Below are 57,671 nucleotides of genomic sequence, written 5' to 3'. Positions count from 1 at the left end.
GCGGTAATGGCTGTTGCCATAGCCAGTTGTAGTGGGGTCGCAGTAAAAGCACCTTGTCCAATACTCACTGAAATGGTTTCCCCTTTGAGCCACTTGGCATCACGGGTACGCATTTTCCATTCTGGGTTGGGGTAAAGACCTGTACTTTCACTTGGTAAATCCACACCAGTTTTTTCACCAAAGCCAAACTGGCGCATCCATGTGTTCATTTTTTCAATGCCCATACGGAACGACAGAATGTAGAAGAAGGTATCACAAGAGACTACTTGTGATTTATGCAAGTTGACTACGCCGTGTCCTGATTTTTTCCAGTCGCGGAATTTATGCGAATCGCCCGGAAGTGTGAAATAGCCATGATCGGAAATGGCCGTGCCCCAATCAATTAAGCCATAATGAATACCACCTAAACCAAACATCGGTTTAATAGTCGAGCCAGGTGGGTAAGCGCCTTGCACAGCACGGTTATATAGCGGTTGATCGAGGTTATCGCGTAAACCACTATAGTCGGTATGGCTAATCCCTGTGACAAACAGGTTAGGATTAAAACTTGGACTTGAGACCAAGGCGAGGATTTCACCTGTACGAGGATCCATCGCCACGATTGCACCACGACGACCTGCAAGCTGCTCTGAGGCAACCGTTTGCAAGCCATAATCGAGTGAAAGATATAAGTCATTCCCACGAACGGGTTCTTTGCGACCTAAATGACGTAGTACGTTACCGTGTGCATCGGCTTCGACCGACTCATTTCCTGGCACACCATGTAGTAAATCTTCATAGGAGTTTTCTACCCCAATTTTACCAATCAGGTTAGTGCCCGCATACAAATCTTTATTGATGCTTTTTAATTCTTTATCGTTAATTCGACCCACATAACCAATCACATGGGCAAATAGCTCACCGTGTGGATAGTAGCGCGTCATCTGAGTTTCGATATTCACCCCAGGGAATTGATATTTAACTTCGCTAAAGCGAGCAATATCGTTTTCATTGAGATTAAGTTTAATGGAAACGCGTTCAGTTTTACGTGAGGCTTTAATACGACTGTTAAAGCGTTCAATATCATCTGGTGTGAGTTCTAAGATTGGGGTTAAACGCTCAATCGTGGCATCAATATCCGTCACATCCGCTCGACTCATCGTCGCGGTAAAGACAGGATAGTTGTCCGCCAACAGCACACCATTACGGTCATAGATATAACCACGCGCAGGGGCTAAAGGTTGTAGGCGAATACGGTTTTGATCGGATGCCGTTGAAAACTCGTCAAATTGAACCAACTGCAAATAGGCGTAGCGAGTGACTAAAATCAGCAAGAAGAAAACCACAATACCCATGGAGATAAAGGTACGATTTCGAAAAATGCGCTTTTCTTGTTGGACATTTTTTAAAGGAAAGTGCTGTTTCATACCAAATCGACTTAAACACATGGACAAAGAGGAAAATACCTGCGCGCTATTCTAACGCATGTCACACTGTTTTGATATTTGTTATCGCTGCTTCTGCTTTTCATTTTTGCCTAAATTTTGACTTTATAGACATGAAAAATATAAATTGCTGTATATAAGTGTTTTATAAATTCTGCTACAGTCAAAATCCTGTAAAAAGGGACCAATTACTAAAATAACATTACGGATAATGGTGACAATAATGACAAGAATTTATCCGGTGTTGGCACTTGTTGCCTGTGCAAACGTAGCCTACGCTCAAGATAATTCCTTTTTGCCAGATGCGAAAATTCCTGCTGGCAGTGCTCAAACGTGGAATGTAGGGGCTGGTGTAACGCAGAAATTACTGCACACCAATCTGGAATGGGTCAATCCTTATGGCATTGTATACGCAAAAGCTGGGGTGTTTATCAATGATGATTACCCTGTAGGTGGTCAACTGGGGTTTAGATTTCCTGTGCATTTTACTGGTAAAGATAAAAATGGTTATTATCTCGGTGTTTACGCAGGGCATATTGACAGCAAGAAAGTAGATGGCGAGTACGAATCTCGCCTTGGTGGTGGTGTAGATCTTGCTTATGTGTTACTGAGTCCTGAACGAATCAGCACTTTCAGTGTGGGGATTGGTGCAGGGGAAAAACTTGAAGCCAAATCCGGCTATGTGGTTGCAGAAACCGAACCGAGACTACAATTTTCCTATACTCTAAGTTTCGGTTTGTAGACACAATATCTTTTTTAAAACGCTATATAATTCAGTTAATAAAATTAAATATGGAAGTTATGCATGCTTGAGTACGTCAATCAGTTGTGGCAAACCTTTTTGAATCGACCCGATTTTTGGGCTGTACTCAGCATTATTCCTGTGACTGCTTTTGTGACTTGGGCGCACGTTTGGATGGCCTTGAAAATGGTCTTTTACCCGATTACTTTTTGGGGTTTTCATATTGGACCTTTGCCTGTGGGTTGGCAGGGTATTGTGCCCAGAAAAGCGGGTCGTATTTCAGGCATTATTACGGATAACACCTTATCTAAGCTTGGTTCTTTGCGTGAATTTTTAGACGCAATGGATCCTGAGGATATGGCGCGAATCATTGGTGAGCAAGTTGGTTTTGAACTTGAGCACCTGATTGATGAAGTCATGATTGACCGCAATGCAGTACTTTGGGAAAACTTACCTTACTCGATTAAGCGTCGAATTTATGCGCAGGCACACAAACAGCTTCCGGCTGTGCTCAGAGAATTAGTGACCGAACTGACCATGAACGTCGAGTCACTTGTAGATATGCGCGATATGGTGGTCAGCCAAATGGAAGGTGACCGCAGACTAATGGTGCGTATGTTCTTGAAAGTGGGTCAGAAAGAAATCAACTTTATTTGGCATATTAGTGCCCTCATTGGGATGTTCTTTGGTATCTTTCAAATGATTGTTTGGTTTGTGGTGCCATGGCATTGGACCGTGCCATTCTGGGCCGCGGTATGGGGCTTCTTAACCAACTGGATTGCGATTTGGATGGTGTTTAATCCAATTGAGCCACACTATGTTCGATACTTACAACTGACTGAATTAACAAAAGATCGTAAGTTTCCATGGATTAAGCCTGTGATTCCACGCATTGGGACTTATAATGTGCAAGGCGCTTTCATGAAGCGCCAAGAAGAAGTATCTGATGTGTTTGCAAGTGTAGTCACAGAAGACCTGATTACGTTAAAATCCATCATGACCGAAATGATGTATGGCAATAAAAAAGACAAGACGCGTCGTATTGTCAAACGTCATATTAATGAAATCATGGAAACACCATTGGTGAGAACGTCTTTGCAGCTGTCTTTAGGTCCACGTGAATACGCAAAACTGAAGACGGACTTGATTGATCGTTCAATTGAAATTACGATGGTGCCTGTATGCGACCCAGCGTTCAATGCGAGCCGTGCACAGAAAATCTATCAAATGTTTAGAGACCGTATTCGGGAGCTAACGCCGAAAGAATTTCAAAACTTATTACGTCCTGCATTTCAGGAAGATGAATGGATTTTGATTTTATTGGGTGGGGTAACAGGCTTCATTGCGGGTACAATACATTTGTTTGTAGCTTTCTTATAATTAGATGCTAAAAATATGTCGAATTTGTCGGCATGTATAAAGTGTCAAATATATTGTTTAAATGAGGATGTTTTTTTATGCGCATTATCTTACTCGGACCACCTGGAGCAGGTAAAGGTACACAAGCTCAGTTGATCTGTAAGCGCTACAATGTCCCACAAATTTCAACCGGTGATATGCTCCGTGCTGCAATTCGTGAAGGAACTGAACTCGGTCTACAAGCTAAAAGCGTGATGGACAATGGTGGTCTTGTATCTGATGAACTGATCATTGGTTTAGTGAAAGAACGTATTGCGCAACCTGACTGTGTAAATGGCTGTATCTTTGATGGTTTCCCTCGTACAATTCCTCAAGCCGAAGCGCTTGAAAATGAAGGTATCAACATTGATCACGTGATTGAAATTGATGTTCCTGACGAAGAAATCGTACAACGTCTTTCTGGTCGCCGTCAGCACCCTGCATCGGGCCGTGTTTATCACATCGTTTACAACCCACCTAAAGTGGAAGGTAAGGACGACGAAACTGGTGAAGAGCTGGTACAACGTCCTGATGACCAAGAAGCAACAATTCGTAAACGTTTAGGTTCATACCACACTGAAACTGAACAGTTGGTTGGTTTCTACCAAGGTCGCGCAGCGTCTGGTGAAAATGCACCAACCTATGACAAGTTGAATGGCTTACGTCCAATTGACGAAGTACAAGCAGATTTGTTTGCGATTCTTGATCAAGACAAATAATTGCATGTTTTAAACATGGCAATGTTTTGACATTGAAAGAGCTCTAAGTCATATTAGGGCTCTTTTTCTTGATCCTCTAAAAATGGAGTCGCGTGTGGCACAAGTTGGAATCATTGTTTTAATTATTGTTGCTGCGGCGGTATTGGTGGGTTTGTTTTATATCAGCGTAAAAATGCTACGCGATGTCAGTAAACAAGAAAAAATGTCGAAGAATCAGCCAGAACGTCAGTTACATCCGAAGTTGCAGCAAGACTTAAAAGATAAATCCAATCAAAAATAAAAAACTGAACTTTAGTGTTCAGTTTCTATGGTCATTGTGGAAATACGTGCTGCGCCAAATTCAAAACGATCTGGCCAGTTACACACATCTGAAACGATGCACTCATGGCATTTTGGTTTGCGCGCGATACAGCAGTATCGACCATGTAAAATGAGCCAATGATGCGAGTCGACAATAAATTCTTTCGGAATGACTTTCACTAAACGGTGTTCGACTTCAAGCACATTTTTGCCGACAGCTAATCCCGTACGATTGCCTAAACGAAAAATATGCGTATCGACCGCCATCGTCGGTTGTCCAAAAGCAGTATTTAACACCACATTGGCTGTTTTCCGTCCTACGCCGGGCAAAGCTTCTAAATCGACACGGTTGTTTGGCACGATGCTGTTATGTTTTTCAATCAGTATTTTACAGGCTTTGATCACATTCTCAGCCTTTGCATTATATAAGCCTATGGTTTTAATATAGGTTTTTAAACCATCTACACCTAAGGCATAAATCGTTTCAGGTGTATTGGCAACTGGAAAGAGTTTATCTGTGGCTTTGTTGACACTCACATCTGTCGCCTGAGCAGACAAGGTTACAGCCACCAACAGCTCAAAAGGACTCGAATAATTCAATTCAGTTTTGGGATTTGGGCGTTGCGCACGTAAACGTTCAAAAAAGATTTGGATTTGCTTTTTGGTCATGTTTTTTACAGGTTTTCCGCTTGTCGTTAGCATGTTTTAAACTCCCTGTAACTGTTTAAGCTGTTGGGTTAAGTCATCTAACAACAGACGTTTTTTTGCATCTTCACGAACACTAAGCTGCTTTTCTAATTTTTTAATTTGTACGCGTAATTTCGCCAGCTCAATGGTGGATTTTGCATCGAGCTTTGCTGCCATTTCTGGTTCTTTTTCAATGATCTGAATATCAGGTACAGCATCGTTCTGTGCTGAAAACTGGGCAAATAAAGCCGTATCAATTTCCGCGCGAACCACTGGGCCTTTACGGTGTAGGCGCTGTTTTTCTTCACGTTGAATATGTGCGTAATAGCGTTGTCTTAAATCATCTTGCTCAGCTTTGCGCAAGATTTCCGTTGGTATGCCGTCTACATCTGGAATAAGGTCAATACAGTCGACAGGACAAGGTGGGATACACAGTTCACAGCCTGTACACAGATCAGTCAAAATACTGTGCATAAGTTTACCTGAGCCAATAATGGCATCTACAGGACAGGCACTAATACATTTGGTACAACCAATGCATTCATCCTCACGAATGATTGCTTTCATTCTCTGTGGGCGGCCATCGGCTTGAATAGGCCAAACACTTTCTTCTGCAATTAATTCTGGCCTGTTTAGCAACTGAGCCAATGCATCGGCTACAGGCTGCCCGCCAGGTACACATTTATTGGCTACTTCACCTTCGCTGATGGCTTGGGCATAAGGCAGACATCCATCACGATGTCCGCAGAGTCCACATTGGGTTTGGGGAAGGAGAGCATCGATATTTTGGATCAGGGAAATGTGCGAATTCATGCGTAAACCAATCCTGCAGATGAATTTGCAGAGATATTAGAAGAAATAGGTAGATCACTGAATTTTACCATGTTTTTTTTGATTAATCCTGTGTTCTAAAATGGTTCATTAACTGCATCATTTTTGAGCAAAAAAAGATTTTAAGCCTGTGTTTTCATTGGTGTTTTTTTATAACTAATTTCTAGGTATATTTTATATAAATAATTGTTATATAAATGATAAATATGTTTTTTTATAGAAATGTGTTGTGAATTGTTGGTAAAAGATATTTAATTGTTTGCGCCAAAATTTAACATTGTTTATAAAATTTGACCAATTTTGATCCATTTTCTGCTGAGGATTAAGCGTTGAAATATAACAGCCTTAATGAGTTTTTAGATTACGTGAAAACACGTGATGAACATCAACCCGAGTTTCTACAAGCGGTAGAGGAAGTCATGACCAGCCTTTGGCCGTTCATTGAAAAAAATCCTCGTTATGCAGATCACGGTTTGCTCGAGCGTTTGGTTGAGCCAGAGCGTGCGATTCAATTCCGTGTTTCATGGGTGGATGATCAAGGTCAAACCCATGTAAACCGTGCTTTCCGTGTTCAATACAACTCGGCAATTGGTCCATTTAAAGGCGGTATGCGTTTTCACCCATCGGTGAATTTATCGATCCTAAAATTTTTAGGCTTTGAACAAACTTTTAAAAATGCGTTAACGACACTTCCAATGGGTGGAGGTAAAGGCGGTTCAGACTTTGATCCTAAAGGGAAGTCCGAAGGCGAAATTATGCGTTTTTGCCAAGCCCTAATGATTGAGCTATACCGTCACCTAGGTTCAAATACGGATATCCCTGCGGGTGATATTGGCGTGGGTGGCCGTGAAGTGGGTTATATGGCTGGCATGATGAAGAAGCTGAGTAATGACACTTCATCTGTGTTTACGGGTAAGGGTTTAACCTTTGGTGGTTCTTTGGCGCGTCCTGAAGCAACGGGCTACGGCACAGTGTATTTTGCTGAAGAAATGCTGAAAACCCGTGGCGACTGCTTCCAAGGTAAAACAGTCACGATTTCTGGTTCGGGTAACGTAGCACAATATGCTGCTGAAAAAGCAATGTACCTAGGTGCAAAAGTCGTTTCATTGTCTGACTCTGCGGGTACCGTATATGTGAAAGCAGGCTTTACCGATGCTTTACTGGCTGAAGTAATGGAACTGAAAAATGTAAAGCGCGGTCGTATTTCTGAGTTTGCGTCTAAGCATGGCTTTGAATACTTAGAAGGGCAGCGTCCATGGTCTATTCCATGTGATATTGCACTGCCATGCGCAACTCAAAATGAGTTAGATCAGGCGGATGCTGAAGTACTCCTTGCAAATGGAGTTATTTGTGTCGCTGAAGGAGCGAACATGCCTTCTACTTTAGATGCAGTCGAAAAATTCGTTGAAGCGAAAATTTTATACGCACCAGGTAAAGCTTCGAACGCCGGTGGTGTTGCGACCTCTGGCCTAGAAATGTCACAAAATGCTTTGCGTTTGGGTTGGACTTTTGAAGAAGTCGATGAGCGCTTACATGCGATCATGAAAGAAATTCACCGTAACTGTGTGAAATACGGTACACAAGCAGACGGTACTGTGAACTATGTAAATGGTGCCAACATTGCAGGCTTTGTAAAAGTTGCAGATGCAATGCTTGCTCAAGGCGTATTCTAAGTTTTGTACACTTAGATAAATACCCAATAAAAAAACCGAGGCTTGAGGCCTCGGTTTTTTTCTAGGTCATTGAACGATTACAATGCGCCTTTTACCGCTTCACGTTCAATAATCATGTCTTGAACATAAGCATATTTTGACTGGTCAGCCGCAGGGTTGGCAATTTCAAAACGTTTAACACGTACGATTTGACGTTCTTTCGGATTGTGAGTGAAGCCATCAATGTGGTTATAGAATAACGTCCAGTCTTTATCGACCTGTGTTTTTACGCCATTTTCAGCATATTTAACTTCACGAACTTGTAGGCATTCCATACGGGCAACACCTGCAGAACATGTTTTAGTTTCAGGTGAAATTTCTAAGAAAACAGTTTCACCTTGGCTTTGATATTTCGATTCAGCAGTTTGCTTACCTGTGAATACAATTTTTTCACCTTTTGCCGATACCACGGTTAGTGTTGGTGCATCAGGATCATTTAGGTTTAAAACAAACGGTGCCTTACGGTTGTCAAATAAATCTGCTGCAACGCCTTCTTGAGCCATGGCTTTTGGTTCACATGCCATTTGAGTCGCCATCAGGTTACCCGTCACGATTTGATTATTCTCAACTTTCCAACTGGTACCCATACCGTTACAACTGGTTGTAATGCCTAAACGACCTGCTTGTTTGTCAAAGTTTAAAACCAAAGGTTTAGGCGCATCCACGGTGTTCGCACTCCAATGGTAGTTTGCGAGTGTTTGATCTGCATTTTGTTGTTGTAGTACAGACACAGCCAAATCTCCTACTTTTTGAATATCAGATGATTGGCAAGCAGCCAGTGCGAGTGGGAAAAGGGCAATCGCTAAATATTTTAATTTCATGGGTTACAAGTTCTTGATTTAAAATAACAAGATACATGATATCCGATCTTCTTTTTAAAAGAATGGATACATTCGGTTCTTTTGGGTTTCAAAATGTATCCATAAATATTTTTTTGTTAACATATAAGTAAGATTTATACATTAATCGAAACGGTAAATGTCCATGCCCAGTGCACCCATGGTAAAACTGCTATGTACAATATTAAAACGATGACCTGTACCCATCGCAAAAAATATTGGGGCAAAGTGTTCTAAGGTTGGGTGGTTACGACGGACAAAAGGAATCGATTCCCAGTCTAAAATGGCGTCAAAGTCCTGATGGCTAAGTTTCGCGACCACATGATTACGAAACGTCGACGCCCACTCAGGTACCGTTTGTGACTGACCATGCCAAGACAACTCGGCTAAGTTATGGGTAATACTCCCTGAGCCAATGAGCAAGACCTGCTGCTCGCGTAGTGGCGCAAGGGTTTGTCCAATTTTATAAATCTCCTCTGCCGACAGATTCATCGGGAGTGAAATTTCCACCACAGGGATGTCTGCATCTGGATACATATGGAGTAAAGGCATCCAAACGCCATGATCACGCGGACGAGTACTGTTTGCATGAGCTGAAAAACCCGCTTCTGCCAATAAATGTAGAATTTCTTCGGCTAAAACAGGCTGACCAGGTGCTGGGTAGCGAATGTCATAAAGCTCAGCAGGAAAGCCTCGAAAGTCATGCCATGTCTCAGGACGGACTCCAGTACTTACTTCAAGTGAGTTACTTTCCCAGTGAGCGGACATAATCACAATTGCTTGTGGTGTCGGTAAGTTTAGACCCAAACGATGTAACGCAGGCCCAACTTGCTCTGGATTCAACGCAAGCATGGGTGAGCCATGAGAAATGAATAAGCCGGGTAGCGTTTGTAAGTTCATTGTGAAAGCCTAATAGGAGAGGATGAAAAGAATTTTGTCAGATTCTCATCATCTGTGTAATGGGGGAAATATCAACGTATTGTTCCAAAAATGGAACATTGCTTGAGCTTAACCTGCACGATGATAAGGGTGATTATGGTTAATACTCATCGCACGGTAGAGCTGTTCAATCAGCATCACGCGAACCATCGGGTGAGGTAAGGTCAGTTTGGATAAAGACCAATGCCAAGCAGCTGCTTTACGTACTGCTTCAGAGTGACCGTCAGGCCCACCAATTGCCAGTACAATATCATTGCCCTCAAGCATCCATCCTTTCATGGTTTCTGCCAGTTTTTCGGTGCTAAACTCACGGCCACCGACTTCTAAAGCAATCAGCACTTCGTTGCCTTTCATTGCATTTAAAATGCTATCACCTTCAATTTGACGGTATTTTAAAATATCTGCTTCTGAATCATTTTTACCGCGCTTTGCCATTGGCAGTTCAATAATCTGCGTTTGCACAAAGGGTTGAATACGTTTGAAATAATCTTCAAAACCAGTCAGTACCCATGCAGGCATTTTTTGACCAATGGTCAGAATACGGATTTTCATAATGGGTCATGTATAAGGAGACGATCCATTATAACGGTGAAAGCAAGGCTTTGCAGTGAGACGAAACAAAATGCAATTGAATTCACTGAACTAATGTTGCTTAATTCAACAGATGAGAGGAATAAGAAATACTTGGAATAATAACAATGTGGCTCAAAACTTTAAAAAAACAGGCTTTTTTGTTGATTGTTGTACTGGGTACTTTCACAGGGCAGGTGTTTGCAAGCAACGTCAAAATGGCTGATGAACAAAATCTACAAGTTTATTTGGAGCAAGTGATTGGTCAGGGCAAAGCACGTAACTATAAAAACCTTGATGAACTGAACCGTGTCTCTGCATGGATCAAAGAACAAATGCGCTTATTGGGCGTTCCGTGTCACTATCAAAACTTTACGGCCAATCAGCAAATTTACCGAAATGTAGTGTGTAGTTTAAACGTCGGACGGGCAGACCGCGTGATTGTTGGGGCACATTATGACGTCTTTGGCGATCAAGATGGTGCAGATGACAATGCCTCTGGCGTTGCAGGGGTAATTGAAACGGCGCGTATTTTGGCAGAGCAAAAGTCTAAACTGCCTAACAATGTGGACTTCGTGTTCTATAGTTTAGAAGAACCACCGTTTTCTAAAACTGAACAAATGGGCAGCTATGTGCATGCGAAATCGGTTCAGTCACAAAAAGATAAGATTAAAGGTGTGTATATTTTAGAAATGATCGGATTCTTTAGCGAACAACCCATCCAAAGCTATCCTGTGGGCTTAAAGTGGATTTATCCAACCCATGGTAATTTTATTGCGACAGTGAGTAACGTGAGCTCACGTGACTTAGGCGCAGGCTATTGTACAGCGATGCAGCAACTTGATCAGTTGGAGTGTCAGCGTTTGGTTGCTCCAAGCTTTGCCAACGCTTTTGATTTTTCAGATCATTTGAATTATTGGGAGTTTGATATCCCCGCAGTCATGATTACCGATACCGCATTTTATCGAAATGGTCACTACCATACCAAAGCAGACCGCTTAGCGACGTTGAATTTGACCAAAATGGCGAATGTGATCGATGGGCTGGTACAGCATTTATTGAAACCTTAATGTATTTTGAGCCATAAAAAACGCAGTTCCCAAGTAGCGAGAACTGCGATAAAAGGTCATCCGTCTGGAGAATCAGATGACCATGCAATTTCAAATCATCAATAAAAAGAAACATACAGCGCGTATCTGTTCTTATTATTTATATCGGGCTTTTTATCGATTTTTCAAGTCTGAGTCATGATAGAGGAAAAGGTTTAATACAAAAATTCAAACCAACTAAGCGAAAATGGGTAGATTCATTTCACGTCATGGAATGTAGGCCAATCATATTTCCTTCGCTATCAAAGGCCAGCACAATAAAACCATATTCACCAATGGCCGTTTTTGCTTCATGAATTTTTCCACCAGACTCAACAAGTCGGCTCGCTTCATTCGCACAATCGTCACATGAAAAATAGATTAAGGTACTGTTTCCTCCTGCGGATAGGCCTGGCATTTTCACCAGTGCACCTGAAGCACCATAGGCTTGCATGTCTGAGGGGAAAGCCCACATTTGCAGTGAATTATCATCTGCTGGTGGGGTTAATTCAGTTAATTGAATATTAAAAACAGATTCATAAAATTGTTTGGCACGAGATAAGTCATCCACATAAATTTCAAACCAGCCAATCGGGTTTTTCATTTTAGTTGTCCTACATGTATCCCTTGATCAAATTATTGTAGGAAATAAAAGCATAAAGATGTGTGGTGTTATCTACAGTAAATTGTAATAAAAAAGAGAGCCGAAGCTCTCTTTTTTACGATGCGGAATTAGTGGCGTGCAGCTTTTTTGCCTTCATCGACCACTTTCACTATTGGTGCTTTGACCAAAGGCTCAGGCATAGAGGTCAACGCCAGTGGTAAAATCTCATCAATCGATTTCACTGCTTTAATCTCTAAACCTTCTTTAACATTGTCTGGGATTTCAGATAAATCACGGACGTTGTCTTGAGGAATGAAGACCAGCTTAATTCCACCACGATGTGCAGCCAATAGTTTCTCTTTCAAGCCACCAATGCGCATTGCACGACCACCGAGACTGGTTTCACCTGTCATGGCAATATCTGGACGAATTGGGATGCCTGTGAAAGCAGAAACCAATGCAGTTGTTAACGCTAAACCTGCAGAAGGGCCATCTTTTGGTGTTGCACCTTCTGGTAAGTGGACGTGAACATCCGTTTCTTCAAAGCGGGTCGATTCGATACCTAATTCATCTGCACGGGTACGCACGACAGTCATAGCTGCGGTAATGGATTCTTTCATCACGTCACCGAGTGAACCTGTGGTGATGAATTTACCTTTACCTTTCACAGCAGCAACTTCAATGGTCAACAACTCACCACCGACTGAAGTCCACGCTAAACCGTTTACGCGACCGACTTGGGCTTCGTCTTCCGCCATACCAAAGTCAAATTTATGTGGACCTAAGTAGTCTGGAAGGTTAGCCGAAGTCACGTCGACTTGTAGGTTTTTCGCCTTCTTGCTGACCGCTTCTTTTACAACTTTACGGGCAATTTTAGAGACTTCACGCTCTAAGCTACGCACACCGGCTTCACGTGTATAACGTTGTACGATGTCACGAATCGCTTCTTCATGAACAGTCAATTCTTTCGCACGTAAACCATTGTTCTTCATTGCTTTCGGAACAAGGTAACGCTCAGCAATATTCACTTTTTCATCTTCGGTATACCCCGGTAGACGAATCACTTCCATACGGTCAAGCAATGCTTCAGGAATATTCATGCTGTTCGCAGTACAGATGAACATCACTTCAGACAAGTCCAGATCAAGATCTAAATAGTGATCGTTAAATTTGCTGTTCTGTGATGGATCAAGTACTTCAAGCAACGCAGAAGCAGGGTCGCCGCGGTAGTCTTGTGCCATCTTGTCGATTTCATCGAGCAAGAACAAAGGGTTCTTCACGCCAACTTTCGTTAACGACTGCACAATTTTACCTGGCATCGCACCGATATAGGTACGACGGTGACCACGGATTTCCGCTTCGTCACGTACGCCGCCGAGTGCCATACGCACAAACTCACGACCTGTCGCTTTCGCAACCGATTCACCCAGTGAGGTTTTACCAACGCCCGGAGGACCGACTAAACATAGAATCGGACCTTTGAGTTTTTTCACGCGCGATTGAACTGCGAGATATTCCACAATACGATCTTTCACGTCATCTAAGCCGTAATGATCGGCATCGAGAATTTCTTGCGCTTTGCTTAAGTTAATGCTGACTTTGCTGGCTTTATTCCAAGGCGTATCTAAGATAGCCTCGATATAATTGCGCACCACAGCCGCTTCACTAGACGCAGGTTGCATTGCTTTGAGTTTGCGGAATTCGCTTTCAGCTTTTTTACGCACATGTTCAGGTAAATCAGCTTCAGCAAGACGTTTTTCAATTTCTGCAACGTCATCTTCCGCACCACCATTCATGTCAGAAAGCTCACGCTGAATGACCTTCATCTTTTCATTGAGGAAGTATTCGCGTTGATTTTTCTCCATTTGACGCTTCACTGAGTCATGTAAAGTTTGCTCAATCTGTTGTTCTTCAGATTGTTGCAATAAATACGTCATCAGTTCTTGTAGATGTGCTTCAAACTCATCGTGTTCGAGGAATTTTTGCTTCACATCAATATTCAGTGGAACACGGGTCGCTACGAAGAATAACAATTGGAGTAAATCGTCAATCTTGTTCGCAGCAGCAATCAGTTCACGTGCATTACGCAGTTTTGCTTCAGCATATTGAGCAAACAGAGCACGTAATTCTTGAACACGTGTTTCTTGCGTTGTTTCGTCAATGTGGACTGACATTGGGCTAAGCGCATGTTCTGCGGTTAGATAATCATTTTCATCAATGATTTTTTCTAGCTTTGAACGATGCAAGCCTTCAATTAATACTTTTATACAGTTTTCATCATTTTCATGATTCACAACTTGCACAATCTTCGCGACAGTACCGTATTGATATAAGTTGTCGTGATCAATTTCTTCTGAAAGAGAATCTTTTTGAGCAACTACAAATACTAGATTGTCACTGTTACGAGCCACATCAACTGCATTGATCGATTTTTCACGACCTACAAATAGCGCGATTTGCATGTGTGGATACACCACCACATCACGTAACGCTAAAAGTGGTAATACACTTGGAACCTGAGGCTCTAAGGTTTCTTGATTCATAATAATTTCAGACATGGGCACTCCTAATGAGTGACAACGGTGTTGCCATGTTTTTTATAGTGATGGGTATTTTAAAAAATACAAGGGCAGGTCAAAATAAATTGTATAAAAAATGACTAAACATGTGATTTTTAAGTATTCTCAATAGTCAATAATGTCAATTTTAGCGCTTGAAGCGTAAATGCTGTTGAGGTGTAAGCAGCCCATCCAAAGGTTGATCCCATGTTTCTCGAATCAAGCGCTGTGGAACCAACTGGAAGTGATGGGCTAAACCCAAACGAAATGGACGGTGATAGGGTGCAGAAGCCAAGGTTTTATCATAAAAACCACCTCCCATGCCAATGCGTGTGCCATAAGGATCACACGCCAATAAGGGCATGAGTAGCAGATCTAAATGTGAAACGTGCTGGCCACGTGTTGCCATAGGTTCTTGCATACCCAGCGGATGGTGTGAAAAGCGTTTATTTTGAAATTGATTGCGTGAAACTTTGACCCACACCAAGCGCTGATTCATATTGCAAATCATCGGTAAATACACCGACTTTTTTTGATGAAAGCAATATTCAATGATTTTACGGGTCTGAATTTCCCCAAAAGCATGTAGATAGATCCCGACACGGGTGGCATGTTTAAATTCGGGCACACGTCTTAAACGTTGTAAAATTTGAAGTTCGGACTGCTGCTGTTGATAGGCGGAAACTTGTCTGCGTTGTTTGCGAAGCTGTTTTCTGAGTTGGGCAAGTTCAATCGACATGGTGAACGCAGTCCTGAGAATCGAAAAGGTGTGTGTGAAAATGATCGTCAAATTTAAAAGATGGTATCTGTTTATGGTGCAATCGTTGAACCTTTTTTTAGCTCTTGCAAAATTGGGCAGCAACTGTCGGTGGTGGTTTTACATTCATCCACCCAGCTTGAAAGGCGTTGTTTCAAAGCATTCAGCTCTTGAATCCGTTGATCAATTTTTTCCAGTCGTTGCTGAATCACATGACGGACTTTTTCGCGATCGTCCAGTTGCAAATGCAATAGATCTTGAATTTCACTGAGCTGTAAGCCCGCATCTTTGCCTTTTTGAATAAAGCTTAAGGTTTCAATGTCTTGTTGGCTGTAATAACGATAGTTTTGTGTGGTTTCAGGAATGCGCATCAGACCAATCCGTTGATAATAACGAATCGTTTCCACATTCACCTGACAGTGTTTTGCCAGCTTGCCGATAGTGAGCATAAAATAATCTCCAAAAGGCTTGACTCAGTACCTAGGTACAGACTTTATGCTAACACAATCAAAAAATAAAAGGTGAGTCAGAATGAGTGAGCAACACAAAACGTCTTGCTGTGCTAAACAGAAATTAGCGCCGATGGTGGTGAATATCGATCCTGTCTGTGGGATGATGGTCGCAGAGGACTCTCCTCATGTGTATGAGCATCAATCAGTTCGTTATTTGTTTTGTTGCTCAGGCTGTTTAAAGAAATTTTCGGCCAATCCAGAGGCTTATTTAACATCAGAAAAAGCGCCCAGTGCTTGTTGCAGTAAACCCAAAGTAGATTTAGCTGAGGCATGTTCTCAGGCGAAAGAGGAAGGCACATTAGTTGCATCTAAGGGTTGTGGTTGTGGATCAAAACCTGTGTCAGATGCAGAGAAGACCACATTTATTGACCCTGTGTGTGGCATGACCGTCACAGACTTAAGTAAACCGCATACTGAATGGCAGGGGCAGGACTACTATTTTTGTAGTGAAAAATGCTTGCAAAAGTTTATTGCAACTCCAAAGGCTTATGTAAAGGTTGAACCTTCAGATTCTGCAGTTAAAGTCTCCGCTTGTTGTAGTTCGACCTCGAAAGTGGTGAAGAAAAAAACATCTTGTTGTGAGCCTAAGCCGCAAACAGAACCAGACAGCAAAGCAAGTTGCTGTGCACCCAAGCCGAAGGTAGAAGTTGCCAAAAGTAGTTGCTGTGGTGGTGGGAAACATCAACATGAACATCATGCTCCATCTGGATCAGCTGAGTTTATTGACCCCGTATGTGGTATGTCAGTCGATCCGAATACAGAGTTAAAAACGGATTATCAGCAACAGACTTATTATTTCTGTAATCCTTCCTGTTTAGATAAGTTTAAAGGGGATCCTGAGTTTTATCTGATTCCACCCGATCAGCGTCCTGTGCCTGAAGGGGCTGCGGATATGGACTATACCTGTCCGATGGACCCTGAAATTGTACAAAAAGGGCCGGGGACGTGTCCGATTTGTGGTATGGCACTGGAGCCGATGCAACCGACTTTAGATGATGCACCCAACCCTGAATTGGTGGATTTTAGCCATCGTTTTTGGATGACCTTACCGCTGACGTTGATCGTGTTTGTACTGGCGATGGGTTCACATATTCACAGTTTCATTTCACCGCATATTCAACCGTGGATTGAGCTGGTCCTCGCGACCCCAGTGGTGCTCTGGGCAGGTAAACCCTTTATTGAACGTTGCTGGACCTCATATAAAACCCGCAACTTAAATATGTGGAGCCTCATTGGTGTCGGGGTGTTGGCGGCCTATATTTATAGTGTAGTGGCAACGATTTTCCCAAGTGTAATTCCAATGGAAGCCAAAACAGGGCATGGCGTTGCAGTGTACTTTGAAGCAGCTTGTATGATCGTGTCTTTAAGTTTACTTGGGCAAATCATGGAGTTAAAAGCACGTGCCAAGACTGCAGATTCACTCAAAGCCTTACTCAAACTGCAAGCCAATACGGCCAAGTTGGTTCAAAACGATCAAGTGGTAGAAGTGGATATTGGTATGGTCAAACAAGGCGATATTTTACAGATTTCCTCGGGCGAGCAGATTCCACTGGATGGTGTGGTGGTTGAAGGCAAAACCTATGTCGATGAAGCCATGATGACCGGTGAACCTGTGCCTGTGAAAAAGCAAGTGCATGACACGGTGATCGGCGGGACGGTCAATCAACAAGGCAGTATTCGTATTCAAACCACGGCGGTCGGGGCGAATACCACTTTGGCGAAAATGATTCAGACGGTGGCAGAAGCACAGCGTTCTAAAGCACCGTTACAACGTTTGGCCGATGTGTTTGCCAAATATTTTGTGATTGTGGTGTTACTGATTAGTGTGTTGACCTTTGCCGCTTGGATGGTGTTTGGTGGTGCACAATTTGATTTGGCACTGATGTGTGCGGTGGCGGTACTGATTATTGCCTGCCCATGTGCGCTGGGTTTGGCAACACCAATGTCTGTGATGGCCACTACAGGTCGTGCGGCACAAAAAGGGGTACTGTTTAAAGATGCAGAGGCGATTGAAGCTTTAAGTAAAGTGAATACGCTGATTGTCGATAAAACAGGGACTCTGACGGAAGGTAAACCAAGCCTTAAAGAAATTCAGTTGCTCAGCCCAAATGTGAACCAAGCGCAAGTGGAACAGTGGATTGCTTCGATTGAGCAATATTCAAGTCACCCGATTGCTCAAACTTTGACGCAAATTGTGCCTGCACAACAGTTGCTGAAAGTGGCAGACTTTGAGGATGTGACTGGTTTTGGGGTCAAAGGTCAGATTGGCGAGCAAGCCCTCTATATTGGTAGCCAAAAGCTGCTTGAACAGCTCGGCATCACTTTAGATGATACTTTGCAAAGCCAGTTGAATCAGCAGCGTGCGACAGGCAATGTGATCAGTTTCTTAAGCAATAGTCAAGAAGTGCTGGCTTATATTTCTATTCACGATGCGATTAAGGTCAATGCTCAGCAAGTCATTCAACAGTTGATTGATGATGGTATTGAAGTGGTCATGGCAACAGGTGACCATGAACAAAATGCCCAGTTGGTGGCTAAGGAATTGGGTATTCAACAAGTCTATGGCAACTGTACGCCAACTGAAAAACTGGACATCGTGAAGAAATATCAGGCTCAAGGTAAGATTGTCGCGATGGCGGGAGATGGCATTAACGATGCACCTGCTTTGGCACAAGCCAATGTTGGAATTGCCATGGGTAATGGAACTGATATTGCTAAACAAACCGCACAAGTCACCTTGGTTAAAGGTGATATTCGTGGTGCAGCCGATGCCCTGCATATGGCGAAACTGGGTGTGCGTAATATGAAACAAAACCTTGCTTTTTCTTTTGTGTATAACGGCTTGGGTGTCCCTGTCGCAGCAGGGATTTTCTATCCCTTAACAGGGTTATTACTCACCCCGATGTTCGCTGCTGTGGCGATGTCACTAAGCTCACTGTCAGTGGTCTTAAATGCTTTACGTCTACAAAAGAGTAAATAAGCGCTTTTAGATTTTTACAGTCTCTTTTTAAGTTGAGTTTTAAAAAGCATCTTTTCAACAAAGGTGCTTTTTTTATGATGATTCGTGCTGGAATGAAGCGCAGCGCGAATAAACATTGATTTTTCAAGCCTCTTTTCTTGATTCAACTTGATTTAAAGAGCCTTGATCAGATTCGAGGGAGTAAGGTTGTAAATTGATGTATTTGGGTAAGGCATGGCGCTTGAATGAGCGTCATCTCGTAAGACATTTTGAAATTATATAAAACAGTAACTTAAAAAATAGGGGCAACTGCCGTACTATAAGCGGGATGGAGTAAAGGCAGGATTTAGGGTGAATTTAAAAAATCTAGAAGCATTTTATTGGGTGGTGACTTTAAATAGTTTCAATAAGGCTGCCACAAAATTACAAACGACTCAGCCTGCCGTTTCACAAAAAATCACCTCTCTTGAAAATGATTTAGGTTTTAAAGTTCTCGATCGCAGCTTTCGACAGCTTAAACCCACCCATAAAGGCATGACCCTGTTTAAATATGCTGAAAAGTTTATGCGTTTAGAAACTGATTTGGTGGCTGAGCTGACTGAAAACCAGCATCTAACAGGAACAATTCGTTTAGGTGTTTCCGAGACCATCGTTTATACGTGGTTGGTTGAATATATCGAAAAAGTACAAAAAGAGTTTCCTAAAGTTTCAGTGGAAATTGTGGTGGATTTGACCCCAAATTTGCAAGAAGGTGTGCGTACCGGGGATTTGGACATGGCCTTTTTGTTGGGCCCGACTTTGGCTTTTGAGTGTGTAGAGCAGGCGCTATGTGACTTTGAACTGAGTTTTTTGGCAGCTCCATCTTTTAAAGGTGGTGTGGGCCAAATGTCGTTTAAGGTATTAATGTCTCATACCATTTTAACTTACCCGAAAATTACCTATCCCTATAAAGAGCTCAAGGCCAAAATGAAAGAGCAGGCACTAGATGAGCCGCTTTCAATTACCAGTTATTCGCTTGCGACCTTATTGCGTCTTGCGGAGCAAGGTTTGGGGATCGCCGTTGTGCCGACCTTAACGGCGCTAAAGGAAATTACCGATGGTCGCTTGGAGATTTTAAATACCCCGATCCAGCTCAAAACCTTTCATTTCACCTCGATTTATATGCAAGGAAATGATGCTGCCTTGAAAGAGAAATTAACCGATGTCGCAGTCACTGTTTCTGAAAGTGCAATGAAAAGACTGCTTGAGAAAATTAAAAAATAATTGAGGCATACGCAGCTTTTTGACAAGCGATGTTCCTTTATCTCAAAACGTAATTTGTTAAAAAACCATAAAAGCAGCTTATCGTGAGTGATAAGTAAAATTTATCATTAGACTTTTAATAAATAAAAAATAATAAAATACAGTTATTTAGTTTTAATAATGGATGTAAAAAGTCGTATTGTTCATCGCGCTTGCCTATGTTCTTATTTCAAATAGAAGATTTGATCCGCCATGGCTTTGGTTGGGCAACAGGGAATCTTTGTCAGTTAAAGGGATTTAAGAACAGAATTTGTAAGCAAAATGATGTTCTTGGTTCAACTTGAAAATAGCGTTATTAAGCTCAAATGGACGAGGAACGCATTAAATATGTCTTTATTAAAATCTTCTTTTTTATCAGATCGCCAATGGGCCATTGTTGCTTCAATCTTCATGATGGCAACCTCCGCCATGGGACCTGGTTTTCTAACTCAAACCGCAGTTTTTACTGTGAAATTGGGTGCGGCGTTTGGCTTTGCCATTCTCGTGTCTATTTTGATTGATTATGTGGTTCAGCAAAATATTTGGCGTGTCGTAACGCTGACGCAAATGCGTGCCTCGGATATTGCCAATAAAGCCTTGCCAGGCAGTGGTTACTTACTGGCTTTTCTGGTCATTTTGGGTGGCTTCTTCTTCAGTATTGGTAATATTGCAGGCGCGGCTTTAGGTCTCAATGCATTATTTGGGTTAGACACTAAATGGGGCGGCATTTTAAGTGGTGCTTTAGCCATTTTAATTTTTGCTTCAAGAAAAGCCACGCTGGCCATGGATAAAAGCATGATCGTTTTGGGGTTGCTCAAAATCATCTTGATTATCATTGTTGCCGTCATTGTGATGCCACCTGTGGGTCAAGCTGTTCATCAAACGTTTGCACCCGACCAGATTGATTTTGCCATTATCACCACGATTGTTGGTGGAACGGTCGGCGGCTATATTTGCTATGCAGGCGCCCATCGTTTACTGGATAAAGGCGCGGTTGGCCCTGAAAATATTGATGAAGTCGCAAGAGCTGCAACCAAAGGTATTGTGGTTGTAGGCATCATGCGTTATGTGCTGTTTTTAGCTTTCTTGGGTGTAGTGGTGAGTGGTGCAAGCATTGATTTAGCCAGCCATGATGCCAACCCAGCAGCACAAGCTTTTCAATATGCCGCAGGGACTTTCGGTTATAAATTATTTGGTCTGATTTTCTGGGCAGCAGGGATCAGTAGTACCATTGGCGCCGCTTATACTTCGGTTTCATTCTTTACCGCATTTAAGAAAAACCTGAGTCCAAAACAAACCAATTACACCACCATTGCATTTATCTCTTTAGCTTTATTGCTGTATGTCGTACTGGGCGCAACCCCTGCTGGACTGTTGATTTTTGTTGGTGGTTTTAATGGTTTGGTATTGCCAATCGGTTTAACGATTTTTGTTTATGTTGCCGCTTGCCGTAAAGATATGATGGGGAATTATAACTATCCAAAATGGTTACTTATTTTGGGTGTACTCACATGTATGTTGACATGGTGGATGGGCTATATGTCCTTTACTACAGTCTTTAATTATTTAACCAAACTTTAAGCCAGACGACGGTGAAGTGATAAAGGAATTAAGCCATGTTTGTAGATTTAAATAGTGACTTAGGTGAAAGTTTTGGTTCGTGGAAAATGGGCAATGATGACCAAATTCTACCCGTAGTGACAAGTGCCAATATTGCATGTGGCTTTCATGCAGGAGATCCGCTGGGGATTTTAAAGACACTGCGGAAGGCGGTTGAATTAAATGTCGCGATTGGCGCGCATGTATCTTATCCAGACCTCGTCGGTTTTGGTCGTCGCAATATGGATGTGTCACGTGATGAGCTGATTGCCGATGTGTTGTATCAAATTTCTGCACTGGATGGTCTAGCTAAAGTGGCTGGTTCTCACGTGCAATATGTGAAACCGCATGGCGCACTGTATAACACCATTGCACATGATCACGCTCAGGCCGCTGCGGTGATTGATGCTATCAAGATGTATAACCCAGAACTGGTTTTGGTGGCACTGGCAGGTTCCAACTTGGTTGATCAAGCACGTGCAGCAGGCTTAAAGGTTGTATCTGAGGCCTTTGCAGACCGTGCTTATAACAGTGATGGCTCATTGGTTTCACGTCGTTTGGACGGGGCTGTTTTACATGATTCAGCCTTTGTGGCACGCCGTGTGGTGTCTATGTTGAAAAATGGCGGCGTTGAGTCGATTGATGGTGTATTTACCCCTATCCAAGCGGACACGATTTGCTTACATGGTGACACCGCGGGTGCTTTAGAGATGTCGGCTGCGATTAAAGCTGAACTGCTAAATCATCATATTGAAATTCGTCCCTTTGTCTTAAAGCATGAGGAACTACGCAATGTATAAGGATATCCGAGTCGATTCAGCGCAGCTTGAAGCCGCGTTAGCCGCACGTTTAAAAATTCGTGCAGGCTTTGACAAACCAACGGCGGGTATGGCTGTGGGCATGACGCAGGTCAATATGATTTCGGTACCTAAAGATTGGGCTTATGATTTTCTACTGTATGCACATCGCAATCCGCAAAGCTGTCCTGTTTTAGACGTGCTAGAGGAAGGTGTTTATGCCACAAGACTGGCAGAAAATTCAGATATACGCACTGACTTTCCACGTTATCGCATCTGGAAAGAAGGTGAAATGGTCGATGAAGTCACGGATGCGAGTGACATTTATCATGCGCATCCTGACTTGGTAACGTTTCTAATTGGCTGTAGTTTTTCTTTTGAAACTGCATTGCAAGAAGCAGGTATTGAAGTTCGTCATATCCATGATCAGACCAATGTACCGATGTACTTGAGTAATATTCAGTGTCAGCCTGCGGGACGTATTTCGGGCAACATGGTGGTTTCTATGCGCCCAATTCCATCCCATCAAATCGCGGATGCCGTCAAAATTACAGCACGGATGCCAAGTGTGCATGGTGCACCTGTGCATATTGGACATCCTGAAGGTTTAGGTATTCGTGATGTGAATCAGCCAGACTTTGGCGATGCTTCACGTATTGAGGCTGGGGAAATTCCAGTATTTTGGGCTTGTGGTGTAACCCCACAAGCGGCGGTGATGAACTCAAAAATTCCTTTTGCCATTAGCCATGCACCCGGTCATATGTTCATTACCGACATTCCTGATCGTGCATGGATAGGTTAAGCAGCACCGAAGAACAATTAAAAGGATAGGCATATGCGTTTTTTATCGGTAAACGCGGATTGTTTTCTCATAGAGCTTGCCAGCTTAGAGGAAACATTGGCGTTGTACAATAAATTGCACAAGATGCAATTGAATGGAATTAAAGACTTAGTCCCTGCTGCAAAAACGATTTTGGTTTTTTTTAATGAAATCGAGACTACGTTTAAAACACTGGTTGCTTCGATTCAGACTGTAAAAATCGGTTCAGGCGTTGAGCGTAATGTCCAAGAGTTGATTATTCCTATCTGCTATACGGGCGAAGATCTTGCTCAGATTGCAGAGTTACAAGGGTTTTCAATTGCTGATGTGATTTTGAAGCATCGTCAAAGTGTTTGGAATGTGGCTTTTATCGGCTTTGCACCGGGCTTTGCTTATATGAGCAGTCCCGATCGACCTTTTACAGATATTCCTCGCTTAGTTGTGCCACGTAAAAAAATACCGTCGGGTTCTTTGGGACTGGCAGGACAATATTCAGGGATTTATCCGAAAGACAGTCCGGGGGGCTGGCAGTTGATCGGTACGACTGCTGCAAAAATGTGGGATCTAGAGCGTAAAAATCCAGCGCTACTGTTACCGGGAATGACAGTACATTTTGAAGATGTCACACATCAACCGACCACGGTTAGCGTACCACAGCAAGTCACTCGTACTGTTGAGCCCAAACACTCCATGCCTGTGTTTACGGTAACTGCACCGAGCCTACAGATGCTGATTCAAGATGAAGGGCGTTTTAACCAGACCAAGATAGGGGTTGGTGTTGCAGGGGCGATGGATGTATCGGCGATGCACAGTGCAAATCGAATTGTTGGTAACCCAACTCCGACGCCTGTGATTGAAATTTTAAATGGTGGTTTGAAAGCCAAAATGCATCAGTCCGCAGTCATTTCGGTTACGGGAGCAATTTCAAACCTCCACGTGAAATTTAGTGATGGCCAAAAGGCTGACTTTGAGAGTTATCAAGCGATTGCCCTTGATGAAGGTGATGAATTTCAGATTCAAGCACCGACGGCTGGACTGAGGAATTATCTGGCGGTTCGTGGTGGTATCGACGTGCAGCCTGTGCTGAATAGCGCCTCATTTGATAGTTTGGCCATATTGGGACCAGAACCTCTAAAAATGGGGGATATGGTTTATCAAGGACAGGTTGAAGTTTCAAATATCAGTAATACCGAAATTGCGAAGTTACACTTGCCCAAAGTCGGCGATGTGGTTGAGCTCGACATTGTGATGGGACCGCGAACGGATTGGTTCGAAGCGGAGAGCATTGAGCGCTTATGTCAGCAAGCTTGGCTTGTGACCAATGAAAGCAATCGAGTTGGACTGAGGCTTTCAGGTGAACAACCATTGCAACGCAAAATTACTCATGAGTTGGAAAGTGAAGGCACTTGTATTGGTGCCTTACAGATTCCACCCAGTGGACAGCCTGTATTGTTTATGAATGACCATCCTTTAACTGGTGGCTACCCCGTTATAGCGGCTGTGGCGAAGCACCATTGGGACTTGGTGGCACAGATTCCAGCAGGGTGCCAAATCAAATTTAAAAAAATGACCGAATTTACAGATTTTGAGAATGAATGATGACTACTGAAAAATTATTAATTGCAAACCGTGGTGAAATTGCCGTTCGTATTATTCATGCTTGCCGTGATATGGGTATTAGTTCAGTTGCGTTATATGCCGATGACGATATTGATAGTATGCATGTCGAACTGGCGGATGAAGCATGGGGTTTAGCGGGTGCAACTGCACGTGAAACCTATTTAAATATTCCAGCCATTCTTGAGGTTGCTAAAAAATCCAAAGCGACCATGGTTCATCCGGGTTATGGCTTTTTATCTGAACGTGCTGAATTTGCACAGGCAGTGATTGATGCAGGCTTAAAGTGGGTAGGGCCATCGCCAAGCGCCATTGAAAAATTGGGTGATAAAATTGAAGCACGTAAGATAGCCGCTTCAGTGGGTGCACCTTTAGTTCAAGGAACACAAGACCCCTTAAATAATGCTGATGAAGCCCTCGAGTTTGCAAAGCAGTTTGGTTTACCTATTGCGATTAAAGCCGCGTTTGGTGGTGGTGGTCGCGGTTTAAAAGTCGTTTGGAAACTGGAAGATGTAAAAGAGCTGTATGATTCGGCTGTACGTGAAGCGCAAGCTGCCTTTGGCCGCGGTGAGTGTTTTGTTGAGCAATACTTAGATCAACCACGCCATGTCGAAGCGCAAGTGATTGCCGATCAACATGGCAATGTAGTGGTTTTAGGTACACGCGATTGTTCACTACAGCGTCGTAATCAGAAGCTGATTGAAGAAGCGCCAGCGCCTTTTATCAGTGATGCAATTTATGAAGAAATTTTAACTTCGGCTAAAAATATATGTCAGGCAGCCAACTATGTCGGTGCGGGTACTGTTGAATATTTGCTGAGCCGTGATGGAAAGCTTTCATTTTTAGAGGTTAATACCCGCTTGCAGGTGGAACATCCTGTCACGGAAGAAACGGCCAATGTCGATTTGGTGGTTGAGCAAATTCGTGTGGCTCAAGGCCATGAACTTTCAATCAAAGAAACTCCGAAAGCGCAGGGACATGCCATTGAGTTTCGTATCAATGCTGAAGACCCTGCTCGTGGCTTCATTCCTGCATTTGGTGTATTAAGTTTATTTGAAGCACCTTTTGGCCAGGGCGTACGCGTAGACACAGGTGTTCGTACTGGTTCTTTGGTGTCGAGTCATTTTGATTCGCTCATGGCCAAACTGATTATCACTGGCCCGACACGTGAGGTTGTGATTGCCCGAGCTAAACGTGCGCTGAAGCAATTTAAAATTGAAGGGGTTGCGTCGGTTTTAGACTTTCACCGTGCAGTATTAAATGAAACTGATTTTACCGACACATTTGGTGTCCATACTCGTTGGATTGAAAATGATTTTAAACAGGACTTAAAGCTAACGAAACGCAGTATTCCTAATCATCAACAACCGATGTTACTCAGCTATATTGAAATTGATGGGAAATTACACCGTTTAGGCTTACCTGCGGGCATGTTTGCACAAAACCCTACAATGACGTCTCAAGACCAACCAGCTACAGAAACAGCAGTGAGTGCTGAACACTTACTTGCACCAATCAATGGCGTAATTAGCGCTTGGAAAGTAGAAAACGGAGAGCAGGTCGTAGAGGGGCAAGTGGTTGCGATTATGGAGGCCATGAAAATGGAAGTTCCTGTACTTGCACATCAAAGCGGAATGATTCAATTGACAGCTTTGCAAGGCACAACTTGTCACGCAGAGCATATTATTGGATCGATTTGCTAAAAAAATAAATCATTTGAATGAACCTGATGCAGTATCCAGCTAAGTCAGGTTTTTGTTTGGAAATTTTTAAAAATTGAGGGCTGGTTAGCTTTGTCTTATGGATAAATGAAGTAGAAAAATGACTTGATAAAGATTCAATAGCCAAATAAAAGCGCTATTTTAAAGGATAGAGGGATTCAAGAATCACTTTGGTTAATTTGGTTAGTAGTGGGACTAAATTAAAATAATAAGCTTGAAAAATAAAAATTAAAGAGTATTAGCGATGTATGTAATTATTATTTTTAACTAAATAAAGTACTCCGAAGATGCCGCTGCATGTGTCGTTACCCTGAACCCGATGAGTTCAAGGTGGACGCGACGTATACTTGCTGGGTTTCCCACATGAAAGTGGGCATACACTCTAAATATACAGAACACATCCATAAGTTTAAGTATCGGCAGGGGAATAGACCCGCTGGCGAACACCTCAGAGTTGCCTTAAGTATAACGAATATCACACTGATGGCAACTCATACACCGCTACGAACTGTAAACAACTGGAGTAAGTGTTGATACTTTATTCAATTAAGTCGAGTTTAAACAAGTTCTGCAACCTCATCGATAATATTTGCCAGTAATCGTTCTGCGTGTGCATACTCTTGCAGTGTTTTATTCATCAACAACACTTCTTGCATTAACTCAAGCGCCACCATAATGATAATTTTACTGGGTTCTACCCGTGGCGCTTTACGGCGAAATTCATCATATTTATCATTTAAAAGCAGAGCTGCACGTTCAAGGTCGGCTTTTTCTTTTTCCGTTGTGACTAAACGAAAGCTATGGCCTAAGACACGTAATTCAACGGTAATCGGTTCGCTCATGATTAAACTTCCTCGCCAGCTTCAGTAGGGTGGGCAAGTTGTTGAATTTCTTGCGCGTGATGATCTTGCTCTGTGCCTAAAATAGCCAAACGTTGGATGATGGCTTCGACTTTGGCTTTAGCATGCTCATTTTTTTGTAACAATCTTTCACGTTCTTGCTGAAGCGCTTGAATTTCTTGCTGAGCTTGACGCTGATCATTGTTCATTTTTTCTTTAATTGCACGTAATTCATTACGTTCAGCCAAGATTTCCTGAAAGCGATTTTTTAAATCCGTACAACTTTTTTCCAAACGACTATAACGATCGGCCAAAGCAGTCGCATCGGTGTTCAAATGTTGATATTGGGTCTGAGCGCTGCTTAATTGCTCAGTTAAATCATCAATTTGTTCTTGTTTCTGGGTAATTAAGCCATTTTTTTGCACAACTTGAGAACGGTGCTGTTCTTCAGCATCCAGTTTAGCTGCATTTAAAGTGCTATTTTCACTTTCAAAATGAGCAAGTCGCGTTTTTAAAACGCCAATATGCGCCTGTAGACGCTGTAATTCTTCTAACATATCGTGGTCGCACAGTGCTGCAAACAAAGGTAATATATAAGAAGTATAGAGATTGGATAAACGAATGCAAGACGATATTTCAGGTTGGTCAGAATGGCAGCCAAATTTTTCTAAAATTGAAGAGATTTCTAGCCCAAGTGAGTTACATGGTTTACTCACAGGTATCATTTGTGTAACTCAGGCACCGAGCCGTGAAGAGTGGCAACACATCCTAACGACTTTGGAAATTCCAGAGTTAAGCGAAGAAGCTTTGGCTTTGTTAGCCGATGAAGCAGAAGATGTCGCACATGCACTTTCTGATGATGAGTTGGACTATTTACCGTTACTTCCCGATGACACTCATACGCTCGCAGACCGTGTACAAGCTTTGGCGGATTGGTGCGCAGGCGTAGTGCTGGGCTTTGGTTTGGCGTCTGGTCATATTCGCCCAGATGAAATGGAACTGATCGAACATTTACAAGATGTCGCGGCAGTTGAGTTTGAAGAAACTGATGATGATGAAGAGGGTGAAGAGAGCTATCAAGAGTTATACGAGTTTGTACGTTTAATTCCTGTGAGCTTATCTGTAGGCCGCAAAAAGATTGCAGTTGAGGAAAGTTCTCTGCTTAAACACTTTCATAACAAGCAACAAATCGATCGTTCTGTAACAGAAGCGAACAATGTTGTAGAAATGTTTACGCCGCATCGCCCAAGCTGATTGGCATAAGATTTGCTGCGCGTACATGATAGGTGCGCGTGGCACTTTTATTCTTTGGTATAAAAAAGACAGATCAAACATGAAACTAACGCAAGTGGATTTTCAGGAACGCCGTGACCGTTTGGCTGCACAAATGGGTCCGAACAGTATTGCCATTATTGCAACCAGTCCAGTGGCGATGCGTAATCGTGATGCAGACTATAAATATCGTACCGATAGCAGCTTTTTTTATCTGACAGGTTTTGCTGAGCCCGAAGCCGTAGCAGTCATTGAAACCTTTGCTGAAGATGATGAAGACGGTTATAGCTACAGTTTGTTCTGCCGTGAACGTGACCGCGAGATGGAAATCTGGAATGGTTATCGCGCAGGTATGGATGGCGCGGTAGATGACTATGAAGCTGACGAAGCGTATGCGATAGATTTGTTAGATGAAGAAATCATTGAAAAACTCTTAAGCAAAGAAAAATTATTCTATCGTATTGGGCAACAGCCTGAATTTGATGCGCGTGTAGCAAAATGGATCACGACTGCCAATGGTGAGTCACGTCGTGGGACTGCTGCACCTGCACAATTGATACAGCTAGACCGTATTTTAGATGAAATGCGTTTGTTTAAGTCAGAACAAGAAATTGCATTGATGCAAACAGCTTCAGATATTTCCGCACAAGCGCATACTCGTGCCATGCAAGCCGTTAAGCCGGGTATGATGGAATATGCTCTAGAAGCTGAGCTGAATTATGTATTTGGTCAGAATGGCTGCGTGCCGTCGTATAACAGTATTGTCGGTGGTGGTGAAAATGCCTGCATTTTGCACTATGTAGAGAACAACAAAGAGCTGAAAGATGGCGATTTGGTGTTGATCGATGCAGCGTGTGAATATGAATATTATGCTTCAGACATCACCCGTACTTTTCCTGTCAATGGAAAGTTCAGCCCTGAGCAAAAAGCACTTTATAATGTAGTGCTTGATGCACAACTTGCTGCCATTGATGCAGTGCGTGTAGGGAACTCGTATAAGGAACCACATAATGTTGCTGTGCGCATTTTAGTCCAAGGTCTACTTGATCTGGGTATTATGCAAGGTGATATTGAAGAGATAATCCAAAAGGAAAGTTTCCGTCAGTTTTATATGCATGGTACAGGACACTGGCTCGGTATGGATGTGCACGATGTCGGTTCATATAAGCAAGAAGGTGTGTGGCGTACCTATGAAGAAGGTATGGTAGTGACGGTTGAACCGGGCTTGTACATTGCACCTGATGATGAAACGGTCGATGTGAAATGGCGTGGTATTGGTATTCGTATTGAAGATGACATTGTGGCAACTAAAAACGGTCCACTGAATTTGACTGCGAAAGTGGTGAAGTCGGTAGAAGAGATTGAAGCGTTAATGGCGCGATAAATATAATTTACTGTATAAAAGCCGATCATGTGATCGGCTTTTATTTTTTATAAGGTATTTATGTTGAATAGAGAACTATAATATTTATAAATAAAAATTTTAGTTATTTCATCATCATTTTTATTCACAACAGAAATTAGGCAGCATGAAAGATTTATCTAAGTTAAAGCATAGGATTCAGGCAAAGACGTTAGATTTAGTTACACAGAGAAATGGGGCTTCAGTGTATCAAGGGCAATCCTCTCAAGGAGAAGTCTTTATCAAAATAGCAAATATTCAAACGGCTAATGATCGTTACTGTGAAATCTTAGAAGCTCTCAAAGAATTTCCACTAACACCAAAGGTATTAAATAAGTTTGAATGGGAAGGTTCTTCTATCCTTGTCATGAGTGCCATAGAAGGTAGGCAAGTCGATCAAGTATTAAAAAATTGTACGCGGGTACAGAAAATCTCTTTGCTTGGGAATGCAGGACGAGCTTTGGGCGAACTTCATCGTGCGCTTCCACAAACGCGCATATTGAATATGAGGTTCTGGCAAGATCGTGATGGCTTATCAACACATTGGGTATTGTGGAAGCAACAATTAGAATTAATGATCTCAAAATGGATGTCACGTATAAATCCATTGTCATCTGATTATCATGAGTTTTGCGACCAATTGAATGAGTTACGAAAATACGCTAAAGCGATATGTGAGCCGACACAGCTTCATTTACTGCATTGTGACTATATAGGTCGAAATATCCTTGTAGACAGTGAAAATCGAATTTCGGGTATTATAGACTTCGACGCTGCTCGTATTGGAGATGCGGTCTATGATTTAGCTAAAATTATTTGGGTGGATATAGATTTCTCTGATTTAGAATTACGAAATGCTTTTTTAGAGGGTTGGGAATGTACGTATAAGCAGACTGTGCCTAAAATGAAATTTCTATTCTATGTTGGCATTCAATGTCTTGCAGCAATCGCTTGGACAGATCAAAATCCTTCCGCTGATGGGACAAATCCTATTTTTCGTGCTTCCGCAATTCGGACGCTGAGAATTGCATTAAAAGAATTAGAGATGCTTGATTAGATTCTAAGACTCTTGTTTCGTATAAGCGCCATTATGTTAAATAGGGGAGAAACTAAGCTAAAATTAGGGTTTTAATTTAGAGAAAGTAATGTCTCAGATAAAAATTTATGCTTTAAATGAAACAATAGAATTACATCGTGATAATTTAAGTAAAGCTATCCATCAGGCTTTAGTTAAAGAATTAAAATACCCTGAAGAGAAAAGATTTCAACGTTTTATCGCACTAGAATCTAAGGATTTTGTATATCCAGTAGATCGCAGTAAATCTTATATAATTATTGAAATTTCTATGTTCGATGGACGAACAAAAGAGACTAAAAAAGCATTTATTAGGTCTCTATTCGAAAATATAAACAATCTATGCGGTATTGATTCAAATGATGTTGAGATAACTATATTTGAAACTCCTAAAGAAAACTGGGGCATTAGAGGGAGAAATGCGGATGAACTACAGTTGAATTATAAGGTAAATGTTTAAATTTTCTAAAATTAACATAATACACCTTATACGAAATTCTTTAAATTACATTTTAAATTCAATTGCTTAATTTCTATTGAAAAGTTAAATCTAACTTGGTTAAGTTTACCAAGGCATTTTTCACTTTGCGCGATTTTTATTAGGTCGAAGCTCCAGATTTTTCATAAGTTTGCTTAAACAGTGTTCTGAACAAGTTTTGATGAAAATCGAAAAGACTGTCTTTTCAGAAATCATGACATGACACTTTACGGTGAAAGTACGTAAAAACATCCATTTCATTATAAAAAAGAAAATCTTTGATGTAATATAAATCCATTAAAACTTATAGGTATTTGAAGTTTTTGACTTTAGGTACGTCATAAAAAGGATAGAAGCATGCAACAAGAAGTCATCATAGTCGGTGGTGGTATGGTCGGACTCAGTTTGGCGTTGATGTTAGCCAAACAAAACATTGCGGTGAAGCTTTTAGAGGCGATCAAATATCCAAATTATGATGATGTAAACCTTGCGCCATACCATTCTAGTTTTGATGCGCGAAACAGCGCCTTGTCACGTCGGACAGTTCAAATTTACCAAGAACTGGGTTTATGGAGCGCGTTACAAGAACATGCAACACCTATTTTAGAAGTAAATATCACCGAACAAGGTAGCTTTGGTAAGGCGCGGCTTAAAGCAGAACAAGAAAAAGTCGAAAGCTTCGGGCAGGTCATCGAAAATGCATGGCTCGGTCGTGTGCTACTGACGGAAGTTCAAAAGCAACCATTCATTGAGCTGATTGATGGTGTACAAGTCACTCAACTGACCCAAGATGCTGATATGGCTTACATAGAAGCCAGTCGTGGAGAAGAACAACTGTCACTACAAACAAAACTTGTCATTGCTGCAGATGGACGTGATTCATTCTGCCGTAAAGCCTTAGGAATAGGCGCTTCGGAGCATGACTATGATCAAGTCGCTATTGTGACCACGGTACAAACCTCAAAACCGCACAACCATGTGGGTTTTGAGCGTTTTAGTAGCTTAGGGCCATTGGCACTATTACCACTTCCAGGTGAATACCGTCGTTCCGTGGTTTGGCCTGTGAAAAAAGGCACAGAAGGTGAATGGTTGGGCGATGAAAATGACCAGCATTTCTTAGATGCTTTGCAAGAAACCTATGGCGACCGTGCAGGAAAGTTCCAAAAAACAGGTAAGCGTTTTAGTTTTCCATTGTCACAAGTATTAGCAGAAAAGCAGGCCGTAGGACGGGTGGTGTTAATGGGCAATGCCGCGCATACCATTCACCCCGTTGCAGGGCAAGGTTTTAACCTGTGTATGCGAGATGCGCACGTCTTAGTACGCTATTTGACGGAGCAAATTGCGCAAAATGCAGACTTGGGCGATGCCGTAATGCTGCAAGCCTATGAGGCTTCACGTTTGACCGATCAACAACGCGTAATTAAGTTCTGTGATTCGGTGGTACGAGGCTTTAGCAATAGCAATCCAATCTTAAAATTTATTCGTAATACTGGTTTGGTCGCGTTTGATACGATTCCAGGCATTAAACCACTCGTTGCCAACTATGCCATGGGGCTAAAAGCATGAGTCATGTTCAAACTGATGTTTTAGATGTGGTGATTATTGGTGGTGGTTTGGTGGGTGGGCTGACCGCCTTGCTTTTGGCACAAGGCGGTGTGCAAGCTACCGTATTGGATGCTGCACCTATTTTAGATGAACACAAGACCTTAAGTGTTGCAAATCCACGTGTCTTGGCACTCAGTCAAGCGACGATACACCTACTTGAAACCGTTGATGTTTGGGATAAAATTGCCCGCCAGATGCCCTATAGTGGCATGCAGGTGTGGAATAAAAATGGCTATGGTGAAATTAACTTTGGTCATGCGTCCAAGCAGGAACCACAAGGCGAACAAGCACTCGGTTCTATGATTGAGCCAAGTTTGCTTAATTTAGCGATTCAACAGCAGATGCTTACTGTACTCAACGATTATCGAACTCAGGTTAAAGTTGCCCGCGTCGAAGAAGGTGTTGGGCTATGGTATATCCATTTGGCAGATGGCACGGTGTTGAAAACCAAACTGGTGATTGGTGCAGATGGTGCAAACTCTTTTGTACGGGAACAAGCGTTTATCGATATCGATGTGCTGGACTACAAACAGGCTGGTTTAAGCTGCGCCATTCGTACTGCACAGCCTCATCAACACGTTGCACGTCAGATTTTTTTAGAAACGGGGCCTTTGGCATTTTTACCAATGGCGAGTTTAAAGCCAGAGCAAGCAGGGCATTGGCAGTCTATCGTATGGACGCTCCCCGATGATTATGCAGAAGAATATGCTGCGCTTTCAGATGCTGAATTTACCCAGCTGTTAACGCGAGAAAGTCATCACATGTTAGGCGAAGTGTTGGAAGCGACACCGCGTGCCACTTTCCCACTCAAAGCACGTGCTGCACAGCAATATGTTAAAGCGGGCTTGGCTTTAATTGGTGATGCGGCTCATGTGATTCATCCGTTGGCGGGGCAAGGTGTGAATATTGGTTGTCTTGATGCGGCTGTACTGTGTGATGTATTACTACATGATCTAGCACGTGGCGTGTGGGCACATGAGCAAACACTGAAACGCTATGAACACCGCCGTAAAGGACAAAATGATGCCATGATGCATAGCATGTCTGCCATCGGTTGGATGGAAACCACACAATTCTTTCCTGTGGTATGGGCGCGAAACTTTGGTTTGAAACAGGTTGAAAAACTGCCTGTATTAAAAGATGCTTTTATGGCACAGGCCAATGGTTTAGGGTTGCTCAAAGAGACGCGTTATGCTGTCTAAGAACGGAAGTGTTATTTTTTAGCCAGTCGTAAAATAAGATTACGATTTTGATTAAAAAAGATACGATTTTCCGTTGAATAAGACTATGCGAAAGGCTGAGAGCTTGTTAAATTTCAACATAATTGGAAACCAGTAATTCATGGGAACCTAAAATGTCATTTGTGGGGAGATTAAGATGACTGATTCAAATGATTATGATGATGTAGAAGACTCAGCAGTCGACGAAGACGAAGCTCAAGCAGCGGAAAAAGGCGCATCAGATTCTTCTGATAATGCTGCAAGTGATGGTGATGTTGCCGAAGCTGAAACACTGACGGTGACTGCAAAATTAAAACAACGCCAAGCACTTGAAGACGAAGTTGCGGCATTCCTTGCTCGCGGTGGCCGAATTACTGAAGTGCCAACAGATGAATCTGCGAAAGACTAAGAGAGTTAAAAACACCACGCCTGACGTGGTGTTTTTTTATTGTGTTTTTAAAGCTGATATACAAGTTACTTATGCTTAAATGAGTCCTGTAATAGTCGTGATTTGTTGTGCTTGAGGAATAGCGGACAGAAAATACTACTTTTTCAATAGACAGGCTATGCCAGTGATGATTGCACCAACTGTGGCTAAAAGCATGTCTTGGTGTGCGTCCCAAATATCACCTTGTTGCCCATTGTAGTTTTCAGCATCTTCAGGCGATAAGCCCATCGCAATAAACCATTCAATCCATTCGTAAATGAGGCTACTTGCCATCACAAATTGAATGACCAGCAAGAATAGGGTGAGTTTAGAAAGTTGAGGCAGCCACACTTGAAACAGACGGTAGAAAAACGGGTAGAGCAGCAGACCATATGCTAAATGTACAAAGCGATCATACATATTCCGCGTCCAACCGAAACTCTGGTTGAGGTCGAGGTTTAAATACTGCATCGACCATTCATTATAGGGCACATAAGAATATAGATAATGCGCACCGAGTATATGAATCAGCAAAAACCCAATATATAGCATAAAACTGATTAAGCTGAGCCCCATTTTATAAAGACAAATGATCAGCGTAACCAACATGAATACGGTTCCGACCTGATGCAAAATATAAGAGCTGACTTCAAGGGGGTGGATCGATGCGAAAGCAATGGCGACAGCGAGTACAGTGAGAGCAATCCAATGCGGCTTTTTCAGTTGATAGTCAATGTGAGCTTTCGGTGTTGTACTTTTCAGGATTGTCATCATTTTTATTGGTTTTTCAATTATGCATATAGGAGATTCTTGTTTGCATTATAGATAAAAAAGCGAAGCCGAAGCTTCGCTTTTTTTCAATTTCTAAAAATTAGATTTTAGAAATTAAGTCAGCAACTTGTTTTGCTTGTTCAGCTGCGTTACCTGTATAGGTTGCAGGTGTCATTTCCGCTAAACGTGCGCGGTCAGCAGCAGGAACAGCTTCAAGTTCATTACCATTGACGAAGTCAACCATCATGTCACGCGTCATTGCTTGACCACGTGTCAACGCTTTTAGTTTTTCGTATGGTTTTTCAACGTTGTAACGACGCATTACAGTTTGAATTGGTTCAGCTAGAACTTCTTGCGCATTGTTCAAGTCTTCATCAATACGTGCAGCATTGAGTTCAAGTTTACCAATGCCTTTTGAACAAGCTTCAAAAGCAATCAAGCTTTGTGCAAAACCAACACCCATGTTACGTAGTACAGTTGAGTCCGTTAGGTCACGCTGCCAGCGAGAAATTGGAAGTTTTTCGCCAAGGTGCGCAAGTACAGCATTGGCTAAGCCTAAGTTGCCTTCTGAGTTTTCAAAGTCAATAGGGTTTACTTTGTGTGGCATCGTTGAAGAACCCACTTCACCATCTTTGAGTTTTTGCTTGAAGAAACCAAGCGAGATATAACCCCAAACGTCACGGTTAAAGTCGATCAAAATCGTATTGAAACGACGTAAAGCATCAAACAGTTCCGCCATATAGTCATGCGGTTCAATTTGAGTGGTGTACGGGTTAAAGCTTAAACCTAAAGATTCAACGAATGCTTGTGAGTGTGCAGGCCAGTTGATGTCTGGGTAAGCAGAAAGGTGAGCGTTATAGTTACCTACTGCACCGTTAATTTTGCCTAAAAGCTCAACTTGTTTGAATTGTTTGATTTGGCGCGCAAGACGATATGCTACGTTTGCCATTTCTTTACCCAAAGTGGTTGGGCTTGCCGTCTGACCATGTGTACGAGACAACATAGGTTGGTCAGCATGCTTTTCAGACAATGCCACGATTGAGTCAATGATTTGCTGCATAGATGCAACCAATACATCACGACCACTTTTCAGCATTAATGCATGAGACAAGTTGTTGATGTCTTCAGACGTACATGCAAAGTGAATGAATTCACCCGCATTTTTAAGCTCTTCGATGCCTTCAATTTTTTCTTTCAGGAAGTACTCAACGGCTTTAACGTCATGGTTCGTGGTACGTTCGATGTCTTTAATACGGTTGGCATCGCTTTCAGAAAAGTCAGCAACAATTGCATCAAGTGCAGCATTGGTCGCAGCACTGAAAGCAGGCACTTCAGTGATTTCTGGACGGTTTGCAAGCGCTTGTAACCAACGCACTTCAACAGTCACACGAGCATGGATTAAACCAAACTCAGAGAGGAAAGGACGAAGCGCATCACATTTGCTAGCGTAGCGTCCATCTAATGGAGAAAGTGCGGTTAAAGCGTTCATAGCGATTCCTTAAACTTTGGAATTAAACGTAAAACTAAAAAGCCCGTCGATCATGTGTTAAATCACCTGATACTGTAAACGAGCGAGATCTTGAATATCTTTAAGCAACTTGCGTTTGCTAAACACCATGCCCCATGAACTTCCACCGAGCTGACGCCATAAATGTGCCATTTGTAAGCCAGTGAAGAGGGAAGCGCGAATGCGGTTGGTATGCGATGAATCTTTAAATGCTTCTGCATTGCCCCGCACCATAATGCGTGGGTTAATTTGCCCTGCGGTGTCGACATAGGTTTGTGCGAGGTTGGCAATAATGCTTGGATGTAAATAGTTATTATCGAAAAAAGAAAGCTGTCTTAAGATTTTTTGTTGGGACTGTTCAATAATTTCAACGAATTTGGGGTTGCTATACACTTTCTTTTCTAATTGTAAGAGTGCCATGGCATAGGTCATGGGAAGTTTAGCAGTGGATAGTTTTGGAATTCGAGTTTTGGGTGAGGTATTAAAGGGCTGGGTAATGCTACTTTCTAAGGTTTTTAGTCCTAAGGATATGTCCGCCAGCTGATGAAAGAAGTCTAAAGTTTGTCCGCTTTGGTTGCCCTTCGGTCGGATATTTAAACTGGCTTTAATCAACTGCTCTAAATAGAAGTTACCGCTTTCCCCAATACTTTGTTGACCGCTCAAGGCTGTCATATGCGTCAGTTGCGCGGACTGAAAAACAGCCGCCAACGCCAAAGCTCGGTTTTGGCGTTCGTTCAAAGTTTGAGGCTGTTGAAACGGTAACTCAGCCATGTCTTAAAATCCTTTAAATAAAATCAGGTTTAGGAGCATTGGTATGATGAATCACGCCACCGCCTAAACAAACTTCACCTGAGTAGAATACGACACTCTGACCCGGAGTCACAGCACGTTGAGGTTCATCGAACTCAACACGTACGCCACCTGGGGTAGTCGGATCATTAAAGATCACACAATCTTGGTCATCTTGGCGATAGCGCGTCCGTGAGGTACAACGGAAACCTGTTTCAGAAATCTGCATTTCACCTGCGACCCAGTCAATCGTTTCACTCCAAAGCGCAGTACTTTGCATCAGTGGATGTTCATGACCTTGACCAATCACCAAACGGTTGTTTTCAATATCTTTATGTAGAACGAACCATGCGCCTTCAGCCACACCTTTCAAACCACCAATACCAATACCACCGCGTTGACCGAGCGTATAGTACATTAAGCCGTGATGTTCACCAACCTCTTTGCCATCATCTAAGACGATTTTTCCAGCTTGTGCAGGTAAGTATTGTTTTAAGAAGTCATTAAAACGACGTTCACCAATAAAACAGATGCCCGTTGAGTCTTTTTTCTTCGCTGTGACTAAGTCGTATTGTTCGGCAATCTTACGTACTTCAGGCTTTTCAATTTCCCCTACAGGGAACAACGTTTTATTAATTTCACGGCCATGTACAGCGTGTAAGAAATAGGTCTGGTCTTTGTTTTTATCTAAACCACGCAGTAAAGGTGCATATTCCTCACCTTTAGAGTTGGTCATGGTTTCGCCGCGACGTGCATAGTGACCAGTCGCAATAAAGTCTGCGCCCAGTTGCATAGCATGATCTAAGAACGCACGGAATTTGATTTCTTTATTACATAAAATATCTGGGTTTGGAGTACGGCCTGCAGCATATTCCGCTAAGAAATGCTCAAATACACGATCCCAATATTCCATAGCAAAGTTGGCGGTGTGTAGTTTAATCCCTAGTTTGTCACAGACGGCTTGAGCATCGGCTAAGTCTTCCATAGCCGTGCAGTATTCCGTGCCATCGTCTTCTTCCCAGTTTTTCATGAAAAGACCTTCAACTTGATAACCTTGTTGAAGAAGAAGAGCAGCAGAAACAGATGAATCTACACCACCCGACATACCGACGATGACACGTTGTTGCATAGGACTAGGCATCCAAACTTGAAATAAGGGGAGAATTTTGGTGCTCATAAACGAGCGATAAAGGATATTTTTGACCCGTGAGTGCGTCTTGAACCGCTTTAATCACCAATGGACTACGTGCACGAGCCGTTTCGAGCAGCTCATCTAAAGTCATCCATACTGCACCCACGATACCTGTATCGAGTTCAGCGGTTGGACTGTGATGAAGTGACTGCGCTAAAAAGCAGAAACGATAATACGTGCGGTCTGGAAACATGGGTGGTGTATAGGTATAAATGCCCAATAACGCATCTATAGACACTTCATGTCCAGTTTCTTCCATAGTTTCACGAATGGCAGCTTCGATGAGTGTTTCACCTGATTCAACATGACCTGCAGGCTGGTTAAATACAGTGTGTGTCACACCCGCAGTATGCTCTTCTACAAATAGAAATTTTCCGTCTTTTTCAACAACAGTTGCGACGGTGACGTGAGCTGTCCAAGCGGTCATATAAAAGCACCATGGGGTAAAAGGGCTATTCTACAAAATTTAGCAGTGCGTGGCTATGGAGATTTGCTTTGGTTTGAGACGCATTCGGAAGCGGTTAAGAAAATTACAAAAGGACGCTTGTAAGGTAATATCACATAGACGTTAGCAGCATCGACAAAATATTATGAGGCAGAACGCAAGCCAAGCGATTACTGAAACTGGGTTGGTCTAGGGGAAATTTATCGTTTAAATATTTGTCTAACCCAATTTTCCAATTAACTCCACCAATATCTAAGTATATGAAAGAAAATAGGTGCAGAAAAACAAATAGAATCAATGCGGTCTAGCATTCCGCCATGGCCATGAATGAGTTGTCCCCAATCCTTAACACCACGATCACGTTTAATCGCAGACATAACGAGGCCGCCAAAAAAGCCAAAGATACAAACAACTAATCCAATACAAGCAGCTTGAACATAGCTAAACGGCGTTAACCAAGCCATTGCAGTCCCTAAAGCTGTGGCTAAGAAAATACCACCGAGTAGGCCTTCGACTGTTTTTGATGGGGATAAAACGGGTGCAACTTTGTGTTTACCAAATAATTTTCCACACACATACTGCAACACGTCAGAGGCTTGAACCACCATAATTAACCAAATGGCTAGCCAAATCGGTTCACCTTTAAATTCTGGAAGTTTCAAATTCAACAATGCTGGAACATGTGAAATACAGAATACGCTGACCATGAGCCCCCATTGAATTTTTGAACTACGTTCTAGAAAATGGGTGGTGTCTTCTTGTTTTAAGCTGGCAATAGGAATTAATAAAAATACATAGAGCGGAATAAAGATTGAATACAAGCCATACCAGTCGGTATAAATCAAATAATATTGATAGGGAATAACAAAATAGAATGCAATCAGTAATGGAAAATAATCGCCCCGTCTGGTCGGCAGCAAGCTAATGAACTCACGCAGGGCAAACAAAGAGATAATTCCAAATAATACAATAAATGCGGTTTTTCCGAGTAAAATTGCAGCAGCAATCACGATGAGCATGACCCACCATGCATTGATTCGTGCATTTAAGTTATCAATAACTGGTGACGATTGAGAGCCTGCTTTTTGTTTGAGAATAAAACCAACAGTTGAAGCAAAAACTAAAATGCCTGCAAAAATAGCAAATAGGGTATAGGTTTTATTAAGGTTGTCTAACATCATTGATTTTCAACCTCTTTTAATTTTAATAATTGTTTTTGTGCATAATCTATAAAGATTGCCTTATCCATGTCTAAATGTTGTTCTAAAGGGCAACCAAAACATACTGTAGAAAGCAAAGGTAGAGGGATAAATGCGCCTTTGGGCATAACCCGTCTTAAATTTGAAATCCAAACGGGAACAATTTCAATGTCTGGAAACTGTTTGTGCAAACTATATAAGCCACTTTTGAAGGGTAATAATTCAATATCATCATTTAGATTGCGCGTACCTTCAGGGAAAAAGATAATCGAGTAGCCTTGTTCAAGTGCATCTTTAACGGGTTGTAATGGATCAGTGTGATCATCTCGGTTGCGTTGAATCGTTATACCATTGAAGGTATCTCTAATAAGGAATTGGCGAAAGCCATCTTTCAGCCAATAATCAGAAGCAGCCACAGGCTTGGTTTTCCGTCGCATGATTGTCGGCAAAGATGACCACAGCAGTATAAAGTCGATATGGCTATTGTGGTTGGCGTAATAAATACGCTGTTTGGGCACAGGCTGGCAACCGATCCATAAACTACGTGTACCTGTTAACAGACGCGCTCCACGCCGTGTAAAAAATGCAATTAAACGGGCAATAGAATGAGTCGCAAAATGACTTTGAGTTTGCTCTAAAGCTGTTTTTTTCTCGTTTTGAAGCGGAGTTTTATTCATTGCATAAACCAATTTTATCAATAATTTCAATGGAATTTTAGCCAGTAGAAAGAGGTTTATTGTGCCAATAATTTATAAATTAGAATCACTAGAACTATATATTGTATAAACAAGACAGTTATTTGCAGTTTAAACAAACGGAAACAGCCTGCAAAGCGCAAAGACCAATCTCGACCCACTTTCGATTTTGGTATGAGCTTAAATTGCAGTAATGATTGATCAAACTGTTGCGTTAAGTCTTCGATGGCCACTTTATCAGATTGTTGTGCAATCACTTCAATGAGTTCAGCATCAAATTTCAACCTGAGTGCTAGGTAATGCTGTATTGCCATCAAGCCGAAACATAAAAAAATTAATATCCAAAACTCAAGAGATTGCCAGCTTTTAAGTAGTATAGCCAAAATGGTTAAGACAAACGCGACATAGCCTGAAAATAACAAACCATACGTTGCAGATAAAAGTTTTGCCGCCACATAAAAGTGCATTTTCATGGGGCTGATCCTTTGAGTTTTAACTGATAAGTATTGAGATTTTTGATTTGTACGTCGTTCAGTCTAACCCATGGTCTAGCGGATTGAACTATTTGAATGGCCTCATTTACCTGTGTTGCATGCTGCTGTTGCATAAGCCAAGCGCAGAGAATAGCACTACTTCTGGAATAACCCAGCGCACAGTAAATTAATACATGCTGTTGTGTGCTCTGGCTTGAAGCTGCTGCCATTAATTGGTTGAACACTTCAACTGCACGTTCAAGTTGGTCGGCCTGTAAAGGAATTAAGTCTAAACTTGAGTATTGAAAATATGAATTTTTTGAATTCACTGGCAACTCTGCAACACAATCAAAAACGGCCTGATATTTTTGTATTGTAGAACGTGTTGGGATGCGCCCTAAAAAAATGGTTGTGTTTTCAATTTTTAAAATTTGGGAGTCTTCGGGATGTTTCTTTGTCCAGATTCGACTGTTCAACCACGCAAAGATTAGGTAAGGGGTAAATAACATTGTAGCGGCAATGCTCAAACTTCCATCTGCTTGCTTTTGGAAGAAATGAGGGCGAACTAAATAGTAGCTTAAAGCAACGCCAAATAGACTGATTGCTGGATAAAGTAACCATAATCCCCAAGGTTGGAACAGATAGGCCAAGATTAGGAAAAGTAATGCGGCGCATAGGTAATAACTTCCTAACTTTAAATGCTTCGGCGTTAAAGTCTGCAAACCATCTTTTTTAAAGGGTGATTTTGCCGTAAGTGGAAATAACCACAAACATAATGCACCTGCCAATAAACCTGTTGGAATATCGATAAAATGATGTTGCCATGTGGTGAGTACCGATATGCCAATTAAAAATGACCAAAGGTCGACAAAGTATCTCCACTGACCTGAGCTGTGTCTGCGGAAGAAGTCCCAAAGGATGACCAATAAAACGATATGGAGAGAAGGTGCTTGGTTAAAAGGTTTATCAAAACCCATCAAAACATCAAACCATAGGCCAAAAAAGCCATCTAAAGGTGGTCGTTCAAAACTAAATTTGAGTGGAAAAAGAAGAAAGTAACTGATCGAAATCAGCTGTGCGCTAAATAGCCGAAGTGCATGCTGTTTCAGCTCAAATTTATTCCAACATAACAGCAAAGATAGACCGTAAAAAAGATCAATGGACCAATATGGCACGATGCTCCATGACCAAAGCGGAATGTGTTTTTCCCAGTCATAGACAATACTCGGCACATTGGGCAGTTGTGATGCATAGTGATTTGCAAATCCATAAGTGAGAAAGAAAAACGGTGCAAGGAAAATCAAACACAGGATTCCCCATTTCCAAGTGCCTGTTTCTTTTTTCAGTATTTGCATAAAACGTCCACAGATTATTATTTTTAAGTTTTACATGGATGACATGATCCAAAGACTGATCATGTCATCCTGTGATTTTAAAGCTTTTGGGCAACGGACACGGTAAATATTCCAAACTCATCAATACATTGATCTACTTTTTTAAAGCCTGCTGCTTCTACAAGGGCATCCATTTCAGCCTGAGAACGTAAACGCATGACCCATGCATCACCTTCACGATGTGAGGTTAGGGCGCGTGCAATAAATTCTTGCTGAGGATGCCAAATTTGACCTGTGTAAATTAAATAACCATCTTTGAGGATGGCTTTGCTTAAACCTTCCAGTGATTGTCGCAGCAGGTCATTATCACTAAACAATTCATATAAGCCAGAAACCACAGCCAACGTCGGTTTCGGTTTAACAGATGCAAGGGATTGTGTATCAAATGCATCGGCTTGAACAAATTCAGCGACATCACTTAAGCCTCGTTCTGCAATCATTTGTTGCCCAGCTTGGACATTAATATCACTATAATCGCGCAATAAAATCGAGTCTGGGCGTTTCGGAAGTTGTGTAACTGCATCTAAAATATAACGACCGTGTCCTGAAGCAATATCCATAATTCTGAGTGGTTTACGCTTTTTGATGAGAATGTCAGCGTATTTCTGTACCAGATGTTCAATGTTTTGTTTACGGATACGAATACCACGCCAACCAATCGCATTGAGATATTGTCGGTCAATGATTTTACCAATCGGATTAGCACTTTCTGTTTGATTGCGATAAACGAAGTCTAAAGTGCTACCGGAGTCATACCCTGTATCTTCGCCAATTTTTAAGCCTTTAGATAAATGACTTCCTATTTTCAAATTCTTTTTAGTCAACTCCCAAAATGCATTCTTCATGGATTTCGCTGGGAGTGGCGCACTAAGATCCTCTGCAATGGCACAACTTGAACCAATTTTATCGGCATTTAAAAGATCAGGGGCTTGATATTCCAAAGCAAAACATTGCTGAATAAAACGACGGATTTTTTCAGTCGCTATATGACGGTCTTTTTCACCCAAAGTATCGTGAAAGAAGCCATCTAATATATGAAATTCTTTTTTGGGATGCGGTAGTTTTTGATAAAACTGTTGCTGCGGTTTTTGGAAGACCACAAAATCTGAGCCTGAACATAAAACTTGTGTTGGAACAAAGATATTTTGTGCATCCGCAACAATACGTTTTGAAGCATCATATAGCCCCAATAACATTCTGACTGAAATGGCTTTAGCAATTTTAGGGTCGGTATCATAGCTTTGAGCACGTTGTTTATCATGCGTGAGCATATTGGCTTTTACATAGCTTTGTATAAAGAAATTGCCACGCAACTTTGCCATCACCCTTAAGCTTGGTTCAGCAAAAGGCACATATAATTTAATATCAAAAGCAGGAGAGGCTAAGCAGAGCGCACGAATTCTAGGTGCATAATCATGCACCCAAGTTGCAGCTAAAACAGCACCAACACTTTGAGCGACTACGGCAATATTTTCCGCAGAAATGGCATATTGCTGTTCAATATGTTGTACGAAAACTTGAATGTCTTTGACACATGCAGAAAAGCTTGGCGCATCACCACGCTCACCAGGCGAATGACCATGGCCACGTGCATCCCATGCAAAGAAATCGAAATCTGGTAAATTAAGTTCGTTAACTAAATGCGCCATACGCCCCGAGTGTTCATGGCCACGGTGAAAGAGAATAATGGCTTTTTTTGTTGTAGATGGTGTAGCCGTTGCCCAGTGTTGGTAAAACAGTTCGGTCCCATCATGACTGGTAAAAGTGTGTTGACTATTGTTATACATCTATTTTTACTCTGAATAATAAAATTATGAAGAAGTTGTCTTTAAACTATTTTTAATTCGGTTAAATATGGTGAGCAGAAGCAGTAGAGCAATGAGAATAAGAATGCCATTACAAATTCTACCGAGAAGTTGTAGATTTGTACTGATGTATGGAAATATTACAATAATAACAGCAATTAAACTGAGCCAAAAAGCGCGATCACTTTTACCCATTGGGCCATCGTAACGCCGTTCTTGGCCAATAAGTGGCGCCATTACACCTGTATATTCGCTGAGCAGGGCAAGAAAAATGACAAGCAATAATAGTTTTGCATTAATAAAACCAAAGGCAATAAAACAAAGATAGAGTGCAGTATCGGAAATAATGTCACACAATTCATTATAAAAAGCGCCCAAGTTGGACTGCTGTCTAAACTCACGCGCTAACATGCCATCAATTGCATTGAAGGCCATACGAATGAGCATCCACAGTGGAAATAACAATAAAAGCCCAGAAATAGGATGAGTTAGATAATAGCAATATAAGAAATAGCCTAAGCAAGTCGAAATCAACATCGCCAATAAAGTGACTTGATTTGCTGTAATTCCAGATTTATATAACAGTTGTACAAAAGGTCGTAATAGATTTTGAAATGCTGGTTTTAATTGATAGATAGATGGCATCGTTTTAATAATTAATAATAGTTGTTGAAATTTTAGTCAGATTGCACAAGGTTTATCAAGTGCTATTAAGAGGCTAAAAATTAAATGATTTCCTTGTATGAGTTTTCGGTGTTTATATTCACAGCATCGTCAGGCAATATGATATGCGAACAAAAAAGCTCAAAGGCTTTGCAGCAGATTCTAAGAATATTATTGTATCTGCCAAATGCAGGGGAAATAGCCCCAATGATTATGACTCTAAATAATGCCCCGAAACTTTGACATAGTTTTGTGCTGAATATGGTAAAAATGCTAATTCTTTTTCTGTCAGAGGACGAACTTTTTTAGCAGGACTACCGACATATAAGTAGCCACTTTCCAGCACTTTCCCTGGTGGAACCAGTGTTCCTGCGCCAATCATAACGTCGTCAGGAATGATGACATCGTCCAAAACAATGCTATTGATACCAATTAAAACACGGTTGCCGATGGTACAGCCATGTAAGGTGACATGGTGACCAATGGTAACATCTTCACCAATGATTAACGGCGAGCCATTTGGTTTATCTGCTTTTTTATGACTAACATGCAGCATTGCATGGTCTTGTACATTCGAGTTTTTACCAATCCGAATATGATTTACATCACCACGAATCACAGCAAAAGGCCACACAGAAACATTTTCAGCCAAGATGACATCACCAATCACTACCGACATTTCATCGATATAGCAGTTGTTGCCAAGCTGTGGAGTGCTGTTCAAATAAGGGCGAATATTTTTAGCCATTTTGGTGTTCTGCCTTTGCGTAGGTGTCCATTATAAAATAAAAAAGCACCCAGACCGAGGTGTGGATGCTTTAACTTAAGTCTAAATGTTGCTTAGAATAAGTTTGAGAAGAATTGTTTGATGTGGTCAAGCATACGTGCAAAGAAACCTGCTTCTTCAACATCTTTCAGCGCCACAAGTGGTTTTTCAGCAATCACTTTACCATCAAGGCTTGCTACATATTTACCAACCACTTGTCCTTTTTTCAACGGTGCAGTCAGTTTCGGTTGAACCACGAGTTGTGTTTTGATTGCGTTGGCTTGACCTTTAGGCATAGTCACGTTAAAGGTTTCAGCTAAACCAATTTGTACGTCACTTTCTTTACCAAACCACACTTTTGATTTTGCTAAAACTTGGTTCGCAGCTTGAACATTTTTAGTTTCAAAGTTTGCATAACCCCACGCTAAAATTTCACGTGTTTGCGTTGCGCGTTCTTGCATGCTTGGCGCACCAAAAATCACAGAAATCAAACGCATTGGGCCACGTTTAGCCGAAGTTGTTAAGCAATAACCCGCTTCGTCAGTATGACCAGTTTTTAAACCATCGACACTTGGGTCAGTATAAAGCAGGGCATTACGGTTGCCTTGTTTGATACCGTTAAAAGTAAATTCTTTTTCAGAATAAATCGGATAATATTTTGAACTGTCGTGAATGATGTGCTGTGCAAGCGTTGCCATGTCTTTAGCAGTCGAGTAGTGACCTTCAGCAGGCATACCTGTTGAGTTCATGAAGCTTGTATTGGTCATGCCGATACGTTTTGCTTCAGTGTTCATCATATGAACAAAAGTACCTTCGTTCCCAGCAATGTGCTCAGCCATGGCCTTAGATGCATCATTCCCTGATTGAATGATAATGCCGCGTAACATCTCTAATGCAGTCGCAGTACCATTTAATGGCACATACATACATGATTCTGAACTACTACCACGACACCAAGCAGACTCGTTCATCCGAACTTTTTCATCTTCGGTTAGCTCGCCCGCCAACAACTTTTGCTCAATAATGAAACTCGTCATCATTTTTGTCATTGACGCTGGTGCTAATTTTTCATTTTCATTTTTAGATGCGAGGATTTGCCCAGTCTCATAATCCATCAGCACATATGATTTATTATTTAGTTCTGGTGGTGAGGATAAGACAGTTGCTGCAAATGAAATGCTTGGTACGAGTAATGCCGCAGCAAGGGCGCTTTTTTGAATCATTCTAAGGGGTTCCGATTTCTTTAGTATAAGCACGAGAGCTTTGCATTTTAGGACAAAGTTCTGCCGACTTCTACGGGAGAAATCGGCTTATTTCAAAGATATTGTAACCAATTGGTATTATTTGCTGTAAGTGCTCAATTCTTTACAAATTTCTTGGTTTTTCGCTTTACCTGCTTTTTTCGCATCGGCTTGAGCTTCGGCTAAAATAGGCTTAAATTTTTTCTCTTTGCTGAGGCTTTTAAGGTATTCAGTCGGGTTTTTCTGTTGCGGTAGATATTCTTTGGCCAAAGTGTTGTAGCCATTTTCAAACTGACTCTGGTCTGAAACGAGACTTGGACAAACTTCTGATAGGACATAAATTGCAGCCAACTCTTGCTGCGTCACTTGTTGCAGTGGAGTCACTTCAATATTTTCGTCTTTATTGGCTGCATGAGCCGAACCGATGGCAATCAAAGAAGAACCACAAACTGCCAAAATCACTTTTTTCATTACATTCAAATTCATTCTAAACCCTAAGTGCATATATGTTGTTGCCATAATAGGATGAGCTTAAACAAATTTTAAGTAAATGTAAGCGAAAAAATGTATAGAAGCTGTTGAAGTCGCTTCATCGTTTTTACATTTTTCAGTCCAATAAAAAAAGGATGAATAACCCCATTATTCATCCTTTCTTTGCGATATAGATGTAGAACTTGAATTAACCTTCAAAGTTTACAACGTCATCACATACTGACTTTTGTTCTGCTTTGTCTGTACCCTTTGCATCTGTACGAGCTTCTTTCAGAATCGACTGGTATTCGCTGTCTGACTGTAATTTTGCATAGGTCATCGACTTATCTGAGTAGTCTTGTAAATAGGTTTGAATTAAAGTTTGAATATTGCTTTCAATTTTAGGGCCTTGACCCACCAAAGCAGGGCAAAATTCGGTCATGACTTGCGCTGCTGCAATATCTTCTTTTACGATGGTGTTGGCTTCTTCCGTGCTTAATCCCTCTAGTGCAAAAGCAGATTGAGAAATCATGATAGCCATGCCTAATCCGAAGAAATTACGTAATGTTAAGCTTTTAATCATTTTTAAAATCACATATTTATGGTGGATGCGGAGACTCAATATATATATTTTCAATTAGAATTCAATGAAAAGTTCTGACCAGTCATTTTTTAATAAAGTTTTTTGTTTTGGACCTTTTAATCGCCAATGATCATCCTAACTCTTCTAATCTTCAGTTTTGGCGGTCTTTAGGATGAGCTGCTTGTTGGTGCATGAATAATATTTAGGGATAAAAATGCTTACGATAGGTAAGCAGTGAACTCTATAGCCCTTAGATGAGAACTATTGGGTTTGATTTTCAAATGTTCAAATATTGAGAGCTAAAAAGCACTATAAGCTTCGAATAGCCGTAATCTCATCTTGTGTCATTTCGAGTGACTTTAAGAATTTTTGATGCTCATCAGGTTCCATCTCTTCAAATTTTTGATGCCACTTAATCATATCTTCTTTTGATAAACCTGCTGCGATCATAATCTCTGCCCATTTGGCTTTATTCACGAACTTTTCCTTTAATAAAATGGACTTTTTCAATAACTCAATGATGGCTTTTTGATGAGCTCTTAAGTTATTGATCTCTTGTTCCAATGCACGAAAATGATTTTCCAAGATCTGCCCTTGGGATATGCTAAGTGGTTCTAAAAGCAAACGAATATCTGAAATGGATAGTCCGTAAGAACGGTAGGAGATGATGCTTTTAAGACGCTCAATTTCACTTTCACCGTACCACCGGTATCCATTTTCAGCGATTAAGCTTGGTTTTAATAAACCCTGTTTCTCATAATAGAGGATAGTCGTTCTGGATAAACCGAGTTTTTTCGCTAAGCGAGATACAGTAAGCATAGTTGCCATCATTCGTTCATTGTCCGATTAAGCTAAACCCTTTACTTATAGACGGGTCAATCAGGAAGATATCAAAAATATCGCAAATTAAATTGATGCGAACAGAACATTTGTCATGGCTTATTTTACAGCTGTCTTTACGGGTAGCGAGCGGCAATATGAGCTTAGCTGTTTAACTCAGCTCAGCTTGCTTTTAAGTCGATTTAGAAAGCGAATGAATAAGTCTATAGATATTGTGGTGTTGAAAGCCATAAACAGCCTCTATGGGCGAGGTCTTTGAAATTTAAGATTGATTTCAGTTGTGAGCACTATTATTCAGCATAGTCAAAAGAATAAGGTTTGGGTGCGTATCATGACTGAAGAAAAAACATTGCATGAGGTGCTGAGCAAGGTGCCTGAAGTCACTTTGTTGTTTTGGATCATTAAAATTGCGGCAACAACACTGGGTGAAACAGCGGGGGATGCCTTATCCATGTCGCTTAATCTGGGGTATATCGTAAGTACGGGCATCTTCGCCATTATTTTTGCAATATTCGTCGCAGCACAGATTAAGGCCAAAAAATATAATGCATTTTTTTATTGGTCTACAATTATTGCAACAACAACTCTAGGGACAACTATAGCGGACTATGTTGATCGGACCTTAGGACTGGGCTATTTAGGTGGCAGCTTAATCTTATTCGGCTTACTTATTTTATCTTTATTGGCGTGGTACTACAGCAGTGGGTCAATTGCGGTACAGAGTATTCAATCTTCCAAAAGTGAAGCGTTTTATTGGCTGACCATCATGTTTTCCCAAACATTGGGCACAGCGCTAGGGGATTGGACAGCAGATACGCAAGGGCTGGGCTATACCAGTGCAGCACTTATCTTTGGCGGTTTACTTTTATTGCTGACGATGCTTTATATGTGGACCAAAATCTCTAGAACTTTCTTATTTTGGGCTGCATTTGTACTCACGCGGCCATTAGGTGCCGTACTGGGGGATTTCCTAGATAAGCCCATTAGTCACGGAGGGTTGGATCTGAGTCGATTTGGTGCATCCTTTATTTTATGTGCTTTTATCGTTTTTTGTTTGGTGGCTTTTAAACCCAAAGCAGCAGCGACCGCTCACTAAAAAGCTCTCAGCTTTAACACTTGCTCAATGCAAGATGATTAATACAAAAACCGCTATTCTTCATCATGTTTTTTAGTGCAGAACATTTTTAAATTTTAAGATCTGAATAGAGATAGCTTTCATTTGAGGGCTATTTCAAGTTCTGGTCATGGAAGCGTTATTTTATAGCTAGAAACTTAAACCTTATTCACCCTCAGATATTTTGTACTGCCGTTTAATGTTTTGCGTTTTCACTCCCCAAATGGACGAGGCCGTTCTACTTTGGTGATGTTTAAAACTTTTCATGCTATCAAACACTTCCTGCACCTCCCAGATAAAAGGGTCGAGGCATTGCTTGACCTCAAAAGAAATGCAACCGTCTTCTTGATGAGTTAATTCAATATGTTTTGGAAGGAGTTCCATCACCATACGGACTTCTTCTTTAGACACACAGATTAATAGGCCATCGAGTTTAACCATAGGACTCCTTATTGATCTCCGACATTGTTAGCGTTTGTTTAGCCGAATTCATCTCATGTCTGACGCGACTAATCTGGTCATATATGACTTTGCGCATTCGGTTTATCGCACCCAGTGGCTTATGTTCAGCTAATGCATGCCATGGTGTAAAGGAAAGATTTTCACAAAACTTATTTTGCTCAGGGGTATCAAAAACTTGCTGAGGAATATGAATTGTGGCCACCTTATAGAAAGGAGCTTGGTCTTCTTTCCATTCCGTCATCGAGTCTTCAACAGACATTGAGCTGGATGTCCGAGGTTGTACTAAAAACTCCATGCAGGCATCACGATCTTGTAAAGTTGTTCGAAGCGCCTCTCTTAAAAAGTCCTTTTGAGGAGTAACTGGAATCGGGCTAACAACGCTTGAACATGCACGAGCAGAGTACTTTACCGCTTGACGATGATCGCCGACTCCTAACTGATAGGGCACCATAGACCAGTATCTGGTTTGCAGTGGATTTGAAATTTTATTTCTAGTGTTTAAGGCAATCCAAGTCCCTTTAACTCCTAATGCAAAAGGGACATGCAGTTTTTTTAGAACTCGATCGCTATTGATATCTTGCATAAATGACAGATAGCGAGCAGGGTCATTTACAAAGAATACAGGGTGATTGATCATGATGAAATCTTGCGTAGACGCAGGTTCACCTAAAAGGTTTTTCTCTGGCACGGCTAAAAGTTTGATCGCCATGCCGCGTGCATCTTTTTTTATATCCGCCTGTTTTGCATTACTCGATCCATTCGAAAAACGAATCCACGCTTGATAAGTTTTTCCTGGAATAAAAACACCATAAGCCATGTTTTGAGGCAATGTCTCATTTATTTTAAATTCTGCGCGTACGCAACCATGTGCTTTAGGATGTGCATCACGTAGCGCGATATCTGTGGCATATTGTTTTCGGATTGTCATTTCAATGATGTTCGCGATTTCTTTAGCCGTGGTGGCCTCATTCGGATAAAGACTTTCACTTAGACCCAGATCTACATCTGGGTATATAAAATCTTTAGGAGAAGTCAACATTACAGGTGGTGTATTCGCTTCTACGTTACCGGTGATACCTGTGAGCAATATGGTATGAAAAAGTAGACCTAAACGCATAGGCCTTGCGGAGTTAGGCATTGATTGTCTCCTTGCTCTAAAGCTGGATTTTTTTAATTTTTAGCCTGATGATATGGACTTGTTTAGTCTTATTTAAGACACAGAATTATGATTATATCTGTGGCATTTTTTTATTCATGGCTACTGTCTAGAAAAAACTTAATGAGGAGCTAATCTTAGAGGTGCTGAAAATTTGACATTGGTTTAAAATTTGTTCGATGATGTTTATCTCCCCAAAACCAATAATGATTATAAAAGAGAACGAGCATGAGCGAAAAAAATCAAAGTCATGAATGTTTAGTCTGTGGGCAGAAATTCCTCATTAAAAATCTCATTCCTATGGGGGCAATACGAAAATCTATTACCGAAGAAATTTCACATGATTTTCCAGAATGGTTGCCTCAAAGTTATATATGCCAAGCAGACTTAACCAAATATCGAATTCAGTATGTTCATTCACTGTTAAAGTCTGAAAAGGGGGAAGTGACTGATCTTGAATATGAGGTGATTAAAAGTTTGCAACAACATGAAGTGATCACCAAAAATGTTGAAAATCAGTTGGATCAAAATTGGACTTTAGGGGAAAGGCTGGCAGATAAAATTGCGACCTTTGGCGGTAGTTGGGCTTTTCTCATGTGCTTTGCGACTTTCCTAGCTATTTGGATTATTGTTAATACAGTGGTCATGGTTACGCATCCTGCCGATCCTTATCCCTTTATTTTATTAAATTTAATTTTATCCTGTATTGCTGCGGTTCAAGCTCCCGTGATTATGATGAGCCAAAATAGACAGGAAGCCAAAGACAGATTGCGTTCACAAAACGATTATAAAATTAATTTAAAGGCAGAGTTAGAAATTCAACACTTAAATGAAAAACTAGATCATCTGTTGATGCATCAGTGGAATAGGTTAGCCCAAATACAAGAAATACAACTGGATTTGTTATCCGAAATGAGTAAAAAACGCGAATAACTTGGCTCAATATCCAAACACTTAAAAGCATGTTCTGTAATAGTGAGTGATAGCTAAACTCGCTTTCTTAGATTTTTTAACTCTTTGCTTTATAGTTATTTTTCTATGTAAGAGAAGAGTGCTTTTACAGAATCAAGAGATCTATATTTTATCTTTTTGAAGGCGTACTCTCCAGTAAACACTTTGAACGTATACTTAGCTTCTTTTATTTTTAGGCTCTCTCTTTTTTGTACTCTGCTCATGCAAGAGTGAAGTACTCACCCAGATCAATGATTTCATCTTTTCAGATTGCCTGATCTCAATGTATAGTCGTTCTGCATCGAGGACTCTATAGCTTTTCTTTTCGCTTTAAAGATTTAGTTTTTTTTAAAGCTACCCCCAAATCTACCTGTATGAATTGCAGATTAAAAAGACGAAGACGAGTGCAAAATAGATGTATAAGGCTTTTACCGACTCATATAGATTTAAGAAGATCCATCAGTGAATATTTTAATAGCTAATGACGATGGTGTTTTTGCACCAGGTATTCAAGCGCTCGCACATGCCTTACGTCCATTAGGTCGCGTGGTGATTGTAGCACCCGAAAGTGAACGCAGTGGTTTTTCCAGTGCTTTGACTTTAGATCGACCCTTACGCCCAATCGAAATTGCACCCGACATGTGGGCAGTCAATGGAACACCCGCCGACTGTGTCTATTTGTCCATGAATGGCTTATTTGACTTTGAGTTTGATCTGGTTGTTAGTGGCATCAATAGCGGGGCAAACTTGGGTGATGATGTACTCTACTCAGGTACAGTTGGAGCAGCATTTGAAGGGCGTCTAATGAAACAGCCAGCCATTGCGGTATCACTTGCGGGCCCTGAAGTGCGTTCGTACAACAGCCCAGAAGATTATCATCATGCCGCACAGTGGGTGCATGACTTTGTGAAACAAGGTTTGCCTGCATTGCCACCACGCCATATTTTAAATATTAATATTCCTGATGTAACTGAGTTACAGGGCGCTAAAATTACCTATCAAGGACGTCGTCTGCAGTCTAAGCCGATTAGCAGTCATGTTGACCCACGTGGTCGTCAAGTGTACTGGATTGGGCTTGCAGGTGAAGCTGTGGCAGAACCGAAAAGAGGCTATGATGAGGTAGAGTCAGACTTTTTCGCCGTGGCGAATGGTTTTGTGAGTATTACGCCTATTCAGATGGATGCAACCAACTATGAAGTTTTGCATGCATTACAAGGGCAAATAAGTGCTTAAAAGGCGCTACAGCTGAGCAATACAAGGAATGTATTCAGCTGTTTGTTATAACTTTGTGAAAATACGCGCAGAGATACTATTTTCACATACTTTTTTGCTAATCTTAGCGCAAATTAAACTGATTATTTTTTATATTTTTAGAGAGTAAGATAAATGTCTGTGTTGTCTCAAATTCGTTTCATTGCAATTCCTACAGCACTGCTGAAAACTGTCGTGTTATCCACTGCTGTAGTTTCAACTGTTATTTTGAGTGGTTGTGCTTCTAAACCACAGGTTAACAATGCAACACGTTTTGCGAAAGCACCAGACTATTATACAGTTCGTTCAGGCGATACGCTGAGTGGTATTGCAACTCGTTATGGGCTGAGTTATATCTCTGTTGCAGACATGAATGATATTGCTGCGCCGTATCGTATTTATGTGGGGCAGTCATTACGTTTAAAAGGTTCGGGTAGCCCACGTACAACCACGACGCAACCTATTACACAAACCGCTCCAATTCAACGTCAAAATGTTGGTCTCCCGAGTCAAAATACGACCACCACAACCACAACAACTCCTGCTAAAGTACCGACCGCACCTGTTGCGAGCTCTAAAAGTTCAACTTTACGCTGGGTAAAACCAAGTAATGGCGCTGTTTTGCAAGGTTATAATTTAGCAAATAATGTGAAAGGTATTCGCTATGCTGGTAACCAAGGTGATCCAATTTATGCAGCAGCAGATGGCCAAGTGGTGTATGCAGCAGACGGATTGAAAGAATATGGAAACTTAATTTTGGTTAAGCATATTGATGGTTATATCACAGCATATGCACACAACAGTGCAATGAATGTGAAGAGCGGTCAAAATGTGACGGCAGGGCAGAAAATTGCAGAAATGGGCTCCACAGGTGCAACGCGCACCATGTTAGAGTTCCAAGTACGCTTAGATGGCAAGCCAATCAATCCGACTATAGTTTTACCATTAAATTAAAAAATCTGGATGCAACGCAAAAAATTCACCGTATAATACAATGAGTTGTTTTTATCAAATAGATGAAAACTTCTCATGAATCCAGAGAGAATTTTATGTTAGATCAACTACGGGCAATGGGTGTTTTTGCTTGTGTTGTTGAAAAGAGTTCATTTAGTGGTGCCGCGCGTGAGTTAGGCATCACTACAAGTGCTGTGAGTCAGCAAATTCGTTCTTTAGAGCAAGAGATGGAAGTTGTTCTTTTACATCGCTCAACAAGAAAGTTGAATTTAACTGAAGCAGGCCAGGCTTTTTTCCACAGCTGTCAAGAAATGCTCGCCGCTGCTGAACGTGGCAAAATACGTATCAATGAATTGCGCGATGATCTCGTGGGTGAGCTGCGAATAGCCACTACGCCAGAGTTAGGTGCCAATCATGTGATTCCTGCTTTGTCGCATTGGATGTCTGCACATCGCGGATTATCTATTCATATTGAAGCAGATAATCATTATGTGGATTTGATGAATGGGCGAATTGATATTGCCTTAAGAATGAGTCCAACGGTTGACGATCAAAGCGTACATGTCGTGCCATTGGCGCGCGTGGAACAGATTTTGGTTGCTTCACCGAGCTATTTGAATCAGTCTGCACCAATTTCACGACCTGAAGATTTGAAAAATCATGATCTTATTCCGATCACGATTATGAAAAATAATCATGATTTTGATTTTAAAAATGTGGTGACAGGTGACGCGGTTAAACTTGAGATGAAATCAAGAATAGCCAGTAATAATATTTTAGTGACAAAGACTTTATGCCAACATGGGCATGGTGTTGCACGTATTTTATATTTGGATGTGCAAAAAGAATTGGTTAACGGTTCTTTAGTGGAAGTTCTTCCAGAGTGGAAGCTCCCTAACTTTACGCTATATGCCATCATTTCAAAGCATGAACAACAGCCGATGAAGATCCATCGTTGTTTGGATGCATTGAAACAATACTTTTGCCAACTACCCGGCGGTCGTATTTACCAAGACGCGAGCTAATTCGATAGAGATTGTAACTGACGATCAGTCAACCCATACACATGCTTATAAATTTTAAATGACATAACTACATAATTTGAGTTAAGCGGTTCGCATGGAACCGCTTAACATGGAGAGCAGCAGAGAAAGGCCAAAGCACTTGCGTCTGTTGCTCTTTATTTTTTCCTTCAAAAAAAGCAATACTTTTATTTCAAGCTGAAGCTATCGAAGCTTATTCAGCCTGATCTTGTGTTAATTCTAAAGCACGTTGGTAAGCAATTTTCTTTTTGATGCCGGTCAAATCAGCCGCTAACTGTGATGCAGCTTTCACTGACAAATCTTGTAAGAGACGCGTTAAAAGCTGGTCGAGTTTTTCTTGTGCCATATCTTTTTCAGTGGTCGCGCCACCAACAACCAATACAATCTCACCTTTTTGTTGATGATGATCGTTTGCAATAAACTCAACCAACTCACCTAATGTCATCTTCTTGATGGTTTCAAAGGTTTTGGTAATTTCACGGGCAAAACCGACAGGGCGGTCAGCACCAAAGACTTTAGCCATGTCACTGACACTGTCTAAAATACGATGTGGTGCCTCATAAAAAATCAGGGTTTGCGTTTCGTCTTTGAGTTTTTCCAAACTCGCCATTCGTTGGGTTTGTTTAGAAGACAAAAAACCTTCAAAGCTGAAACGGTCACTCGGTAAGCCCACTGAGCTTAAAGCGGCAATGGCAGCACAAGCGCCAGGAACAGGGATTACGCGGATATTATGCTCTTGTGCCGCACGAACCAATTTAAACCCCGGATCACTGATAAGAGGCGTTCCTGCATCACTGATAAGTGCCATATCTTCACCTTTCAACAAACGCTGAATAAGGATGTCAATTTTGTTGCTTTCGTTATGATCGTGGCATGCGGTGAGCGGTGTTTGAATATTAAAGTGTTTCAGTAATTGTGCTGAAGTTCGTGTATCCTCAGCAGCAATGATTTTGACTGATTTTAGTACATCAATTGCGCGGTAAGTCATGTCATCTAAGTGCCCAATAGGGGTTGCGACTACAAATAACTGGGCACTCATGGGTTTTCTCCGCGCTGCAAAATAATAAAATGATAGGTTGGCTTGAGTGCTTTGATGCATTCAACCGATACCGCG

At 41.5% G+C, this 57,671-nt stretch carries 55 protein-coding genes, 1 other RNA gene and 1 pseudogene (1 of these 57 only partly in view); 25 read left to right on the top strand and 32 right to left on the bottom strand.

Annotated elements, in window-relative coordinates; genetic code table 11:
- Positions 1 to 1,406, bottom strand: partial view of a penicillin-binding protein 2 gene (mrdA, locus tag GVX98_RS08755; protein ID WP_035326902.1) — the 5' portion only. It extends 640 nt beyond the left edge of the window; the window shows 1,406 of its 2,046 coding nt (coding positions 1-1,406); it begins with the start codon at positions 1,404 to 1,406; its stop codon lies off the left edge, out of view.
- A gap of 241 nt (positions 1,407 to 1,647) precedes the next feature.
- On the opposite strand from mrdA, the gene GVX98_RS08750 reads away from it, so the two are divergent.
- The 4 genes from GVX98_RS08750 (at position 1,648) to GVX98_RS08735 (ending at position 4,563) form a co-directional block, all read left to right on the top strand.
- On the top strand, positions 1,648 to 2,166 hold the full coding sequence (locus tag GVX98_RS08750) for a hypothetical protein (RefSeq protein WP_159127835.1): 519 nt from the start codon (positions 1,648 to 1,650) through the stop codon (positions 2,164 to 2,166).
- Positions 2,167 to 2,229: 63 nt separating this feature from the next.
- Positions 2,230 to 3,546, top strand: a complete 1,317-nt coding sequence (locus GVX98_RS08745) for a hypothetical protein (protein WP_004694304.1) — start codon at positions 2,230 to 2,232, stop codon at positions 3,544 to 3,546.
- Between the two features lie 77 nt (positions 3,547 to 3,623).
- On the top strand, positions 3,624 to 4,283 hold the full coding sequence (gene adk / locus GVX98_RS08740; RefSeq protein WP_004980915.1) for an adenylate kinase: 660 nt from the start codon (positions 3,624 to 3,626) through the stop codon (positions 4,281 to 4,283).
- An 82-nt stretch (positions 4,284 to 4,365) separates the two neighbouring features.
- On the top strand, positions 4,366 to 4,563 hold the full coding sequence (locus GVX98_RS08735) for a hypothetical protein (protein ID WP_159127834.1): 198 nt from the start codon (positions 4,366 to 4,368) through the stop codon (positions 4,561 to 4,563).
- An 11-nt stretch (positions 4,564 to 4,574) separates the two neighbouring features.
- Here GVX98_RS08735 and nth read toward each other — a convergent pair whose 3' ends face one another.
- Both nth and GVX98_RS08725 read right to left on the bottom strand, forming a co-directional pair.
- Positions 4,575 to 5,285: an endonuclease III gene (gene nth / locus GVX98_RS08730; RefSeq protein WP_159127833.1), complete on the bottom strand. Its 711-nt coding sequence runs from the start codon at positions 5,283 to 5,285 to the stop codon at positions 4,575 to 4,577.
- A gap of 3 nt (positions 5,286 to 5,288) precedes the next feature.
- Complete coding sequence (locus tag GVX98_RS08725; RefSeq protein ID WP_159127832.1) at positions 5,289 to 6,083, bottom strand: RnfABCDGE type electron transport complex subunit B; 795 nt, start codon at positions 6,081 to 6,083, stop codon at positions 5,289 to 5,291.
- Between the two features lie 347 nt (positions 6,084 to 6,430).
- Here GVX98_RS08725 and gdhA point away from each other — a divergent pair, with 347 nt between their 5' ends.
- Complete coding sequence (gdhA, locus tag GVX98_RS08720; protein WP_004980905.1) at positions 6,431 to 7,774, top strand: NADP-specific glutamate dehydrogenase; 1,344 nt, start codon at positions 6,431 to 6,433, stop codon at positions 7,772 to 7,774.
- Positions 7,775 to 7,851: 77 nt separating this feature from the next.
- On the opposite strand, the gene GVX98_RS08715 is transcribed toward gdhA, so the two are convergent.
- The 3 genes from GVX98_RS08715 to rlmH form a co-directional block, all read right to left on the bottom strand.
- Positions 7,852 to 8,634, bottom strand: coding sequence for an META and DUF4377 domain-containing protein (locus tag GVX98_RS08715; protein WP_159127831.1), 783 nt, complete (start codon positions 8,632 to 8,634; stop codon positions 7,852 to 7,854).
- Positions 8,635 to 8,775: 141 nt separating this feature from the next.
- Positions 8,776 to 9,552 carry a dioxygenase gene (locus GVX98_RS08710; protein ID WP_159127830.1) on the bottom strand — a complete coding sequence of 259 codons (777 nt, stop codon included), beginning with the start codon at positions 9,550 to 9,552 and terminating at the stop codon, positions 8,776 to 8,778.
- A 108-nt stretch (positions 9,553 to 9,660) separates the two neighbouring features.
- Entirely contained in the window at positions 9,661 to 10,143 is a 483-nt protein-coding gene (gene rlmH, locus GVX98_RS08705; RefSeq protein WP_004980899.1) for a 23S rRNA (pseudouridine(1915)-N(3))-methyltransferase RlmH, read from the bottom strand.
- Positions 10,144 to 10,289: 146 nt separating this feature from the next.
- On the opposite strand from rlmH, the gene GVX98_RS08700 reads away from it, so the two are divergent.
- Positions 10,290 to 11,231, top strand: coding sequence for a M28 family peptidase (locus GVX98_RS08700; RefSeq protein ID WP_159127829.1), 942 nt, complete (start codon positions 10,290 to 10,292; stop codon positions 11,229 to 11,231).
- Positions 11,232 to 11,472: 241 nt separating this feature from the next.
- Here the strand turns inward: GVX98_RS08700 and GVX98_RS08695 are convergent, their stop codons facing one another.
- From GVX98_RS08695 to GVX98_RS08680, 4 genes are all read right to left on the bottom strand, one after another.
- A complete protein-coding gene (locus GVX98_RS08695; RefSeq protein ID WP_004980894.1) occupies positions 11,473 to 11,853 on the bottom strand; it encodes a VOC family protein in 381 nt (126 codons plus the stop codon).
- A 128-nt stretch (positions 11,854 to 11,981) separates the two neighbouring features.
- The gene (gene lon / locus GVX98_RS08690) at positions 11,982 to 14,411 is read right to left on the bottom strand and encodes an endopeptidase La (RefSeq protein WP_159127828.1); all 2,430 of its coding nucleotides are present in this window, start codon (positions 14,409 to 14,411) and stop codon (positions 11,982 to 11,984) included.
- A 148-nt stretch (positions 14,412 to 14,559) separates the two neighbouring features.
- Positions 14,560 to 15,150 (bottom strand): 5-formyltetrahydrofolate cyclo-ligase, encoded by a 591-nt coding sequence (locus GVX98_RS08685; protein WP_159127827.1) that lies wholly within the window; start codon positions 15,148 to 15,150, stop codon positions 14,560 to 14,562.
- Positions 15,151 to 15,221: 71 nt separating this feature from the next.
- Positions 15,222 to 15,617 carry a MerR family transcriptional regulator gene (locus GVX98_RS08680; RefSeq protein WP_159127826.1) on the bottom strand — a complete coding sequence of 132 codons (396 nt, stop codon included), beginning with the start codon at positions 15,615 to 15,617 and terminating at the stop codon, positions 15,222 to 15,224.
- Positions 15,618 to 15,699: 82 nt separating this feature from the next.
- On the opposite strand from GVX98_RS08680, the gene GVX98_RS08675 reads away from it, so the two are divergent.
- The 7 genes and pseudogenes from GVX98_RS08675 to GVX98_RS08645 all read left to right on the top strand — a co-directional run bounded on the left by GVX98_RS08675 (position 15,700) and on the right by GVX98_RS08645 (position 26,456).
- Positions 15,700 to 18,660, top strand: coding sequence for a heavy metal translocating P-type ATPase (locus GVX98_RS08675; protein WP_159127825.1), 2,961 nt, complete (start codon positions 15,700 to 15,702; stop codon positions 18,658 to 18,660).
- 330 nt (positions 18,661 to 18,990) lie between these two features.
- Positions 18,991 to 19,902: a LysR family transcriptional regulator MumR gene (gene mumR / locus GVX98_RS08670; protein ID WP_159127824.1), complete on the top strand. Its 912-nt coding sequence runs from the start codon at positions 18,991 to 18,993 to the stop codon at positions 19,900 to 19,902.
- 344 nt (positions 19,903 to 20,246) lie between these two features.
- Positions 20,247 to 21,501, top strand: a pseudogene (locus tag GVX98_RS08665) (NRAMP family divalent metal transporter).
- A 35-nt stretch (positions 21,502 to 21,536) separates the two neighbouring features.
- A complete protein-coding gene (locus GVX98_RS08660) occupies positions 21,537 to 22,319 on the top strand; it encodes a LamB/YcsF family protein (RefSeq protein WP_159127822.1) in 783 nt (260 codons plus the stop codon).
- On the top strand, positions 22,312 to 23,118 hold the full coding sequence (locus GVX98_RS08655; RefSeq protein ID WP_159127821.1) for a putative hydro-lyase: 807 nt from the start codon (positions 22,312 to 22,314) through the stop codon (positions 23,116 to 23,118). Before GVX98_RS08660 ends, GVX98_RS08655 begins: the two co-directional genes overlap by 8 nt.
- Positions 23,119 to 23,151: 33 nt before the next feature.
- Positions 23,152 to 24,735 (top strand): urea amidolyase family protein, encoded by a 1,584-nt coding sequence (locus GVX98_RS08650; protein ID WP_004980873.1) that lies wholly within the window; start codon positions 23,152 to 23,154, stop codon positions 24,733 to 24,735.
- Positions 24,735 to 26,456, top strand: coding sequence for a biotin carboxylase N-terminal domain-containing protein (locus GVX98_RS08645; RefSeq protein ID WP_159127974.1), 1,722 nt, complete (start codon positions 24,735 to 24,737; stop codon positions 26,454 to 26,456). The genes GVX98_RS08650 and GVX98_RS08645 overlap by 1 nt, the downstream gene beginning before the upstream one ends.
- A gap of 292 nt (positions 26,457 to 26,748) precedes the next feature.
- On the opposite strand, the gene ssrS is transcribed toward GVX98_RS08645, so the two are convergent.
- The 3 genes from ssrS to GVX98_RS08630 form a co-directional block, all read right to left on the bottom strand.
- Positions 26,749 to 26,932, bottom strand: a non-coding RNA gene (ssrS, locus tag GVX98_RS08640) — 6S RNA.
- Between the two features lie 99 nt (positions 26,933 to 27,031).
- Positions 27,032 to 27,316, bottom strand: a complete 285-nt coding sequence (locus tag GVX98_RS08635) for a cell division protein ZapA (RefSeq protein ID WP_004980868.1) — start codon at positions 27,314 to 27,316, stop codon at positions 27,032 to 27,034.
- A 2-nt stretch (positions 27,317 to 27,318) separates the two neighbouring features.
- Positions 27,319 to 27,870, bottom strand: coding sequence for a hypothetical protein (locus GVX98_RS08630; protein ID WP_004980866.1), 552 nt, complete (start codon positions 27,868 to 27,870; stop codon positions 27,319 to 27,321).
- 64 nt (positions 27,871 to 27,934) lie between these two features.
- Here GVX98_RS08630 and GVX98_RS08625 point away from each other — a divergent pair, with 64 nt between their 5' ends.
- From GVX98_RS08625 to GVX98_RS08595, 7 genes are all read left to right on the top strand, one after another.
- On the top strand, positions 27,935 to 28,567 hold the full coding sequence (locus tag GVX98_RS08625; RefSeq protein ID WP_004980864.1) for a UPF0149 family protein: 633 nt from the start codon (positions 27,935 to 27,937) through the stop codon (positions 28,565 to 28,567).
- 79 nt (positions 28,568 to 28,646) lie between these two features.
- Positions 28,647 to 29,969: a Xaa-Pro aminopeptidase gene (gene pepP, locus GVX98_RS08620; protein WP_035326899.1), complete on the top strand. Its 1,323-nt coding sequence runs from the start codon at positions 28,647 to 28,649 to the stop codon at positions 29,967 to 29,969.
- A gap of 145 nt (positions 29,970 to 30,114) precedes the next feature.
- Complete coding sequence (locus tag GVX98_RS08615) at positions 30,115 to 31,044, top strand: phosphotransferase family protein (RefSeq protein ID WP_159127820.1); 930 nt, start codon at positions 30,115 to 30,117, stop codon at positions 31,042 to 31,044.
- 88 nt (positions 31,045 to 31,132) lie between these two features.
- Positions 31,133 to 31,522: a tautomerase family protein gene (locus tag GVX98_RS08610; protein ID WP_114836855.1), complete on the top strand. Its 390-nt coding sequence runs from the start codon at positions 31,133 to 31,135 to the stop codon at positions 31,520 to 31,522.
- A gap of 375 nt (positions 31,523 to 31,897) precedes the next feature.
- Complete coding sequence (gene ubiH, locus GVX98_RS08605) at positions 31,898 to 33,106, top strand: 2-octaprenyl-6-methoxyphenyl hydroxylase (RefSeq protein WP_159127819.1); 1,209 nt, start codon at positions 31,898 to 31,900, stop codon at positions 33,104 to 33,106.
- Positions 33,103 to 34,347 carry an FAD-dependent monooxygenase gene (locus GVX98_RS08600; protein ID WP_159127818.1) on the top strand — a complete coding sequence of 415 codons (1,245 nt, stop codon included), beginning with the start codon at positions 33,103 to 33,105 and terminating at the stop codon, positions 34,345 to 34,347. Before ubiH ends, GVX98_RS08600 begins: the two co-directional genes overlap by 4 nt.
- 175 nt (positions 34,348 to 34,522) lie before the next feature.
- The gene (locus tag GVX98_RS08595; RefSeq protein WP_004694228.1) at positions 34,523 to 34,774 is read left to right on the top strand and encodes a hypothetical protein; all 252 of its coding nucleotides are present in this window, start codon (positions 34,523 to 34,525) and stop codon (positions 34,772 to 34,774) included.
- Positions 34,775 to 34,909: 135 nt separating this feature from the next.
- Here GVX98_RS08595 and GVX98_RS08590 read toward each other — a convergent pair whose 3' ends face one another.
- From GVX98_RS08590 to GVX98_RS08515, 16 genes are all read right to left on the bottom strand, one after another.
- Positions 34,910 to 35,566, bottom strand: coding sequence for a DUF2238 domain-containing protein (locus tag GVX98_RS08590; protein ID WP_159127817.1), 657 nt, complete (start codon positions 35,564 to 35,566; stop codon positions 34,910 to 34,912).
- 97 nt (positions 35,567 to 35,663) lie between these two features.
- Complete coding sequence (gene purB / locus GVX98_RS08585) at positions 35,664 to 37,052, bottom strand: adenylosuccinate lyase (RefSeq protein ID WP_004980844.1); 1,389 nt, start codon at positions 37,050 to 37,052, stop codon at positions 35,664 to 35,666.
- A gap of 57 nt (positions 37,053 to 37,109) precedes the next feature.
- Positions 37,110 to 37,841 (bottom strand): high frequency lysogenization protein HflD, encoded by a 732-nt coding sequence (gene hflD, locus GVX98_RS08580; protein WP_004980842.1) that lies wholly within the window; start codon positions 37,839 to 37,841, stop codon positions 37,110 to 37,112.
- 13 nt (positions 37,842 to 37,854) lie between these two features.
- Positions 37,855 to 38,988 carry a tRNA 2-thiouridine(34) synthase MnmA gene (mnmA, locus tag GVX98_RS08575; protein WP_004980838.1) on the bottom strand — a complete coding sequence of 378 codons (1,134 nt, stop codon included), beginning with the start codon at positions 38,986 to 38,988 and terminating at the stop codon, positions 37,855 to 37,857.
- 4 nt (positions 38,989 to 38,992) lie between these two features.
- The gene (locus tag GVX98_RS08570; RefSeq protein WP_159127816.1) at positions 38,993 to 39,478 is read right to left on the bottom strand and encodes an NUDIX hydrolase; all 486 of its coding nucleotides are present in this window, start codon (positions 39,476 to 39,478) and stop codon (positions 38,993 to 38,995) included.
- A 254-nt stretch (positions 39,479 to 39,732) separates the two neighbouring features.
- Positions 39,733 to 40,677: a phosphatidate cytidylyltransferase gene (locus tag GVX98_RS08565; protein ID WP_159127815.1), complete on the bottom strand. Its 945-nt coding sequence runs from the start codon at positions 40,675 to 40,677 to the stop codon at positions 39,733 to 39,735.
- Positions 40,674 to 41,372, bottom strand: a complete 699-nt coding sequence (locus tag GVX98_RS08560; protein WP_159127814.1) for a 1-acyl-sn-glycerol-3-phosphate acyltransferase — start codon at positions 41,370 to 41,372, stop codon at positions 40,674 to 40,676. Before GVX98_RS08560 ends, GVX98_RS08565 begins: the two co-directional genes overlap by 4 nt.
- Positions 41,373 to 41,428: 56 nt before the next feature.
- Positions 41,429 to 41,863 (bottom strand): hypothetical protein, encoded by a 435-nt coding sequence (locus GVX98_RS08555; RefSeq protein ID WP_159127813.1) that lies wholly within the window; start codon positions 41,861 to 41,863, stop codon positions 41,429 to 41,431.
- The gene (locus tag GVX98_RS08550; protein WP_159127812.1) at positions 41,860 to 43,218 is read right to left on the bottom strand and encodes a phosphatase PAP2/dual specificity phosphatase family protein; all 1,359 of its coding nucleotides are present in this window, start codon (positions 43,216 to 43,218) and stop codon (positions 41,860 to 41,862) included. The genes GVX98_RS08555 and GVX98_RS08550 overlap by 4 nt, the downstream gene beginning before the upstream one ends.
- Positions 43,219 to 43,295: 77 nt before the next feature.
- On the bottom strand, positions 43,296 to 45,044 hold the full coding sequence (locus GVX98_RS08545) for a bifunctional alpha/beta hydrolase/class I SAM-dependent methyltransferase (protein WP_004980828.1): 1,749 nt from the start codon (positions 45,042 to 45,044) through the stop codon (positions 43,296 to 43,298).
- A gap of 24 nt (positions 45,045 to 45,068) precedes the next feature.
- Entirely contained in the window at positions 45,069 to 45,707 is a 639-nt protein-coding gene (locus GVX98_RS08540) for a CDP-alcohol phosphatidyltransferase family protein (protein ID WP_159127811.1), read from the bottom strand.
- A gap of 229 nt (positions 45,708 to 45,936) precedes the next feature.
- Entirely contained in the window at positions 45,937 to 46,473 is a 537-nt protein-coding gene (locus tag GVX98_RS08535) for a gamma carbonic anhydrase family protein (RefSeq protein WP_004694206.1), read from the bottom strand.
- A 92-nt stretch (positions 46,474 to 46,565) separates the two neighbouring features.
- Complete coding sequence (dacC, locus tag GVX98_RS08530; RefSeq protein WP_004694204.1) at positions 46,566 to 47,714, bottom strand: D-alanyl-D-alanine carboxypeptidase PBP5/6; 1,149 nt, start codon at positions 47,712 to 47,714, stop codon at positions 46,566 to 46,568.
- Positions 47,715 to 47,831: 117 nt separating this feature from the next.
- Positions 47,832 to 48,218 (bottom strand): MCR_0457 family protein, encoded by a 387-nt coding sequence (locus tag GVX98_RS08525; protein ID WP_004694202.1) that lies wholly within the window; start codon positions 48,216 to 48,218, stop codon positions 47,832 to 47,834.
- Positions 48,219 to 48,411: 193 nt separating this feature from the next.
- A complete protein-coding gene (locus GVX98_RS08520) occupies positions 48,412 to 48,786 on the bottom strand; it encodes an MCR_0457 family protein (RefSeq protein ID WP_010326344.1) in 375 nt (124 codons plus the stop codon).
- 309 nt (positions 48,787 to 49,095) lie between these two features.
- Positions 49,096 to 49,614: a MerR family transcriptional regulator gene (locus GVX98_RS08515; protein WP_228716278.1), complete on the bottom strand. Its 519-nt coding sequence runs from the start codon at positions 49,612 to 49,614 to the stop codon at positions 49,096 to 49,098.
- A gap of 343 nt (positions 49,615 to 49,957) precedes the next feature.
- On the opposite strand from GVX98_RS08515, the gene GVX98_RS08510 reads away from it, so the two are divergent.
- Complete coding sequence (locus GVX98_RS08510) at positions 49,958 to 50,722, top strand: hypothetical protein (RefSeq protein ID WP_159127973.1); 765 nt, start codon at positions 49,958 to 49,960, stop codon at positions 50,720 to 50,722.
- A 183-nt stretch (positions 50,723 to 50,905) separates the two neighbouring features.
- Here GVX98_RS08510 and GVX98_RS08505 read toward each other — a convergent pair whose 3' ends face one another.
- Together GVX98_RS08505 and GVX98_RS08500 are read right to left on the bottom strand one after the other, a co-directional pair.
- Entirely contained in the window at positions 50,906 to 51,181 is a 276-nt protein-coding gene (locus GVX98_RS08505) for a putative quinol monooxygenase (RefSeq protein WP_159127809.1), read from the bottom strand.
- Positions 51,174 to 52,340 (bottom strand): catalase family protein, encoded by a 1,167-nt coding sequence (locus GVX98_RS08500; RefSeq protein WP_159127808.1) that lies wholly within the window; start codon positions 52,338 to 52,340, stop codon positions 51,174 to 51,176. The genes GVX98_RS08505 and GVX98_RS08500 overlap by 8 nt, the downstream gene beginning before the upstream one ends.
- 246 nt (positions 52,341 to 52,586) lie before the next feature.
- On the opposite strand from GVX98_RS08500, the gene GVX98_RS08495 reads away from it, so the two are divergent.
- The 4 genes from GVX98_RS08495 (at position 52,587) to GVX98_RS08480 (ending at position 56,539) form a co-directional block, all read left to right on the top strand.
- Entirely contained in the window at positions 52,587 to 53,291 is a 705-nt protein-coding gene (locus tag GVX98_RS08495; RefSeq protein ID WP_004980815.1) for a DUF1003 domain-containing protein, read from the top strand.
- 480 nt (positions 53,292 to 53,771) lie between these two features.
- Positions 53,772 to 54,542 (top strand): 5'/3'-nucleotidase SurE, encoded by a 771-nt coding sequence (gene surE, locus GVX98_RS08490; RefSeq protein WP_004980812.1) that lies wholly within the window; start codon positions 53,772 to 53,774, stop codon positions 54,540 to 54,542.
- A gap of 153 nt (positions 54,543 to 54,695) precedes the next feature.
- A complete protein-coding gene (locus tag GVX98_RS08485; RefSeq protein WP_004980810.1) occupies positions 54,696 to 55,514 on the top strand; it encodes a peptidoglycan DD-metalloendopeptidase family protein in 819 nt (272 codons plus the stop codon).
- A gap of 95 nt (positions 55,515 to 55,609) precedes the next feature.
- The gene (locus GVX98_RS08480; protein WP_004980807.1) at positions 55,610 to 56,539 is read left to right on the top strand and encodes a LysR family transcriptional regulator; all 930 of its coding nucleotides are present in this window, start codon (positions 55,610 to 55,612) and stop codon (positions 56,537 to 56,539) included.
- A gap of 211 nt (positions 56,540 to 56,750) precedes the next feature.
- On the opposite strand, the gene rsmI is transcribed toward GVX98_RS08480, so the two are convergent.
- Positions 56,751 to 57,596 (bottom strand): 16S rRNA (cytidine(1402)-2'-O)-methyltransferase, encoded by an 846-nt coding sequence (gene rsmI / locus GVX98_RS08475; RefSeq protein ID WP_004980802.1) that lies wholly within the window; start codon positions 57,594 to 57,596, stop codon positions 56,751 to 56,753.
- Positions 57,597 to 57,671 lie beyond the last annotated feature (75 nt).

The organism is Acinetobacter sp. 8I-beige, from assembly GCF_902505955.1.
Taxonomy (GTDB): domain Bacteria; phylum Pseudomonadota; class Gammaproteobacteria; order Pseudomonadales; family Moraxellaceae; genus Acinetobacter; species Acinetobacter johnsonii.
This window is presented reverse-complemented; position numbering and strand designations above follow the sequence as displayed.

What these genes read in the sequence shown, in the direction of transcription:
- GVX98_RS08750 (WP_159127835.1), top strand. Translation starts at nt 1,648, where the DNA reads ATGACAAGAATTTATCCGGTGTTGGCACTTGTTGCCTGTGCAAACGTA.
- GVX98_RS08745 (WP_004694304.1), top strand. Translation starts at nt 2,230, where the DNA reads ATGCTTGAGTACGTCAATCAGTTGTGGCAAACCTTTTTGAATCGACCC.
- adk (WP_004980915.1), top strand. Translation starts at nt 3,624, where the DNA reads ATGCGCATTATCTTACTCGGACCACCTGGAGCAGGTAAAGGTACACAA.
- GVX98_RS08735 (WP_159127834.1), top strand. Translation starts at nt 4,366, where the DNA reads ATGGAGTCGCGTGTGGCACAAGTTGGAATCATTGTTTTAATTATTGTT.
- nth (WP_159127833.1), bottom strand. Translation starts at nt 5,285, where the DNA reads ATGCTAACGACAAGCGGAAAACCTGTAAAAAACATGACCAAAAAGCAA.
- GVX98_RS08725 (WP_159127832.1), bottom strand. Translation starts at nt 6,083, where the DNA reads ATGAATTCGCACATTTCCCTGATCCAAAATATCGATGCTCTCCTTCCC.
- GVX98_RS08715 (WP_159127831.1), bottom strand. Translation starts at nt 8,634, where the DNA reads ATGAAATTAAAATATTTAGCGATTGCCCTTTTCCCACTCGCACTGGCT.
- GVX98_RS08710 (WP_159127830.1), bottom strand. Translation starts at nt 9,552, where the DNA reads ATGAACTTACAAACGCTACCCGGCTTATTCATTTCTCATGGCTCACCC.
- rlmH (WP_004980899.1), bottom strand. Translation starts at nt 10,143, where the DNA reads ATGAAAATCCGTATTCTGACCATTGGTCAAAAAATGCCTGCATGGGTA.
- GVX98_RS08700 (WP_159127829.1), top strand. Translation starts at nt 10,290, where the DNA reads ATGTGGCTCAAAACTTTAAAAAAACAGGCTTTTTTGTTGATTGTTGTA.
- GVX98_RS08695 (WP_004980894.1), bottom strand. Translation starts at nt 11,853, where the DNA reads ATGAAAAACCCGATTGGCTGGTTTGAAATTTATGTGGATGACTTATCT.
- lon (WP_159127828.1), bottom strand. Translation starts at nt 14,411, where the DNA reads ATGTCTGAAATTATTATGAATCAAGAAACCTTAGAGCCTCAGGTTCCA.
- GVX98_RS08685 (WP_159127827.1), bottom strand. Translation starts at nt 15,150, where the DNA reads ATGTCGATTGAACTTGCCCAACTCAGAAAACAGCTTCGCAAACAACGC.
- GVX98_RS08680 (WP_159127826.1), bottom strand. Translation starts at nt 15,617, where the DNA reads ATGCTCACTATCGGCAAGCTGGCAAAACACTGTCAGGTGAATGTGGAA.
- GVX98_RS08675 (WP_159127825.1), top strand. Translation starts at nt 15,700, where the DNA reads ATGAGTGAGCAACACAAAACGTCTTGCTGTGCTAAACAGAAATTAGCG.
- GVX98_RS08660 (WP_159127822.1), top strand. Translation starts at nt 21,537, where the DNA reads ATGTTTGTAGATTTAAATAGTGACTTAGGTGAAAGTTTTGGTTCGTGG.
- GVX98_RS08655 (WP_159127821.1), top strand. Translation starts at nt 22,312, where the DNA reads ATGTATAAGGATATCCGAGTCGATTCAGCGCAGCTTGAAGCCGCGTTA.
- GVX98_RS08650 (WP_004980873.1), top strand. Translation starts at nt 23,152, where the DNA reads ATGCGTTTTTTATCGGTAAACGCGGATTGTTTTCTCATAGAGCTTGCC.
- GVX98_RS08645 (WP_159127974.1), top strand. Translation starts at nt 24,735, where the DNA reads ATGACTACTGAAAAATTATTAATTGCAAACCGTGGTGAAATTGCCGTT.
- GVX98_RS08635 (WP_004980868.1), bottom strand. Translation starts at nt 27,316, where the DNA reads ATGAGCGAACCGATTACCGTTGAATTACGTGTCTTAGGCCATAGCTTT.
- GVX98_RS08630 (WP_004980866.1), bottom strand. Translation starts at nt 27,870, where the DNA reads ATGTTAGAAGAATTACAGCGTCTACAGGCGCATATTGGCGTTTTAAAA.
- GVX98_RS08625 (WP_004980864.1), top strand. Translation starts at nt 27,935, where the DNA reads ATGCAAGACGATATTTCAGGTTGGTCAGAATGGCAGCCAAATTTTTCT.
- pepP (WP_035326899.1), top strand. Translation starts at nt 28,647, where the DNA reads ATGAAACTAACGCAAGTGGATTTTCAGGAACGCCGTGACCGTTTGGCT.
- GVX98_RS08615 (WP_159127820.1), top strand. Translation starts at nt 30,115, where the DNA reads ATGAAAGATTTATCTAAGTTAAAGCATAGGATTCAGGCAAAGACGTTA.
- GVX98_RS08610 (WP_114836855.1), top strand. Translation starts at nt 31,133, where the DNA reads ATGTCTCAGATAAAAATTTATGCTTTAAATGAAACAATAGAATTACAT.
- ubiH (WP_159127819.1), top strand. Translation starts at nt 31,898, where the DNA reads ATGCAACAAGAAGTCATCATAGTCGGTGGTGGTATGGTCGGACTCAGT.
- GVX98_RS08600 (WP_159127818.1), top strand. Translation starts at nt 33,103, where the DNA reads ATGAGTCATGTTCAAACTGATGTTTTAGATGTGGTGATTATTGGTGGT.
- GVX98_RS08595 (WP_004694228.1), top strand. Translation starts at nt 34,523, where the DNA reads ATGACTGATTCAAATGATTATGATGATGTAGAAGACTCAGCAGTCGAC.
- GVX98_RS08590 (WP_159127817.1), bottom strand. Translation starts at nt 35,566, where the DNA reads ATGATGACAATCCTGAAAAGTACAACACCGAAAGCTCACATTGACTAT.
- purB (WP_004980844.1), bottom strand. Translation starts at nt 37,052, where the DNA reads ATGAACGCTTTAACCGCACTTTCTCCATTAGATGGACGCTACGCTAGC.
- hflD (WP_004980842.1), bottom strand. Translation starts at nt 37,841, where the DNA reads ATGGCTGAGTTACCGTTTCAACAGCCTCAAACTTTGAACGAACGCCAA.
- mnmA (WP_004980838.1), bottom strand. Translation starts at nt 38,988, where the DNA reads ATGCAACAACGTGTCATCGTCGGTATGTCGGGTGGTGTAGATTCATCT.
- GVX98_RS08570 (WP_159127816.1), bottom strand. Translation starts at nt 39,478, where the DNA reads ATGACCGCTTGGACAGCTCACGTCACCGTCGCAACTGTTGTTGAAAAA.
- GVX98_RS08565 (WP_159127815.1), bottom strand. Translation starts at nt 40,677, where the DNA reads ATGATGTTAGACAACCTTAATAAAACCTATACCCTATTTGCTATTTTT.
- GVX98_RS08560 (WP_159127814.1), bottom strand. Translation starts at nt 41,372, where the DNA reads ATGAATAAAACTCCGCTTCAAAACGAGAAAAAAACAGCTTTAGAGCAA.
- GVX98_RS08555 (WP_159127813.1), bottom strand. Translation starts at nt 41,863, where the DNA reads ATGAAAATGCACTTTTATGTGGCGGCAAAACTTTTATCTGCAACGTAT.
- GVX98_RS08550 (WP_159127812.1), bottom strand. Translation starts at nt 43,218, where the DNA reads ATGCAAATACTGAAAAAAGAAACAGGCACTTGGAAATGGGGAATCCTG.
- GVX98_RS08545 (WP_004980828.1), bottom strand. Translation starts at nt 45,044, where the DNA reads ATGTATAACAATAGTCAACACACTTTTACCAGTCATGATGGGACCGAA.
- GVX98_RS08540 (WP_159127811.1), bottom strand. Translation starts at nt 45,707, where the DNA reads ATGCCATCTATCTATCAATTAAAACCAGCATTTCAAAATCTATTACGA.
- GVX98_RS08535 (WP_004694206.1), bottom strand. Translation starts at nt 46,473, where the DNA reads ATGGCTAAAAATATTCGCCCTTATTTGAACAGCACTCCACAGCTTGGC.
- dacC (WP_004694204.1), bottom strand. Translation starts at nt 47,714, where the DNA reads ATGATTCAAAAAAGCGCCCTTGCTGCGGCATTACTCGTACCAAGCATT.
- GVX98_RS08525 (WP_004694202.1), bottom strand. Translation starts at nt 48,218, where the DNA reads ATGAATTTGAATGTAATGAAAAAAGTGATTTTGGCAGTTTGTGGTTCT.
- GVX98_RS08520 (WP_010326344.1), bottom strand. Translation starts at nt 48,786, where the DNA reads ATGATTAAAAGCTTAACATTACGTAATTTCTTCGGATTAGGCATGGCT.
- GVX98_RS08515 (WP_228716278.1), bottom strand. Translation starts at nt 49,614, where the DNA reads ATGGCAACTATGCTTACTGTATCTCGCTTAGCGAAAAAACTCGGTTTA.
- GVX98_RS08510 (WP_159127973.1), top strand. Translation starts at nt 49,958, where the DNA reads ATGACTGAAGAAAAAACATTGCATGAGGTGCTGAGCAAGGTGCCTGAA.
- GVX98_RS08505 (WP_159127809.1), bottom strand. Translation starts at nt 51,181, where the DNA reads ATGGTTAAACTCGATGGCCTATTAATCTGTGTGTCTAAAGAAGAAGTC.
- GVX98_RS08500 (WP_159127808.1), bottom strand. Translation starts at nt 52,340, where the DNA reads ATGCCTAACTCCGCAAGGCCTATGCGTTTAGGTCTACTTTTTCATACC.
- GVX98_RS08495 (WP_004980815.1), top strand. Translation starts at nt 52,587, where the DNA reads ATGAGCGAAAAAAATCAAAGTCATGAATGTTTAGTCTGTGGGCAGAAA.
- GVX98_RS08485 (WP_004980810.1), top strand. Translation starts at nt 54,696, where the DNA reads ATGTCTGTGTTGTCTCAAATTCGTTTCATTGCAATTCCTACAGCACTG.
- GVX98_RS08480 (WP_004980807.1), top strand. Translation starts at nt 55,610, where the DNA reads ATGTTAGATCAACTACGGGCAATGGGTGTTTTTGCTTGTGTTGTTGAA.
- rsmI (WP_004980802.1), bottom strand. Translation starts at nt 57,596, where the DNA reads ATGAGTGCCCAGTTATTTGTAGTCGCAACCCCTATTGGGCACTTAGAT.